The 54,741-nt window shown below is 63.3% G+C and carries 55 protein-coding genes and 4 tRNA genes (1 of these 59 only partly in view); 38 read left to right on the forward strand and 21 right to left on the reverse strand.

Translation table 11 applies throughout. The features are described 5' to 3' along the window. Both C2I19_RS11825 and C2I19_RS11830 read left to right on the forward strand, forming a co-directional pair. The coding region (locus tag C2I19_RS11825; protein ID WP_146056796.1) for an LrgB family protein at positions 1-370 on the forward strand (370 nt) is incomplete at its 5' end. 60 nt (positions 371-430) lie between these two features. Next, positions 431-889 (forward strand): SixA phosphatase family protein, encoded by a 459-nt coding sequence (locus C2I19_RS11830; RefSeq protein ID WP_103902902.1) that lies wholly within the window; start codon positions 431-433, stop codon positions 887-889. Positions 890-945: 56 nt separating this feature from the next. Here C2I19_RS11830 and metE read toward each other — a convergent pair whose 3' ends face one another. Further along, positions 946-3,228 (reverse strand): 5-methyltetrahydropteroyltriglutamate--homocysteine S-methyltransferase, encoded by a 2,283-nt coding sequence (metE, locus tag C2I19_RS11835; RefSeq protein ID WP_103902903.1) that lies wholly within the window; start codon positions 3,226-3,228, stop codon positions 946-948. A gap of 96 nt (positions 3,229-3,324) precedes the next feature. Between metE and C2I19_RS11840 the strand changes: the two genes are divergently transcribed. The 3 genes from C2I19_RS11840 to C2I19_RS11850 all read left to right on the forward strand — a co-directional run bounded on the left by C2I19_RS11840 (position 3,325) and on the right by C2I19_RS11850 (position 5,532). Continuing rightward, a complete protein-coding gene (locus C2I19_RS11840) occupies positions 3,325-4,251 on the forward strand; it encodes a LysR family transcriptional regulator (RefSeq protein ID WP_304529149.1) in 927 nt (308 codons plus the stop codon). A gap of 67 nt (positions 4,252-4,318) precedes the next feature. Then, entirely contained in the window at positions 4,319-5,050 is a 732-nt protein-coding gene (locus C2I19_RS11845) for a transglutaminase-like domain-containing protein (protein WP_158253702.1), read from the forward strand. Next, positions 5,032-5,532, forward strand: a complete 501-nt coding sequence (locus tag C2I19_RS11850; protein ID WP_103902906.1) for a VOC family protein — start codon at positions 5,032-5,034, stop codon at positions 5,530-5,532. The genes C2I19_RS11845 and C2I19_RS11850 overlap by 19 nt, the downstream gene beginning before the upstream one ends. 27 nt (positions 5,533-5,559) lie before the next feature. Here the strand turns inward: C2I19_RS11850 and C2I19_RS11855 are convergent, their stop codons facing one another. The 5 genes from C2I19_RS11855 to glnA form a co-directional block, all read right to left on the reverse strand. Beyond that, positions 5,560-6,312: a substrate-binding periplasmic protein gene (locus C2I19_RS11855; protein ID WP_103902907.1), complete on the reverse strand. Its 753-nt coding sequence runs from the start codon at positions 6,310-6,312 to the stop codon at positions 5,560-5,562. A gap of 88 nt (positions 6,313-6,400) precedes the next feature. Next, a complete protein-coding gene (gene ntrC / locus C2I19_RS11860; protein ID WP_103902908.1) occupies positions 6,401-7,810 on the reverse strand; it encodes a nitrogen regulation protein NR(I) in 1,410 nt (469 codons plus the stop codon). 28 nt (positions 7,811-7,838) lie between these two features. Beyond that, on the reverse strand, positions 7,839-8,897 hold the full coding sequence (gene glnL / locus C2I19_RS11865; RefSeq protein WP_103902909.1) for a nitrogen regulation protein NR(II): 1,059 nt from the start codon (positions 8,895-8,897) through the stop codon (positions 7,839-7,841). Between the two features lie 140 nt (positions 8,898-9,037). Then, on the reverse strand, positions 9,038-9,496 hold the full coding sequence (locus tag C2I19_RS11870) for a DUF4124 domain-containing protein (protein WP_103902910.1): 459 nt from the start codon (positions 9,494-9,496) through the stop codon (positions 9,038-9,040). 124 nt (positions 9,497-9,620) lie between these two features. Continuing rightward, positions 9,621-11,039 (reverse strand): type I glutamate--ammonia ligase, encoded by a 1,419-nt coding sequence (glnA, locus tag C2I19_RS11875; RefSeq protein WP_103902911.1) that lies wholly within the window; start codon positions 11,037-11,039, stop codon positions 9,621-9,623. Between the two features lie 275 nt (positions 11,040-11,314). Between glnA and C2I19_RS11880 the strand changes: the two genes are divergently transcribed. The 5 genes from C2I19_RS11880 to prmC all read left to right on the forward strand — a co-directional run bounded on the left by C2I19_RS11880 (position 11,315) and on the right by prmC (position 16,099). Next, positions 11,315-11,767, forward strand: a complete 453-nt coding sequence (locus tag C2I19_RS11880; protein ID WP_103902912.1) for a rhodanese-like domain-containing protein — start codon at positions 11,315-11,317, stop codon at positions 11,765-11,767. Between the two features lie 276 nt (positions 11,768-12,043). Beyond that, the gene (gene aroE / locus C2I19_RS11885) at positions 12,044-12,865 is read left to right on the forward strand and encodes a shikimate dehydrogenase (RefSeq protein ID WP_103902913.1); all 822 of its coding nucleotides are present in this window, start codon (positions 12,044-12,046) and stop codon (positions 12,863-12,865) included. A gap of 96 nt (positions 12,866-12,961) precedes the next feature. Then, positions 12,962-13,648, forward strand: a complete 687-nt coding sequence (mtgA, locus tag C2I19_RS11890) for a monofunctional biosynthetic peptidoglycan transglycosylase (protein ID WP_199181159.1) — start codon at positions 12,962-12,964, stop codon at positions 13,646-13,648. A 191-nt stretch (positions 13,649-13,839) separates the two neighbouring features. After that, the gene (mgtE, locus tag C2I19_RS11895) at positions 13,840-15,270 is read left to right on the forward strand and encodes a magnesium transporter (protein ID WP_103902914.1); all 1,431 of its coding nucleotides are present in this window, start codon (positions 13,840-13,842) and stop codon (positions 15,268-15,270) included. A gap of 10 nt (positions 15,271-15,280) precedes the next feature. After that, complete coding sequence (gene prmC / locus C2I19_RS11900; protein ID WP_103902958.1) at positions 15,281-16,099, forward strand: peptide chain release factor N(5)-glutamine methyltransferase; 819 nt, start codon at positions 15,281-15,283, stop codon at positions 16,097-16,099. Between the two features lie 65 nt (positions 16,100-16,164). Here the strand turns inward: prmC and C2I19_RS11905 are convergent, their stop codons facing one another. Continuing rightward, complete coding sequence (locus C2I19_RS11905) at positions 16,165-16,644, reverse strand: FKBP-type peptidyl-prolyl cis-trans isomerase (protein WP_103902915.1); 480 nt, start codon at positions 16,642-16,644, stop codon at positions 16,165-16,167. A 140-nt stretch (positions 16,645-16,784) separates the two neighbouring features. Between C2I19_RS11905 and C2I19_RS11910 the strand changes: the two genes are divergently transcribed. Then, positions 16,785-17,918 (forward strand): ribosomal protein uL16 3-hydroxylase, encoded by a 1,134-nt coding sequence (locus tag C2I19_RS11910; RefSeq protein ID WP_103902916.1) that lies wholly within the window; start codon positions 16,785-16,787, stop codon positions 17,916-17,918. 727 nt (positions 17,919-18,645) lie between these two features. Here C2I19_RS11910 and bamC read toward each other — a convergent pair. Together bamC and dapA are read right to left on the reverse strand one after the other, a co-directional pair. Beyond that, positions 18,646-19,764: an NlpB/DapX family lipoprotein gene (gene bamC, locus C2I19_RS11920; protein WP_103902918.1), complete on the reverse strand. Its 1,119-nt coding sequence runs from the start codon at positions 19,762-19,764 to the stop codon at positions 18,646-18,648. Positions 19,765-19,790: 26 nt separating this feature from the next. Further along, a complete protein-coding gene (gene dapA, locus C2I19_RS11925; protein WP_103902919.1) occupies positions 19,791-20,666 on the reverse strand; it encodes a 4-hydroxy-tetrahydrodipicolinate synthase in 876 nt (291 codons plus the stop codon). A gap of 173 nt (positions 20,667-20,839) precedes the next feature. Between dapA and C2I19_RS11930 the strand changes: the two genes are divergently transcribed. Together C2I19_RS11930 and fabG are read left to right on the forward strand one after the other, a co-directional pair. Further along, the gene (locus C2I19_RS11930; RefSeq protein WP_103902920.1) at positions 20,840-22,471 is read left to right on the forward strand and encodes an ABC-F family ATPase; all 1,632 of its coding nucleotides are present in this window, start codon (positions 20,840-20,842) and stop codon (positions 22,469-22,471) included. A 216-nt stretch (positions 22,472-22,687) separates the two neighbouring features. Further along, the gene (fabG, locus tag C2I19_RS11935) at positions 22,688-23,428 is read left to right on the forward strand and encodes a 3-oxoacyl-ACP reductase FabG (RefSeq protein WP_103902921.1); all 741 of its coding nucleotides are present in this window, start codon (positions 22,688-22,690) and stop codon (positions 23,426-23,428) included. A 101-nt stretch (positions 23,429-23,529) separates the two neighbouring features. Here the strand turns inward: fabG and cysB are convergent, their stop codons facing one another. Further along, on the reverse strand, positions 23,530-24,477 hold the full coding sequence (gene cysB, locus C2I19_RS11940) for an HTH-type transcriptional regulator CysB (RefSeq protein WP_103902922.1): 948 nt from the start codon (positions 24,475-24,477) through the stop codon (positions 23,530-23,532). 111 nt (positions 24,478-24,588) lie between these two features. On the opposite strand from cysB, the gene C2I19_RS11945 reads away from it, so the two are divergent. The 9 genes from C2I19_RS11945 (at position 24,589) to C2I19_RS11985 (ending at position 34,241) form a co-directional block, all read left to right on the forward strand. Continuing rightward, positions 24,589-25,293 (forward strand): phosphoadenylyl-sulfate reductase, encoded by a 705-nt coding sequence (locus C2I19_RS11945; RefSeq protein ID WP_103902923.1) that lies wholly within the window; start codon positions 24,589-24,591, stop codon positions 25,291-25,293. 34 nt (positions 25,294-25,327) lie between these two features. Continuing rightward, complete coding sequence (locus tag C2I19_RS11950; protein ID WP_103902924.1) at positions 25,328-26,986, forward strand: nitrite/sulfite reductase; 1,659 nt, start codon at positions 25,328-25,330, stop codon at positions 26,984-26,986. Next, positions 26,970-27,479, forward strand: a complete 510-nt coding sequence (locus tag C2I19_RS11955) for a DUF934 domain-containing protein (protein ID WP_103902925.1) — start codon at positions 26,970-26,972, stop codon at positions 27,477-27,479. Before C2I19_RS11950 ends, C2I19_RS11955 begins: the two co-directional genes overlap by 17 nt. Positions 27,480-27,718: 239 nt before the next feature. Further along, on the forward strand, positions 27,719-28,408 hold the full coding sequence (locus tag C2I19_RS11960; RefSeq protein WP_103902926.1) for an OmpA family protein: 690 nt from the start codon (positions 27,719-27,721) through the stop codon (positions 28,406-28,408). 133 nt (positions 28,409-28,541) lie between these two features. Next, the gene (locus tag C2I19_RS11965; RefSeq protein ID WP_103902927.1) at positions 28,542-29,477 is read left to right on the forward strand and encodes a bifunctional riboflavin kinase/FAD synthetase; all 936 of its coding nucleotides are present in this window, start codon (positions 28,542-28,544) and stop codon (positions 29,475-29,477) included. Then, positions 29,474-32,251 carry an isoleucine--tRNA ligase gene (ileS, locus tag C2I19_RS11970; RefSeq protein ID WP_103902928.1) on the forward strand — a complete coding sequence of 926 codons (2,778 nt, stop codon included), beginning with the start codon at positions 29,474-29,476 and terminating at the stop codon, positions 32,249-32,251. The genes C2I19_RS11965 and ileS overlap by 4 nt, the downstream gene beginning before the upstream one ends. Before the next feature lie 72 nt (positions 32,252-32,323). Continuing rightward, positions 32,324-32,806, forward strand: coding sequence for a signal peptidase II (lspA, locus tag C2I19_RS11975; protein WP_439647047.1), 483 nt, complete (start codon positions 32,324-32,326; stop codon positions 32,804-32,806). A 91-nt stretch (positions 32,807-32,897) separates the two neighbouring features. Then, complete coding sequence (ispH, locus tag C2I19_RS11980; protein WP_103902930.1) at positions 32,898-33,830, forward strand: 4-hydroxy-3-methylbut-2-enyl diphosphate reductase; 933 nt, start codon at positions 32,898-32,900, stop codon at positions 33,828-33,830. Positions 33,831-33,950: 120 nt separating this feature from the next. Further along, entirely contained in the window at positions 33,951-34,241 is a 291-nt protein-coding gene (locus C2I19_RS11985; RefSeq protein ID WP_146056797.1) for a hypothetical protein, read from the forward strand. A gap of 39 nt (positions 34,242-34,280) precedes the next feature. On the opposite strand, the gene xseA is transcribed toward C2I19_RS11985, so the two are convergent. Then, positions 34,281-35,645, reverse strand: coding sequence for an exodeoxyribonuclease VII large subunit (gene xseA, locus C2I19_RS11990; protein ID WP_103902932.1), 1,365 nt, complete (start codon positions 35,643-35,645; stop codon positions 34,281-34,283). Between the two features lie 451 nt (positions 35,646-36,096). Here xseA and C2I19_RS11995 point away from each other — a divergent pair, with 451 nt between their 5' ends. Then, a complete protein-coding gene (locus C2I19_RS11995; protein ID WP_439647046.1) occupies positions 36,097-36,546 on the forward strand; it encodes a macro domain-containing protein in 450 nt (149 codons plus the stop codon). On the opposite strand, the gene C2I19_RS12000 is transcribed toward C2I19_RS11995, so the two are convergent. Then, complete coding sequence (locus C2I19_RS12000; RefSeq protein WP_103902933.1) at positions 36,543-37,412, reverse strand: ion transporter; 870 nt, start codon at positions 37,410-37,412, stop codon at positions 36,543-36,545. The genes C2I19_RS11995 and C2I19_RS12000 overlap by 4 nt on opposite strands. A 169-nt stretch (positions 37,413-37,581) precedes the next feature. Here C2I19_RS12000 and cysK point away from each other — a divergent pair, with 169 nt between their 5' ends. The 7 genes from cysK (at position 37,582) to C2I19_RS12035 (ending at position 43,218) form a co-directional block, all read left to right on the forward strand. Next, positions 37,582-38,514 carry a cysteine synthase A gene (cysK, locus tag C2I19_RS12005; RefSeq protein ID WP_103902934.1) on the forward strand — a complete coding sequence of 311 codons (933 nt, stop codon included), beginning with the start codon at positions 37,582-37,584 and terminating at the stop codon, positions 38,512-38,514. A gap of 119 nt (positions 38,515-38,633) precedes the next feature. Next, positions 38,634-39,098 carry a hypothetical protein gene (locus tag C2I19_RS12010; protein WP_103902959.1) on the forward strand — a complete coding sequence of 155 codons (465 nt, stop codon included), beginning with the start codon at positions 38,634-38,636 and terminating at the stop codon, positions 39,096-39,098. Then, positions 39,099-39,506, forward strand: a complete 408-nt coding sequence (locus tag C2I19_RS12015; RefSeq protein ID WP_103902935.1) for a YchJ family protein — start codon at positions 39,099-39,101, stop codon at positions 39,504-39,506. Positions 39,507-39,601: 95 nt separating this feature from the next. Beyond that, positions 39,602-40,717 (forward strand): histone deacetylase family protein, encoded by a 1,116-nt coding sequence (locus C2I19_RS12020; RefSeq protein WP_103902936.1) that lies wholly within the window; start codon positions 39,602-39,604, stop codon positions 40,715-40,717. 97 nt (positions 40,718-40,814) lie between these two features. Further along, complete coding sequence (locus C2I19_RS12025; protein ID WP_103902937.1) at positions 40,815-41,114, forward strand: hypothetical protein; 300 nt, start codon at positions 40,815-40,817, stop codon at positions 41,112-41,114. 107 nt (positions 41,115-41,221) lie between these two features. Next, positions 41,222-41,515 carry a hypothetical protein gene (locus C2I19_RS12030; RefSeq protein ID WP_103902938.1) on the forward strand — a complete coding sequence of 98 codons (294 nt, stop codon included), beginning with the start codon at positions 41,222-41,224 and terminating at the stop codon, positions 41,513-41,515. Positions 41,516-41,727: 212 nt separating this feature from the next. Beyond that, positions 41,728-43,218 (forward strand): C69 family dipeptidase, encoded by a 1,491-nt coding sequence (locus C2I19_RS12035; RefSeq protein WP_103902939.1) that lies wholly within the window; start codon positions 41,728-41,730, stop codon positions 43,216-43,218. 32 nt (positions 43,219-43,250) lie between these two features. On the opposite strand, the gene C2I19_RS12040 is transcribed toward C2I19_RS12035, so the two are convergent. Beyond that, positions 43,251-43,730, reverse strand: a complete 480-nt coding sequence (locus C2I19_RS12040) for a glutathione peroxidase (RefSeq protein ID WP_103902940.1) — start codon at positions 43,728-43,730, stop codon at positions 43,251-43,253. Here C2I19_RS12040 and C2I19_RS21765 point away from each other — a divergent pair. After that, on the forward strand, positions 43,723-43,983 hold the full coding sequence (locus tag C2I19_RS21765; RefSeq protein WP_146056798.1) for a hypothetical protein: 261 nt from the start codon (positions 43,723-43,725) through the stop codon (positions 43,981-43,983). The two genes, C2I19_RS12040 and C2I19_RS21765, sit on opposite strands and share 8 nt — an antisense overlap. A 17-nt stretch (positions 43,984-44,000) precedes the next feature. Here C2I19_RS21765 and dcd read toward each other — a convergent pair whose 3' ends face one another. Next, positions 44,001-44,573 (reverse strand): dCTP deaminase, encoded by a 573-nt coding sequence (gene dcd, locus C2I19_RS12045; RefSeq protein WP_103902941.1) that lies wholly within the window; start codon positions 44,571-44,573, stop codon positions 44,001-44,003. A gap of 213 nt (positions 44,574-44,786) precedes the next feature. Between dcd and C2I19_RS12050 the strand changes: the two genes are divergently transcribed. From C2I19_RS12050 to C2I19_RS12065, 4 genes are all read left to right on the forward strand, one after another. Beyond that, positions 44,787-45,017: a FeoA family protein gene (locus tag C2I19_RS12050; RefSeq protein WP_103902942.1), complete on the forward strand. Its 231-nt coding sequence runs from the start codon at positions 44,787-44,789 to the stop codon at positions 45,015-45,017. Next, the gene (gene feoB, locus C2I19_RS12055; RefSeq protein ID WP_103902943.1) at positions 45,014-46,783 is read left to right on the forward strand and encodes a ferrous iron transport protein B; all 1,770 of its coding nucleotides are present in this window, start codon (positions 45,014-45,016) and stop codon (positions 46,781-46,783) included. Before C2I19_RS12050 ends, feoB begins: the two co-directional genes overlap by 4 nt. A gap of 47 nt (positions 46,784-46,830) precedes the next feature. Beyond that, positions 46,831-47,298 carry a bacterioferritin gene (gene bfr, locus C2I19_RS12060; RefSeq protein WP_103902944.1) on the forward strand — a complete coding sequence of 156 codons (468 nt, stop codon included), beginning with the start codon at positions 46,831-46,833 and terminating at the stop codon, positions 47,296-47,298. Between the two features lie 378 nt (positions 47,299-47,676). After that, positions 47,677-48,627, forward strand: a complete 951-nt coding sequence (locus C2I19_RS12065) for a dihydroorotate oxidase (protein ID WP_103902960.1) — start codon at positions 47,677-47,679, stop codon at positions 48,625-48,627. A gap of 2 nt (positions 48,628-48,629) precedes the next feature. Here the strand turns inward: C2I19_RS12065 and C2I19_RS12070 are convergent, their stop codons facing one another. Both C2I19_RS12070 and C2I19_RS12075 read right to left on the reverse strand, forming a co-directional pair. Next, the gene (locus C2I19_RS12070; protein ID WP_103902945.1) at positions 48,630-49,409 is read right to left on the reverse strand and encodes a DODA-type extradiol aromatic ring-opening family dioxygenase; all 780 of its coding nucleotides are present in this window, start codon (positions 49,407-49,409) and stop codon (positions 48,630-48,632) included. A gap of 178 nt (positions 49,410-49,587) precedes the next feature. Then, a complete protein-coding gene (locus tag C2I19_RS12075; RefSeq protein ID WP_103902946.1) occupies positions 49,588-50,571 on the reverse strand; it encodes a recombination-associated protein RdgC in 984 nt (327 codons plus the stop codon). A 94-nt stretch (positions 50,572-50,665) separates the two neighbouring features. Here C2I19_RS12075 and C2I19_RS12080 point away from each other — a divergent pair. The 3 genes from C2I19_RS12080 to C2I19_RS12090 all read left to right on the forward strand — a co-directional run bounded on the left by C2I19_RS12080 (position 50,666) and on the right by C2I19_RS12090 (position 51,027). Further along, a tRNA-Pro gene (locus C2I19_RS12080) sits at positions 50,666-50,742 on the forward strand. A 72-nt stretch (positions 50,743-50,814) separates the two neighbouring features. Then, positions 50,815-50,891, forward strand: a tRNA-Pro gene (locus C2I19_RS12085). 60 nt (positions 50,892-50,951) lie between these two features. Next, a tRNA-Thr gene (locus C2I19_RS12090) sits at positions 50,952-51,027 on the forward strand. A 674-nt stretch (positions 51,028-51,701) separates the two neighbouring features. Here C2I19_RS12090 and C2I19_RS12100 read toward each other — a convergent pair. The 5 genes from C2I19_RS12100 to C2I19_RS12120 all read right to left on the reverse strand — a co-directional run. Further along, positions 51,702-52,049: a hypothetical protein gene (locus tag C2I19_RS12100; protein WP_103902947.1), complete on the reverse strand. Its 348-nt coding sequence runs from the start codon at positions 52,047-52,049 to the stop codon at positions 51,702-51,704. A gap of 340 nt (positions 52,050-52,389) precedes the next feature. After that, positions 52,390-52,479: transfer RNA gene (locus C2I19_RS12105), tRNA-Ser, on the reverse strand. A 115-nt stretch (positions 52,480-52,594) separates the two neighbouring features. Then, a complete protein-coding gene (locus tag C2I19_RS12110; RefSeq protein WP_103902948.1) occupies positions 52,595-53,830 on the reverse strand; it encodes a dicarboxylate/amino acid:cation symporter in 1,236 nt (411 codons plus the stop codon). A gap of 396 nt (positions 53,831-54,226) precedes the next feature. Beyond that, positions 54,227-54,505 carry a barstar family protein gene (locus C2I19_RS12115; RefSeq protein WP_103902949.1) on the reverse strand — a complete coding sequence of 93 codons (279 nt, stop codon included), beginning with the start codon at positions 54,503-54,505 and terminating at the stop codon, positions 54,227-54,229. Next, positions 54,496-54,741: the 3' portion of a ribonuclease domain-containing protein gene (locus C2I19_RS12120; RefSeq protein WP_103902961.1), read on the reverse strand. The gene runs 198 nt beyond the window's last position; the window shows 246 of its 444 coding nt (coding positions 199-444); its start codon lies beyond the right edge, outside the window; the stop codon is at positions 54,496-54,498. Before C2I19_RS12120 ends, C2I19_RS12115 begins: the two co-directional genes overlap by 10 nt.

Consider the following 54,741-nt stretch of genomic DNA (forward strand, 5'->3'; position numbering starts at 1 on the left):
CGGCCTGGGCTGGTGGCTGGGATTCGAGCAGCAGGTGCTGGTGTCGCTGGCTACGCGCGCGGTGACCACCCCCATCGCGATGAGTCTGGCTGGCGGCCTGGGCGGCGCGCCGGAGCTGGCGGCGATGTTCGTCATCGTGTCCGGCATTGTCGGCGCGGTGCTGGCGCCGCCCTTGTTCAAGCTGCTGGGCTGGCATGACGACATGGTGCTGGGCGTGGCCACCGGCGTGACCGCGCATGGCATAGGCACGGCGCGGGTATTTCATTTGTCAGAGACGGCCGGCGCTTTCGCCGGCCTGGCGATGGGCTTGAACGGGGTGTTCACCGCCATGCTGCTGCCATGGCTGGTGCGGTGGGCGCACCTCGGTTAGCATGCAGGGCCCGCTTGTTTCGATATGAAGACAGGCGGGGCTCGAAACAAGGAGATGGATATGGATTTGATTTTGTGGCGCCACGCCGAGGCCGAGGACGGCATTGAGGATTTGGACCGCGCGCTGACTCGGCACGGACAGCGGCAGGCCAGCCGCATGGCGTCCTGGCTGCGCGACCGTTTGCCGGACGATTATGTGTTGTTGGCTTCCGAAGCGAAGCGTTCGAAGCAGACGGCCGAGTACTTGAGCAAGAGCTATGTCGTGCTGCCGGAGCTGAACCCCGGCGCCGGGGCTGAGGATGTGCTGAGCGCGGTCAATTGGCCTGAGGGCGGCGGCACCGTGGTGGTGGTGGGCCATCAGCCTTACATCGGCTGGCTGACGGCCCAGTTGCTGGCGGAACAGCAACAGATGTGGAGCGTGAAAAAGGGCTCGGTGTGGTGGCTGAACCGCCGCGAGCGCCACGGCATCGAACAGGTCAGGCTGAAGGTGATGCTGACGCCGGGGATGCTGGACCCGTGAGCCCCGAACCTTCCCCCTGTCCCAGTCCGACGCCCCGCTTGCCGGGGCGTCGTCGTTTAGGCGCGCTGCGCCAGCTCCGCTCTCAACTCGCGTCCTACCCGCACCATGGCGGCCAGCGCCGCTTCCACTTCAGGCCAGCCGCGCGTTTTTAGTCCGCAATCGGGATTGATCCACAGCCGATCGGCCGGAATCACCTTCAGCGCCTTGTCCAGCAGCGCCCGGATCTCGCCGTCGCCCGGCAGCCGCGGGCTGTGGATGTCGTAGACGCCGGGGCCGATGGCGTTGGGGTAATGGAAACGGCCAAAGTCTTCCAGCAGCGCCATGCGTGAGCGCGAGGTCTCTATGGTGATCACGTCGGCGTCCAGCGCGGCGATGGCCGGGAGGATGTCGCCGAATTCCGAATAACACATATGGGTGTGGATCTGCGTCGCGTCGTCCACGCCATGGCAGGACAGGCGGAAGGCCTGGCCGGCCCAGGCCAGATAGCCGTCGCGCTCGGCGCGCCTCAGCGGCAGGCCTTCGCGTATCGCCGGCTCGTCTATCTGGATCACGCGGATGCCGGCGGCCTCGAGATCCAGAACCTCGTCGTTCAGCGCCAGCGCGATCTGGCGGCAGACTTCGCTTCTGGGCAGATCATCGCGGACAAAGCTCCACTGCAGGATGGTGATCGGGCCGGTCAGCATGCCCTTCACCGGCTTGGCGGTCAGGCTTTGCGCGTAGCGCGCCCAGTCCACTGTCATTGCTGCGGGGCGGCTGACGTCGCCGTAGATCAGCGGCGGCTTGACGCAGCGGCTGCCGTAGCTCTGCACCCAGCCGCCCTGGGTGAAGGCGAAGCCGGCCAACTGCTCGCCGAAATACTCCACCATGTCGTTGCGTTCCGCCTCGCCGTGCACCAGCACGTCCAGCCCCAGCGCCTCCTGGCGGCGGATCGCCAGCTCGATTTCCTTCTCCATCGCCTGCCGGTAGTCGTCGGCGGACAGCTCGCCTTTTTTGAACGCGGCGCGGCTGGCGCGGATGGCCGGCGTCTGCGGGAAGGAGCCTATGGTGGTGGCGGGCAGCGGCGGCAGTTGGAGCCAGGCTTGCTGCTTCTCGGCGCGGATCGGGTAGGCGCTGGCGCGGCGGTCGGCGTTCGCCGGCAGCCTGCTTAACCGTTGCGAGACGGCTGGATTATGGATGCGTGGGCTGGTTTGGCGCTGCGAGCGGGCGAAATCGCTGCCGGCCAGCTCGTCGGCGATGGCGGCGCGCCCTTCCTCCAGCCCTCGTTTCAGCGTTTTCAGCTCGTTCAGCTTTTGCACGGCGAAGGCCAGCCAGTTTTTCAGTTCGTGGTCCAGCGCGGTTTCGGCCGCGGCGTCGAAGGGGCTGTGCAGCAGCGAGCAGCTGGGGGCCAGCCACAGCCTGTCGCCCAATTGCTCGGCCAGCGGCGCCAGGCGGTCCTGCAGCGCGGACAGGTCGGCGCGCCAGATATTGCGGCCGTCGATGACGCCGGCTGACAGTATTTTGTCGGCCGGATAATCGACGGCGAAGGCGTCCAGTTGCTCCGGCGCGCGCACCAGGTCCAGATGCAGGCCGGCCACCGGCAGCGCCTTCAGCCGCGCCGCGTGTTCGGCCACGCCGCCGAAGTAAGTCGCTAGCAATAGTTTGGGCGCGTGCGGGCTCAGCTCGGCATAGGCCGGCGCGAGGGCGTCCAGCCATTCCGGCTCCAGGTCCAGCGCCAGGATGGGTTCGTCTATCTGCGCCCACTCCACGCCTTCGGCGCGCAGCGCGGCCAGCACTTCGCGATAGGCGGCGACCAAGCCGGGCAGCAGCTTGAGCTTGTCGAAAGGCTGGCCTTTGGCCTTGCCCAGCCACAGCAGGCTGAGCGGCCCCAGCAGCGCCGGCTTGGCGGCCATGCCCAGCGCGCGCGCCTCGCGGACCTGCGTCAGCAGCCGCTGCGGCTGGGCGGCAAAGACGGTGTCGGTCTGCCATTCCGGCACCAGGTAGTGATAGTTGGTATCGAACCATTTGGTCATTTCCAGCGCCGGCTGGGCCGCGTTGCCGCGCGCCAGCTCGAAATACTGCGCGGTGGAGAGTGAGGCGGCGGCAAAGCCGAAGCGCGGCGGCGCGGCGCCCACCAGCAGCTGCGCGTCCAGCACGTGGTCGTATAGCGAGAAGTCGCCGACCGGGTTCAGCGCCACGCCGGCGCCCTTTTGCAGCAGCCAGTGCTTCTGGCGCAGCGCTTTGGCGCCGCGCAACAGCGCGGCTTCGTCGATGTCGCCTCGCCAGTGGCTTTCCAGCAGGGTTTTCAGTTCGCGCTTGGCGCCTATGCGCGGGAAACCGAGCAGGTGGGTGGTGTGGTTCATGGCATGCTTCCTGTTCTTGTCTTGATGGAACCAGCATCTGTCATTGCGGTGTATGATTCAAACTCATTATTTTGCTGTTCAATATGAATGGAATTTGTGATGAGCGCCTTGGAGTTGAGACACTTGAAAAGCCTGCTGGCGCTGGCCGAAACCGGCAGCGTGTCGCAGGCGGCGCAGCGCGTGTATCTGACGCAGTCGGCGCTGTCGCATCAGTTGAAGCAGCTGGAGGCGGCGTACGGCCTGACGCTGTTCGAGCGCAAAACCCAGCCCTTGCGCTTCACGCCGGCCGGCGAGCGGCTGCTGGCGCTGGCGCGCGAGCTGACGGCCAAGGTGGCGGCGGCCGAGCGCGATCTGGCGCGCATCCGCCAGGGCGAGGCCGGCGAGATCCGAGTGGCGGTGGAGTGCCACACCTGCTTCGATTGGCTGATGCCGGCGATGGACCAGTACCGCCAGCATTGGCCGGCGGTGGAGCTGGACATCGTGTCCGGCTTCCACGCCGATCCGGTGGGTCTGTTGCTGAGCGACCGGGCGGACCTGGCCATCGTGTCCGAGGCCGAGCCGCAGGCTGGCGTGATCCACCTGCCGCTGTTCGCTTATGAGATGGTGGGCATCGTCGCGCGGGAGCATCCGCTGGCGGCCAAGCCGGTATGGGAGGCTGGCGATTTCGCCGGCGAGACGCTGATCCACTACCCGGTGGCGGACGAGATGCTGGACCTGCTGCGCAAGGTGCTGGCGCCGGCCGGCGTCGATCCGGCGCGACGCACCGCCGAGCTGACCATCGCCATCATCCAGCTGGTGGCCAGCCGCCGCGGCGTGGCGGCCTTGCCGTACTGGGCGGTGCAGCCCTATCTGGAGCGCGGCTATGTGACGGCGCGCCGGGTGGGCGAGGGCGGCCTCTACAGCCAGCTGTACGCGGCGCTGCGCGAGTCGGATGCCGAGCGGGCCTATATGCAGGACTTCGCGCAGACGGTGCGCGACACCAGTTTCGCCACTTTGCCGGGCTTGTCGCCGCTGCCTGCCTGAAGCCAGGCTGGCGCTGGGCAGGGGTATTCATTCAGAATGGCGGTCCGATACGGTCAAGGAGACTGGCATGGAAGCGGCTACGTTGGGCGGGACGCTGGAGCAGATCAGGCGGCGGGCCTTGCCGGCCGACGACCGCGAGTTGTGCGTCGCGCTGCATGACTTCGTGCGGGAGCGGGTGCGCTTCGGCTTCACCAGCGGCTTCGAGTCGGTGACGCCGCTGCGGACGCTGGCGCTGGGCCGCGGCCATTGCAACGCCCAGGCCGATTTGCTGTGCGCGCTGCTGCGCGAGGCCGGCTTCGAGGCGGCGCTGCGCTTCGTGGCGCTGGACAAGCGGGTGCTGCGCCACGCCGTGCCGCTCCCGGTATGGCTGTGCCTGCCGGCCAGGCTGTTCCATGCGGTGACGCGGCTGCGGCTGAACGGGGAGTGGAAGCATGTCGACAGTTATCTCTTCGAGCGGCAGGCCTTCGCGCGGCAGTTGCAGTCGCTGCGGCGCTCCGGCGCCAGCCAGGGTCATGGCCTGGGCGCGCAGGCGAGCTGCGACTGGCAAGGCCGGCGCGACGCCTACGCCCAGGCCGTGCCGGCGGACTTGCGGCTGGACGATCCCGTCTACCCCACGCTGGCCGAGGCCGTGGCGGCGCGCGCCGGCAACAACCGTCTGCTGGGCATCCATTTCAACCGTTGGCTGGCCTGCGTGCCGCCGCCGCTGCGCGGCATGGGCGAGGCCTACCTGAACAGTCGGCTCGACGCGGGACGGACGACATCAGTTTCAAAGGATCAATCATGGGCATCAAACGACTGAATCACGCTGTGCTCTACGTCAGCGACGTGGCCGGCAGCGCCGCCTTTTACCGCGATGTGCTGGGCTTCCGGCCCAAGGGCGGCGCCGTTTCCGACCGCGCCGTGTTCGCGCAGGCCGCGCATTCGGACAACGATCACGATCTGGCGCTGTTCCAGCGCAATCTGGGCCAGCAGCGCTCCGGCCCATTCAGCCCGCGCGGCGAAGCGCCGGACCCGCATCAGCCCAAGGCCGGGCTATACCATCTGGCATGGGAGGTGGATACCCTGCTGGAACTGAAGCGCATACGGGATGAACTGGCCGAGCTGGACAAGCTGGGCATGGAGGAGGACCACGGCGTGCACAAGAGCGTGTACGGCCATGATCCGGATGGCCTGCTGTTCGAGGTGTGCTGGTTTGTGCCGCCGGAGCGGCTGGCCGAGCAGGGCGAGCCGGCGGCTGATGGCAAGCTGGACTGGGCGCGCGAACTGGCGCGCTTCGGCTGAGCGTCCCGTTCTTTTCCCAAGCCTTGCTTAGTGGCTGGCTTCCGCCAGGTAGCGCGCGCGCAGCCGCGGCATTTGCCGCCACAGGCAGGCCACCTGTCGCGGGTGCTGCAGGGCGTAGCCGCGGCTGAACACCCAGTAATAGGGCTTGCTGCGCAGCGGCGGCGACATGCGGTGGATTTGCAGCTCCGGGTGATGGCTCAGGTAGAGGTCGCCGGCGATCTGATGCAGCACGTAGGCGTCGGTGCGGCCGGCCTGCAGCTTGGCGAAGTTGTCCGCGATGCCCACGCTTTCTTCCACTTCCATGCCGCGCGCCATCAGTTCCCGGCCTATGGACCAGCCCTGATTGACGCCCACGGTTCCCGCCATGCCGCCCAGCCAGCGGCCGTTCCAGCGCAAATGGCTGTCGTTGCGCACATAGAAGGCATAGTTCAGCTGGGTCATGCGCTGGGCGGGATCGGGCAGTCCGTCTTGCAGCGGAAAGACCATTTTCCGGCTCCTGTCATCGCGGTAGGACAGCAGCAGCGCGCCGTCCAGCCGGTTCAGCGCGAGATTCTGCACAATGCGCTCCCCAGGCTGGCGCAAGAAGCGGCCCTGCAGGTCGCAGCGCTGCAAGGCGGCCTGCGCCAGCTCGATGGCGCGGCCGCGCGGCGGGTTGCCGGGCGACGGATCCTCGATGACGTAGGGGCTGGTCAGCGCCGAACTGACCGCCAGCTGCAGCGGCGCGGCGGCGCACAGCGATAGCGGACATAGCGCGGCCAGTGCGAGGGAGGGACGTGGCATTGCTGGAATCGGGCATGGGGAAGGCCGTGATTTTATCAGCAAACATTAAAAATGACGCAGTCTTAATTGGGATGTTGATTAATAATTATCAACCGGCATCCTGAATTTCCAATCCCAGCTCCTGAATCTTGCGGGTCAGCGTGTTTCGGCCCCAGCCTAGCAACTGCGCCGCCTCCACCTTGCGGCCGCCGGTGTGGGAGAGTCCGGCGCGGATGCAGGCGGTTTCAAAGCGCCGGGTCAGCTCGTCGACGATGCCGCTTTCGCCAGCCTGCAGCCGGCGGCGGATTTCCTCGGTCAATTCATGCTCCCAGCTTTCGTTTTGGCGCGCCGCCGCGGCGGCTGCGGGTTCGCGCAGCTCAGGCGGCAGGTCGGCTACCTCAACGGTTTGGCCGGGCGCCATCACGCAGATCCATTGGCACAGGTTTTCCAGCTCGCGCACATTGCCGGTGAAGGCGCTGCGCTGGATCAGCGCCATCGCCGCCTCGGATAGCCGCTTGGGCTCCACGCCGAGTTGGGACGCGCTCTTGGCCAGGAAGTGGCGGGCCAGGAGCGGAATGTCCTCGCGCCGCTCGCGCAGCGGCGGCAGGCGCAGCCGGATCACGTTGAGGCGGTGGTACAGGTCCTCGCGGAACTGGCCGTCGCGCACGCGTTGTTCCAGGTTCTGGTGGGTGGCGGCGATCACCCGCACATTGGCCTTGATCGGCGTGTGGCCGCCCACGCGGTAGAAATGGCCGTCGGACAGCACGCGCAGGAGGCGGGTTTGCAGCTCGGTCGGCATGTCGCCGATTTCATCGAGAAACAGCGTGCCGCCCTCCGACTCCTCGAAACGGCCGCGCCGCGTGGCCAGCGCGCCGGTGAAGGCGCCTTTCTCATGGCCGAACAGCTCCGATTCCAGCAGATCCTTCGGTATCGCCGCCGTGTTCAGCGCGATGAAGGGCTTGCCGGAACGCACCGAATGGCGGTGCAGCGCTTCCGCCACCCGCTCCTTGCCGGTGCCGGATTCGCCGGTGATCAGCACGGTGACGTTGGATTGCGCCAAGCGGCCGATGGCGCGGAAGACATCCTGCATGGCCGGCGCCTGGCCCAGCAGCACCGGCAGCGCCTCCGGGCTGTCCGGTCCGCCGCTCTGCGCCTGGCTTTCGGCCAGGGCGCGCTCGATCAGCAGCACGGCCTGGTCGATGTCGAAGGGCTTGGGCAGGTATTCGAAGGCGCCCCCCTGGAAGGCGGACACGGCGGAGTCGAGGTCCGAGTGGGCGGTCATGATGATGACCGGCAACTGCGGATGTTCCTGCTTGACCTTGGCCAGGAATTTCAGGCCGTCGGTGCCGGGCATGCGGATATCGGAAATGATGGCCTGCGGCGTGGCGTCGTACAGCGCGTTCAGCGCGTCGTCGGCGCTGGCGTAGCTGTCAAAGCCTATGCCGGCGCGGGTCAGCGCCTTTTCCAGCACCCAGCGTATCGCCTTGTCGTCGTCAATGATCCAGACCGGTTGGGCCATGGGGTTTCTCCTCGTGTCTTTATTATCGTTAGCCCGCTTCTTTGGCGAAGGGCAGCAGCACGGTGAAGCAGGTCTGCCCCGGCCGCGATTCGAACTCTATGCTGCCGCCGTGCTGATGGACGAAGGCCTGCGCCAGCGTCAGCCCCAGGCCGGTGCCTTCGGCGCGGCCGGTGACCAGCGGATAGAAGATGTGGTCGCGGATGTCGTCGGGAATGCCGGGACCGTCGTCTTCTATTTGCAATTTCAATGCCAGCTGGTGGCGCTTGCGCGCCAGCGTGATCTGGCGGGCGACGCGGGTGCGCAGCACGATGCGGCCCTGGCCGCGCAGCGCCTGCACCGCGTTGTTGACGATGTTGAGCACCACCTGGATCAACTGCTCCTTGTCCGCGGACAACAGCGGCAGGCTGGTGTCGTAGTCGCGCGCCACCGCCAGGCCTTGCGGATGCTGGGCCAGCGCGATGCTGCGCACGCGCTCCAGCACTTCGTGGATATTGATCTGGCTGCGGGTGTGGCTGCGGTGCGGCGCGAGCAGGCGGTCCACCAGGGTTTGCAGCCGCAGCGCCTCCTCGGTGATGACTTCGGTGTATTCCTTCAGCTCGGGCCGGTCCGCCAGCTCGTGCTCCAGCAATTGCGCCGCGCCGCGTATGCCGCCCAGCGGGTTCTTGATCTCGTGCGCCAGGTTGCGGATCAGTTCGCGGTTGGCTTGGTGCTGCAGCAGCGAGCGCTCCTCGTTGGCGATTTTGAGTTGCTGGTCCAGCGGCCGCAGCTCGATCAGCGCCAGCGGCGCATCCGCGTCTATGGGCGTGATGGACAGGGTCACATGCAGCACGGCGTCGTTGTGCTGCGGCCGCAACTCCAGATCGTGCTCGATATAGCTGGCGCCCTGGCGCATAGCGGTGCGCAGCGCCTGCTGCAGCGCCGGGCAGGGCTGGAACAGATCGGTCAGGCTGTGGCGCAGCAGCTCGCGGCTGCCCAGCGCCAGCAGGCTCTCGCAGGCGGGATTGACGAAGCGCAGCGCTGCGGCGGCGTCGCAGATCAGCACCGGGGTGTCTAATAATTCCAGTCCGGCGAAGCTGGGGGTCGGCATGGGGGTCCGCTCTCGATGGATGGGAGGCGCGGCGTGGCCGCGTCATGGACGAGCAATAAGCGCGCCAGCTTTTGGCTTGCGCGCTTGCGGGGCGTGGACGCGCGTGGCGGGAGTAGTTTGCACCGAAGTGGTGCATTAGGCTAGGGCAGACCCAATTCCTTCTTCAGCGCGGTCACGTTCTTTTCGCGATCGGTGACTTCGTCCTGCAGCTTCTGCACGCGGTCCTGGTATTTCTTGTAGTTGCGGGCCTCGTCGCCCAGGCGCACGGCCTTGCCGTCCGCCAGCGCCTTCTTGGCGGCGTCCAGCGCCTTGGCCTCGTTGGACAGCTCTTGCTCCAGAATTTTTTTGCGGCCGCCGTCGCGCTGCTTCTGGGTATCGGCGTCCACCATGGGAGCGCCGCCGGAGGCGGGGGAGCGATCGGCGCCGTTGGCCGGCTTGCGGCCGTGATAGGTGGACAGCGGGCTCAGCGTGATGGGCTGCGAGCCGCGCAGCGGCACATTGGTGTAAGTGACGTTGCCTTGCGCGTCCACGTATTTGTAGATGGTGGCGGCCTGGACGCCGCCGCAGGCCAGCAGCAGGCATAAAGCGAGAGTTTTCATGGTCCGGAACGGGTAAGGGTGCCCCTGAATGATAAGCAAATCGCCGGTGGCCGTCATGGGGGAGGCTGCGCTTAAATGTAAAACGGCAGCCCGGGGGCTGCCGTCTTCCACGCGGTGTCTCGGTTTAAAGCGAGTAATACATCGCGAATTCGACCGGGTGGGTGGTCATGCGGGCCAGGTTCACTTCCTGCATCTTCAGTTCGATGTAGGCGTCGATCCATTCATTGGAGAACACGCCGCCGCGGGTCAGGAACTCGCGGTCCGCGTCCAGCGCGGCCAGGGCTTCGTCCAGCGAGGCGCACACGGTCGGGATCAGCTTGTCTTCTTCCGGCGGCAGATCGTACAGGTTCTTGTCCGCAGCATCGCCCGGGTGGATCTTGTTCTGGATGCCGTCCAGGCCGGCCATCATCAGCGCGGAGAAGCACAGGTACGGGTTGGCCAGCGGATCCGGGAAGCGCGCTTCGATGCGGCGAGCCTTGGGGCTGGCCACGTGCGGGATGCGGATGGAGGCGGAGCGGTTCTTGGCGGAGTAAGCCAGCTTCACCGGGGCTTCGTAGTGCGGAACCAGACGCTTGTAGGAGTTGGTGCCCGGGTTGGTGATGGCGTTCAGCGCCTTGGCGTGCTTGATGATGCCGCCGATGTAGTACAGGGCGGTATCGGACAGGCCGGCGTAGCCTTCGCCCGCGAACAGGTTTTGGCCATCCTTCCAGATGGATTGGTGCACGTGCATGCCGGAGCCGTTGTCGCCGACGATGGGCTTGGGCATGAAGGTGGCGGTCTTGCCATAGCTGTGGGCCACGTTGTGCACCACGTACTTCAGGATCTGGGTCCAGTCGGCGCGCTGGGTCAGCGTGCTGAACTTGGTGCCGATTTCGTTCTGGCCGGCGGTGGCCACTTCGTGGTGGTGCACTTCAACCGGAATGCCCAGCTCTTCCAGCAGCAGCACCATGGCGGAGCGGATGTCCTGCGAGGAATCCACCGGCGGGACCGGGAAGTAGCCGCCCTTGATGCCCGGGCGGTGGCCCATATTGCCGCCTTCGAATTCTTCAGCCGAGGCCCAGGCCGCTTCTTCGGCCTTGATCTTGACGAAGCAGCCGGACATGTCGGCGCCCCAGGTGATGCTGTCGAAAATGAAGAATTCCGGCTCCGGGCCGAAGTAGGCGGTGTCGCCGATGCCGGAGGCCTTCAGGTAGGCTTCGGCGCGCTTGGCGATGGAGCGCGGGTCGCGGTCATAGCCCTTGCCGTCGGCCGGGTCGATCACGTCGCAGTGCATGAATACGGTCGGCTCGTCGAAGAACGGGTCGATGCGGGCGGTAGCCGGGTCGGCGATCAGCAGCATGTCGGAGGCCTGGATGCCTTTCCAGCCGGCGATGGAGGAGCCGTCGAAGGCGTGGCCGCGTTCGAACCACTCCGCGGCGTCGTCGAGCAGCACATGGGCCGGGATGGAGACGTGCTGTTCTTTGCCGCGAGTGTCGGTAAAGCGCAGATCGACAAATTTGACGTCGTTTTCTTGGATCAGTTTGACTACGTCGGCTACTGCCATGGTTTATCTCCTGAAAGGCAACGTGCACCCAAGGGCAAGTGCGGAAAATTGGTACGCCCGGCATTAAGCAGGAAGCGTGCCAGCTCGAAAAACGCAGCTGCTGCATTGTGTCATAGCCGCATGGCCTTAGCCAGCTGCCTGGAATGGACTGAATTGAACCAGAATGGTGCCGCTGAATATTGACTTGCACCATATTGGTGCTATTTGCCAGCGGCCGGGACTGGGCAGATAATCGGCAGCATAAGCCAAGCGTGTTGCAGAAGGAGGAAAGCGTCATGAGCCGCATGAACGAAATACTGCGGGCCGCCCATGAGCGGGCGGAGCGACTGGGTCTGCCCTATAGCGGGGCGGTGCTGCCGGACGAGGCCCACGAACTGATGCAGGGGCTGCCCAAGGCGGTGCTGCTGGACGTGCGCAGCCATGCTGAGTGGCAGTTCGTCGGCGTGGTGCCGCAGGCGGTCAATATCGAATGGCGCAGCTTTCCCGGCATGGCGCTGAATCCCAATTTCCTGGTCCAGCTGCAGCATCAGGTCGATCCGGAGGCCGTGCTGCTGGTGATGTGCCGCTCCGGCGTCCGTTCCGACGAGGTGGCGCGGCTGGCTGCGGCCAATGGCTACAGCGAGGTGTACAACGTGCTGGAAGGCTTCGAGGGCGACAAGGACGAGAGCGGCCGCCGCAACACGGTGGGCGGCTGGCGCCAGCGCGGCCTGCCGTGGACGCAGGGCTGAGCCGGTTTGACGGTGGCGGTTGAAGTTTGCGGCGTTACGCGGCAAAGTGTGGCCTGACAACGCCGCCGCGCGCGGCACCAGGCTGTTGATAAAGTGATTGGGAACGATTCTGCAGGATCCGGCATCGCCGGTCCTCTCTACATAAGTGCTTGAATCCGCAGCTGATATCCCAATCTCCCCGCCCTTGCCCAGCAAGGGGGCCTCGTTTTCGAGAGGGAGGGGGCTTTGTCAACAATCCGCCGCCGCCGAGCGGCCCACAATTTTGGAAAGCCGACCATGACCGACCGTTACGCCGTTATCGGCAACCCGATTTCCCATAGCCAGTCGCCGTTCATTCATCAGGAATTCGCCCAGGCCACCGGCCAGGACATCAGCTATGAAAAGCTGTTCGCCGACATCGGCAAGTTCAATGAAGTGGTGCGCGAATTCGCGGCCGCGGGCGGCAAGGGCCTGAATATCACCCTGCCGTTCAAGGGCGACGCCTTCCGCTACGCCGGCGAGCTGACCGAGCGCGCGCGCGCGGCCGAGGCGGTGAATACCCTGGCCTTCCGCGACGGCAAGGTGTACGGCGACAACACCGACGGCGTGGGCCTGGTGCGCGACATCGTGGAAAATCTGGACTACCCGATCACCGGCCAACGCGTGTTGATCCTCGGCGCCGGCGGCGCGGTGCGCGGCGTGCTGGAGCCGATTCTGGAACAGAAGCCGGCCAGCCTGACCATCGCCAACCGCACGGTGATCAAGGCCGAGGCGCTGGCGCATCATTTCGCGCGCTACGGCAAGGTGGAGGCGGTGGGCTACGACGCGCTGGAGGGCCGCAGCTTCGACATCATCATCAACGCCACATCCACCAGCCTGAACAACGAGATGCCGCCGCTGCCGCACGGCGTATTCACGCCGCGCACCCTGGCCTACGACATGGTCTACAGCGCCGGCCTGACGCCCTTCCTGCAGCGCGCCCAGGGCGAAAACGCCGGCATGCTGGCCGATGGCCTGGGCATGCTGGTGGAGCAGGCGGCCGAGTCGTTCTCCATCTGGCGCGGCGTGCAGCCGGATACGCGCAAGGTGACCAATATGTTGAGGGAAGTGCTGGCCTGACGGCCGCGGCCCGGCGCCGCCGGGCCTGTGTTCCCGCCATGGCAATCTGCCGTTGAGCGGTCATGCGTATGAGAAGGGGCTCGCCGCGCGAGTGAAATGATGCGTCTTTTTCTGAAAATACTGGCGGCCCTGTTGGCCGCCTTTCTGCTGTATAACCTCTGGATATTCGGCCACATCCTGTATTGGCGGGATCACAATCCCGACGCCAGCTCCTTTATGAACGAGCAGCTGGCCAAGCTGAAGCAGGACGATCCGGACGCTGAGCTGAGCCATCGCTGGGTGCCGTACGACAGGATATCGCCCAATCTGAAGCGAGCCCTGATCGCGGCGGAAGACGCCAAGTTCGTCGATCACGAAGGCTTCGATTGGGACGGCATCGAGGCGGCTTTTGAAAAGAACTTGAAAAAGGGCCATATCGTCGCCGGCGGCTCCACCATCAGCCAGCAACTGGCCAAGAACTTGTTCCTGTCCAGCGGCAAGACGCCCTGGCGCAAGCTGGAGGAGGCGCTGATCACGGTCATGCTGGAGAAGACCCTGGACAAGCGCCGCATCTTCGAGATCTATTTGAATGTGATCGAGTGGGGCAACGGCGTGTTCGGCGCCGAGGCGGCGTCGCGCCATTATTTCCGCACCAGCGCGGCGCGCTTGTCCAGCGGGCAGGCGGCCAAACTGGCAGCCATGGTGCCCAATCCGCGTTATTACGACGATCATCGCAACGCGCCGGGCCTGGCCAAGAAAACCCGCATCATCCAGCGGCGCATGGGCTACGCCGATCTGCCCTGAGGCGAACGAGAACCCGGCCGGCCTTTTGAGCCGGCCGCCCCGTTCGTGTTATGATTCCGGCTGGATTTTTACCGCCGCGCGCTCAGCGCGGCTTTGCGTATGGACTTGCCCAGCCACCCCTTCATTCTTCCCTTTTTGGCGTAATCCTTGGCCCGCAGCGCGCTTTGCCCGGCCAGGGCAAAGGAGTCTGCATGACGCTTGCCGTCACCCCGCAATCCGCGGATCGTCTGCAATACAGTCTGCAACTGGTGCAGCGCCTGATCGAGCGTCAGCGCGAGCTGGAAGCGCCGCCGCGTTCCGATGACGGCGAGCCGGGGGCGGCGAGCGCGCGCGAGAATCTGGCCGAATTGCGGGATAAGCTGGCGCAGCTGCATCCGGCCGACATCGCGCGCGTGCTGGAGGCTTTGCCGCTGGAAGACCGCCTGCTGGCCTGGCGCCTCATTGAGCCGCTCCGCGACGGCGCCATTCTGTTGGAGGTGTCGGACGCGGTGCTCGAATCGCTGGTCGAGGCGATGGCGCCCGGTCAGCTGGTCGCTATCCTGGCGGCGCTGGATACCGACGATATGGCGGAACTGGCGCCGCATCTGCCGCGCCATGTGGTGTACGAGGCGATGGGGCGGCTGGACGAAGAGGCGCGCGGCCAGCTGCAGGAAGTGCTGTCTTACGAAGAAGACCGCGTCGGCGCGCTGATGGACTTCGAGCTGGTGAAGATCCGCGCCGACGTCAGCTGCGAGGTGGTGCTGCGCTACCTGCGCCGTTTTGACGAGCTGCCCAATCAGACCGACAAGATCTTCGTTACCGATGAAGCGGGGCGCTTGCGGGGCGTGCTGCCCATCCGCAAGCTGCTGGTGTCGGACCCGGAGGCCATGGTGGCCGACGCGATGGCCACCGAGGTGGTGAGCTTTCATCCAGACGAGCCGGCGCTGGACGCGGCGCAGGCCTTCGAGCGTTATGACCTAGTGACGGCGCCGGTGGTGGACGAGCGCGGCGCACTGCTGGGCCGGCTGACGGTGGACGCCATGGTGGACGTGATCCGCGAAGAGGGCGACAGCGAGGTGCTGAACCTGGCCGGTTTGAAAGAGGAAGAGGATCTGTTCGCGCCGGTGATGGATTCCGTGCGCAACCGCTGGGCCTGGCTGGCCATCAACTTGTGCACTGCCTTCTTCGCCTCGCGCGTGATCGGCGCCTTCGAGCATTCCATCGCCCAGTTGGTGGCGTTGGCCGCGTTGATGCCCATCGTCGCCGGCATAGGCGGCAACTCCGGCAACCAGACCATTACCATGATTGTGCGCGCGCTGGCCATGGGCCAGATGCGGACCGGCCAGGCCGGCCGGTTGTGGCGCAAGGAGCTGGGCGTCAGCGTGATCAATGGCATGGTCTGGGGCAGCGTGATCGGCGCCGTGGCCTGGCTGCTGTACGGCAACGTTTCGCTGGGCCTGGTGATGCTGGCGGCGATGACGCTGAACCTGATGCTGGCGGCGACGATGGGGGTGCTGATCCCGACGCTGATGCAAAAGCTGGGCAAGGACCCGGCGCTGGGCTCCAGCGTGCTGATCACCGCCTGCACCGACTCCGGCGGTTTTCTGATATTCCTGGGGCTGGCCACCCTGTTCCTGTTGTAGAGGCATGATGCTGACCATAGAACAGGCGCTGCGGCGCCACCCCTTGCCCCGGCTGGAAAGCCGGATGCTGTTGATGCACGCGTGGCCTGAGCTGAGCCACGCCGCCATCATCGGCTACCCGGAACGCGAGCTGCCCGAGGCCGCGGCGTCGGCGTTCGAGGCGCTGGCCGCGCGGCGGCTGGCCGGCGAACCCATGGCCTACCTGATAGGAGAGCGCGAATTTTTTGGACGCGATTTCAAGGTGAGTCCGGCGGTGCTGATTCCGCGGCCGGAGACCGAGCATCTGGTGGAGCTGGCGCTGTCCAAGGCGGACAAGGCGTTGCCGATGCGGGTGGTGGATCTAGGTACTGGCAGCGGCATCATCGCCGTGACGCTGGCGCTGGAAGCGCCGGCCTGGCAGGTGTGCGCAGTGGATGTGTCGGCCGAGGCCCTGGCCGTGGCGAGCGGCAATGCCGGCAGCCTGGGCGCAGAGGTCGATTTTCGCCATGGCAGCTGGTATGCGCCTCTCCCGGAGAAGGCGCGCTTCGATCTGATCGTTTCCAATCCGCCGTATATCGAGCGCGACGATCGTCATCTGGCCGAAGGCGATCTGCGCTTCGAGCCGCGCGGCGCGCTGACCGATGAGGACGACGGCCTGTCCTGCCTGCGAGAGATCGCCGCGGGCGCGGCAGGGCGCCTGAATGCGGGCGGCTGGCTGCTGGTGGAGCATGGCTATGATCAGGGCGAGGCGGTGCGGGGCCTGTTTCTGGCCGCCGGCTTCATGGACGTGGCAACCGAGCCGGACCTGGCGGGGCTGGATCGCGTTACCGTCGGTCGTACGGCCGGCTAGGCGCGGGCCTGGCCCAAAACAAAAGCGGACCCTTGGGTCCGCCTGCTTGGCCTGGGCGATTACGCTTAGTGATGGTGGCCGTGTTCGCCGTGGGCGTGGCCGTGGCTGATTTCGTCCTGGCTGGCTGCGCGCACTTCCACCACCTTGGCGGAGAAACGGATGCTCATGCCGGCCAAGGGGTGGTTGGCGTCGACCACGGCCTTGCCGTCGGCGATGTCGGTGACGCGGAACAGCAGCAGTTCGCCGGTTTCCGGATCATCGGCTTCGAAGACCATGCCCACTTCCACGTCGGCCGGGAACACTTCCAGGTCTTCCACGCGGACCAGCTCTTCTTCCGGATCGCCGAAAGCGTCGTCGGAGGTCAGCTTGACGTCAACGGATTCGCCGACGTTCTTGCCTTCCAGCGCCTCTTCCACCAACGGGAAGATGCCATCGTAGCCGCCGTGCAGATAGCTGATCGGCTCTTCGGTCTTGTCGAGCAGGTTGTTGTCGGCGTCGAACATCTCGTAGTGGAGCGTGACGATGGTGTTTTTGGCGATTTGCATGAGTCGATTATCCGTGAGGATGGTGAAAAAACTTGACAGAGATGGTCACGAGGGTGTTCCTATCCTCCGCAAGATAGGGCGTCTGAGCGCCTGGCCGTATTGTAAACCATAGACGGGCCTTAGCGTCCGTGAAAAAAACGATGAATACTGTAAACCTGCTGGGCGGCATGTCGCCCGAACAATTCCTGGCCGAATACTGGCACAAGAAGCCGCTGTTGATCCGCGGCGCGCTGAAAGACGTCGGCCCGCACGTCGATTTCGCCGAGCTGTCCAGGCTGGCGCAGCTGGAAGACGCAGAGTCGCGGCTGATCGAATACAAGAAGGGCAAGTGGCATCTGGAGCGCGGCCCGTTCCGCGCTTCGCGCTTCCGCAAACTGGCGGAGACCGACTGGACGCTGCTGGTGCAAGGCGTCAATCACCATTTGCCGCATATCGACGAGATACTGTGGCGTTTCAACTTCATCCCTTATGCCAGGCTGGACGATCTGATGATCAGCTACGCTCCGCCTGGCGGCACCGTGGGCCCGCATTTCGACGCCTACGATGTGTTCCTGCTGCAGGTGGGGGGCAAGAAGCGCTGGCAGATTTCGTCTCAGCGCGACGACGACTTCATCGAGGACGCTCCCATCCGCGTGCTGAAGGATTTCCGCATGGAGCAGGAGTTTGTGCTGGAGCATGGCGACATGCTGTACCTGCCGCCGCACTGCGCGCACTACGGCGTGGCGCTGGAGCCGGGCATGACGTATTCGATAGGCTTCCGCGCGCCGCCGGCGCAAGAGCTGGCTACGCAGTTCCTGGTGTATTTGCAGGACAGGATCTGCCTGGACGGCGTCTACGCCGATCCAGACCTGAAGCTGCAGGCCGAGCCGGCCCGCATCGGCGACGAAATGATAGAGCAGGTAGCCGGCCTGCTGTCGCAGATCCGCTGGGACAAGGATACGGTGTGCGATTTTCTCGGGCACTACCTGACCGAGCCCAAGGCTCACGTGTTCTACGGCGCGCCCGAGGATGAGTTGGATGAGGACGCGTTCGCGGCGCAGGCGGTTGAACGCGGCCTGGAGCTGGACCGCAAGAGCCAGATCCTGTTTTGCGACGCTTGCGTTTATTGCAATGGCGAGAAGATGGAGGCGGCGGAGGAGGACTTGGCGGCCTGGCGGCGCTTTGGCAATCTGCGCCGGCTGCCGGCGGGCGACTATTCGGATGAAATGCTGTCTGTCTTGTACGACGGCTACCTGGCCGGATATTGGCGCTTGTCGGGTGATGTTGCTAATTAGCAACACATTTTGAGTTTGTATCGATTAGGCAACGCAATAAATGTGAATATTTCGGATGCGAACGCCCGTTTTTACGTCTGCGGGGCCTGTCGGCGGACTCAGCCGCGCCCAGGGTTTTTTTTAGATTTTTGCCCTCTATACAGCCATTTTTTTCGTGATACAATTTGCGAACTGATGGATTTTCAGTCGCGCGGCTCATTGTCGAGACCGTGCGATAACTGACGTCTTGTTCAACTTATCCTCAAAGGTAAAGAAAAAATGAAACAGTCGCTCCTCGTTGCTGCCCTGCTGGCCGTAGCCCTGTCCGCTTGCGGTAAGAAAGAAGCCCCGGCTGAAGCTTCCGCTCCGGCTGCCGAAGCTTCCGCTCCGGCCGCTTCCGCTCCGGCTGCTGAAGCTTCCGCTCCGGCCGCTTCCGCTCCGGCCGCTGACGCTTCCGCTCCGGCTGCTTCCGCTGCTAAGTAATTCCGCGGCGAGCAACATCAAAAAAACCGGCTTCGGCCGGTTTTTTTGCGTCTGCAAGCAAGAGATATCAATCGGCTAGCCAGCGCTTTTGTGGAAAAAGCCACAGATATCGTGGCCCAATACAAAGCGTTACATATAAAGCGAGCCTGGTCCAGCGTTTCCTGCGGATTTATTTTCTGCAATGAGAACGGCCAATTGATGTTCAAGGCATAAAAAAACAGCCCGCTGCGAGCGGGCTGTTGTATCTGCGGCTAGGCCTGTTGCGTCATTGCAACTCGGTTTGCAGCTTGCCGAGGGCGGCTTTGACGAAATCGTCGGAAAGAGGCTTGCCTTGCTTGTCCTGGATCTGCAGCGAGGTGGCGCCGTTGCCGTTTTCCTGCAGCTTGATGCGGTATTCCGGCTCGGTCGGCTTAACCGCTTTGCCGTCGCTGCTCTTCCAGAACGCCAGGCTGGACCAGAAGCCGCCGGAGCTGTCCGGGTTGTCGGTCTCGCTCTTGGCCGGCTTCACGTAATACAGGCCTTGCGAGCGGTCGCGGTCGGTGACGACCAGGCCCACGCGGTCCAGCGCCAGGCCGACGCGGCGCCAGGCGCGGTCGAAGCCATCCGCCAGCTGCAGGTGGCCGTCCACTATGGCGTCTTGCGGCTTGGCCGGCTTGGCCAAGGTCTGTTGAACCTGCTGCTTGGCTTTTTCTTCGTTCATGCCCAGGCGCATCATGAAACGGCCCAGCAGCTCGGCTTCCAGATTGGGATCGGTGGCGCGCGGCTGCCACACAGTATTGGTCTTGCTGGTGTCGGCGTAGACCTCTTCCATGCCGCGGTGCGAGAAATACACCTCGGTGCCTTGCGGCGTGTTTTCCAGGCGGATGCGGAATTTGTCGCGCTCGCCGGTGGAGTACACGCTGCCGAGGCCCACGGTTTCCAGCAGCTTGCGCAGGCCGTCGTTCGGCAGCTTGGCGCGGTTTTCGGCCCAGTCGGTCTCCATGATGCCGAGGCCCGGGTCCTCGTTCTTGATCACGAAGCCGTTTTCCTGCCAGAACGCTTTCAGCACCGGCCACAGTTCGGCGGCCTTCTTGTTGCCCACCAGCAGCCAGCGTTGGGTGCCGGCGCGTTCCATCTTGATATTGTCCAGCTGGTTGATGGCTACCGGCGAAGCGGCTGCTGGCGCTGCGGCATCCGGGCTGGCGGCGACGACGCCGCCGGGCAGATTGTATTTGTTCTGGATTTGCGGCGCGGTCAGGTCCGGCGGCACTTCCAGGCTATTGGTGGTGGTTTTCGGCGCATCGGACTTGTAGTCCAAATTTTTGCTGAGCGGTTGCTGGCTGCTGCTGCAAGCGGCCATTAGGCCGGTTGCCAGCAGGATCGCGACGGACGCGCTGCGTTTCATGCGTACTCCCATCAAGCAGGGGGTGATCAAATGACTTCGGCTTGCTGCATTGCCGCTTCGACGGCCGCCTCTGCGCAAGCGCTCAGCGGAGTCAAGGGCAGGCGGATGCCGGCGGGGATGCGTTGCATCCGCGACAGCGCCCATTTGGCCGGAATCGGGTTCGGTTCGATGAACAGCTGCTTGTGCAGGCCTTGCAGCTTGTCGTTGATGGCGCGAGCTTGGGCGACTTCGCCCGAGGTGGCGGCCACGCACAGCTGGCTCATCAGTTTGGGGGCGATATTGGCGGTGACCGAGATCACGCCGTGGCCGCCGCACAGCATGAAGGCCATGCCGGTGGCGTCGTCGCCGGAGTAAAGCGCGAAATCCTTGGGCGCGCGCAGGGCCAGGTCGCAGGCGCGGCCGATATCGCCGGTGGCGTCTTTCAGGCCGACGATGTTCGGGTGCTGGGCCAGGCGCAAGGCGGTGTCGTTGCTCATGTCGGCCACGGTGCGGCCGGGCACGTTATAGAGGATGACCGGCAGCGGGCTTTCGTCGGCGATGGCGCGGAAGTGCTGATAAATGCCTTCCTGGGTGGGCTTGTTGTAGTACGGCACCACGGACAGCACCATGTCGGCGCCGACATCGGCCGAAAGCTGGCCCAGCTCGATCGCCTCGCTGGTGGCGTTGCCGCCCGCGCCCGCGATGACTTTGACCCGGCCCTTGGCGTATTCCACCACCGCTTTCACTACTGCTATGTGCTCTTCGACCGACAGCGTGGCCGATTCGCCGGTGGTGCCGACGGCGACGATGCCGGAAGTGCCGTTTTCGATGTGGAACTCAACCAATCGTTGCAGCGCCGCAAAATCCACCGCGCCATCGCTGGACATCGGCGTGACGAGCGCTACCAAGCTGCCGGTAAGCATAGTTCTGCCTATCTGGAATAAGGATTTACAAGGCTTACGATTGTAGCGGAATTCGTCTGGCTGGCAAAAGTTCGTGGCGAACAAGGCTGGAAGGACTCGGGAAATCATCGCGCGTGTGCTAGAATCCTACGTTTTTCCGATACTTACGGCTTACGGCTGAAGGATCTTCAAGCGTGATTACCACAAGCAATATTACGATGCAGTTTGGCGTGAAACCTTTGTTCGAGAAGGTGACCGTCAAATTCGGCGAAGGCAACCGTTACGGCCTGATCGGCGCCAATGGTTCCGGCAAATCCACTTTCATGAAAATCCTGGGTGGCGACCTGGAGCAGACCGCGGGCGAAGTCGCCATCGAGAACGGCCTGCGCCTGGGCAAGCTGCGTCAGGACCAATTCGGCTACGAAGAGCGCCGCGTAATCGATGTGGTGATGATGGGCCACACCGAGATGTGGGCGGCGATGAGCGAACGCGACGCCATCTACGCCAATCTGGAAGCCACCGAAGACGATTACATGCGCGCGGCCGACCTGGAGGCCAAGTTCGCCGAGTACGACGGCTACACCGCCGAAGCGCGCGCGGGCGAACTGCTGATGGGCGTGGGCATCCCGGTCGATCAGCACTTCGGTCCGATGAGCGAAGTGGCGCCGGGCTGGAAGCTGCGAGTGCTGCTGGCGCAGGCGCTGTTCTCCAATCCGGACATCCTGCTGTTGGACGAACCGACCAACAACCTGGACATCAACACCATCCGCTGGCTGGAGCACGTGCTGAACGAGCGCAACTCCACCATGATCATCATCTCGCACGACCGCCACTTCCTGAACTCGGTGTGCACCCACATGGCGGACTTGGACTACAACACCATCCGCATCTACCCGGGCAATTACGACGACTACATGATCGCGTCGGCCCAGGCGCGCGAGCGTCAGCTGTCGTCCAACAGCAAGGCCAAGGAGCGCATCCAGGAGCTGCAGGAGTTCGTGGCCCGCTTCTCCGCCAACAAGTCCAAGGCCCGCCAGGCCACCTCGCGCCTGAAGCAGGTGGACAAACTGAAGTCCGAGATGGTGGAAGTGAAGCCGTCCAGCCGCCAGAACCCGTTCATCCGTTTCGAGATGGACGACAAGTTCAAGCTGCACCGCCAGGCGGTGGAGGTGGAGAACCTCAACAAGGCGTATGAAAACAAGGTCCTTTTCAAGGATCTGAACCTGATCCTGGAAGCCGGAGCCCGTCTGGCCATCATCGGCCCCAACGGCGCGGGCAAGACCTCGCTGGTCAAGCTGCTGGCCGGCGCGTTCGAGCAAGCCTACGCCGAAGGCCTGACCGCCGATTACGGCGCCATCAAGTGGGCCGAGAAGGCGCAAATCGGCTATTTCGCGCAGGATCACGAGGCTGATTTCGACAGCGACTGGACCCTGAGCGAATGGATGCGCCAATGGGGCCAGGAAGGCGACGATGAGCAGGCGATCCGCGCCACGCTGGGCCGCTTGCTGTTTGGCGGCGACGAGGTGGGCAAGGCGGTGCGCGTGCTGTCCGGCGGCGAGAAGGGCCGCATGCTGTACGGCAAGCTGATCCTGCAGAAGCCTAACGTGATGATCATGGACGAGCCGACCAACCATATGGACATGGAGTCGATCGAGTCCCTGAACATGGCGCTGGAAAAGTACAAGGGCACCTTGATCTTCGTCTCGCACGATCGCCAATTCGTGAGCTCTCTGGCGACTCACGTGCTGGAGCTGGACGGCAAGGGCGGCTACGACTACTACATCGGCAACTATGAAGACTATCTGGCCAGCAAGGGCCTGGAGTAATCCGGTTACGAGCCGTCGCAGCTCGTAACTTGTACCGGCGGGAGGGGGTGCGCTATATTGCAGCGCACCAACTCCCGCCTTTTTCATGCGCCGCGCGCGGCGCGATAACAATAATCAGGGACCCGGCCGGGAGGGTCGATGCCAGGAGACATCTGGTGCTCATCCGTCCCTAGGCGGCCTGATGAGATCTGCAAAGCAGTAAGAGAAGGAAATATCATGCGTTTAAAAGGGAAGGTTTCCATCATCACCGGCTCCGCCAGCGGCATCGGCAAGGCCACCGCTGAAAAATTCGTCAAGGAGGGCGCCATCGTCGCGGTGTGCGACCTGAACCTGGACGCGGTCAATGCCGTGGTCGATGAATTGAAGGCGCTGGGCGGCGAGGCTTACGGCTACAAGGTAGACGTGACCAACAAGGGCCAGATCGCCGAAATGGTGGCCGATCTGAAGAACCGTTGCGGCCGCATCGACGTCCTAGTCAACAATGCCGGCATCGTGCAGGACGCGCAGTTGATCAAGATGACCGAAGAGCAGTTCGACAAGGTGATCGACATCAACCTGAAGGGCGTTTACAACTGTGCCCGCGCGGTGGTGGACACCATGGTGGAGCAGGGAGGCGGCGTGATCCTGAACGCCTCGTCGGTGGTCGGCGTCTACGGCAACTTTGGCCAGACCAACTACGCGGCCGCCAAGTTCGGCGTGATCGGCTTCGTCAAGACTTGGGCCAAGGAACTGGGCAAGAAGGGCATACGCGCCAACGCGGTCTGCCCGGGCTTCGTCGCCACGCCCATCCTGAAGGCCATGCCGGAGAAGGTGCTGCAGGCGATGGAAGACAAGGTGCCGATGCGCCGCATGGCCGATCCGGCCGAGATCGCCAACGTCTACGCCTTCCTGGCGTCGGACGAGGCCAGCTACATCAATGGCGCGGCCATCGAGGTGACCGGCGGCCTGACGCTGTAAGCGCGAATCCGCAGCGCCCAAGAAAACGCCCCGGCAGGTCCGGGGCGTTTGCGTATGCGCTTGAGCGAACGAGGCGAAGCCCCTGCGGGGCGGGACGGGTTTTAATCATCGTCGCCGTCGACATCGTGCGCCAGCAGCGCCGAGTCCACTTCGCGCCGGTGCAGATGGGGCGCGAACAGTTCGATGAAGGTATAGGCGAAACCGCGCAGATAGGCGTCCTTGCGTATGCCTATCTTGGTGGTGGACGGCTCGAACAGGTGGCCGGCGTCTATCGAAACCAGGCCTTGGTCGCGCGCGGGTTCGTAAGCCATGGTGGCGATGATGCCTATGCCCAGGCCCAGCGAGACATAGGTCTTGATCACATCGGTGTCGATCGCGGTCAGCACCACGTTGGCGCTGAGGCCTTGGTCGGCGAAGGCTTTGTTGATCTTGGAGCGGCCGGCGAAGGCGAAATCGTAAGTGACGATGGGGAAGCGGGCGATGTCGGCCAGCGTGATCTCATGATCCAGCTTGGCCAGCGGATGGTCCTTGGGCACCACCACGGAGCGGTTCCATTCATAGCAGGGCAGGGTGGCCAGCTCTTTGTACAGCGCGATGCCCTCGGTGGCGATGGCCAGATCGGCTTCGCCGGACACCACCATTTCGCAGATCTGGGTCGGGCTGCCCTGTTTCAGCGACAGTCTGACCTTGGGATAGCGGCGCACGAATTCGGCGATGGCCTGCGGCAGCGCGTAGCGGGCCTGGGTGTGGGTGGTGGCGATGGTGAGCGCGCCTTCGGACTCGCGCGAGAACTCCTCGCCGACGCGCTTCAGGTTTTGCGCCTCGCGCAGGATGCGCTCCGAGATGCGCAGCACTTCCTTGCCGGGTTCAGACACTGAAACCACGCGCTTGCCGTTGCGAATGAACACCTGAATGCCCAGCTCGTCCTCCAGCAAGCGGATCTGCTTGGAAATGCCCGGTTGCGAGGTATGCAGCTTTTCCGCCGCCTCGGAAACGTTGAGCCCCTGCTTGGCCACCTCCACCAGGTAGCGCAGTTGTTGTAGTTTCATATGAAAGCCTGTCCTCCTTAAAACCTACAGTCATTAAATACTAACACAATATTCTTTTAGGTTTATAAGCGCTTTGGTTAGGATACCCTCGAACCATCCCCGGAGCGCTTGATGAGCCTGGAGTCCAAACTTGCCGCCACGTCGGCCCTGCTGCAAACGATAGCCGCCGAATACCCAGACGCGGTGCTTGCCAATAGTTACGGCGCCGAAGACATGGTGCTGACCGATCTGATCGCCCGCCTGGCTTTGCCCCTGCGGAGCTTCAGCCTGGATACCGGCCGCTTGCCGGCCGAAACCTACGAGTTGATGCAGCAAGTGGGCGAGCGCTACCCGGATCATCCGGTGCAGGTGTATTTCCCGGAAACCGCCGCCACCGAACAATACGTCAACCTCCACGGCATCAACGGTTTTTACCAGAGCGTGGAACTGCGCAAATCCTGTTGCGCGATCCGCAAGCTGGAGCCGCTCAAGCGCGCCCTGGCGGGCCGTTCCGCCTGGATCACAGGCTTGCGCCGCCAGCAATCGCCCACGCGGCTGGATTTGGCCGACAAGGAATACGACGCCGACAATGGCCTGCTGAAGTTCAGCCCGTTATTGGATTGGACCGAGGCCGAAGTATGGCAGTACCTGCGCGACAATGAGGTGCCGTACAACGCGCTGCACGACCGCCATTACCCCTCGATAGGCTGCGCGCCCTGTACCCGCGCCATCAGCGTGGGCGAGGACATCCGCGCCGGCCGCTGGTGGTGGGAAAACCCGGAAACCAAGGAATGCGGGCTGCACGTCAAGGCCAGTCCGCTGAAGCGCCCCGTCTGACCCGCCGCCATAGGCTTTTCTGCTGGAATCCAATATGTATCGTTACGATGAAGTCGACCACCGCCTGGTGCGGGAACGCGTGGAGCAGTTCCGCGATCAGACGCGCCGCTTCCTGGCCGGCGAGCTGACCGAGGACGAGTTCCGCCCGCTGCGGCTGATGAACGGCCTGTATATCCAGCGCCACGCGCCCATGCTGCGCGTGGCCATCCCGTACGGCCACCTGCGCAGCGAGCAATTGCGCAAGCTGGCCGATATCGCCCGCCGCTACGACAAGGGCTACGGCCATTTCACCACCCGACAGAACATCCAGTTCAACTGGCCGGCGCTGGAGAGGGTGCCGGACATTCTCGAAGAATTATCCACGGTGGAAATGCACGCGATCCAGACTTCCGGCAACTGCGTGCGCAACACCACGACCGACGCCTTCGCGGGCGTCGCCGCCGACCAGTTATTCGACCCGCGGCCGTATTGCGAAATCATCCGCCAGTGGAGCACGCTGCACCCGGAATTCGCCTTCCTGCCGCGCAAGTTCAAGATCGCCGTCTCCGGCAGCGTGGAGGACCGCGCGGCCACCATGGTCCACGACATCGGCCTGCATGTCAGCCGCAACGCGGACGGCGAGGCGGGCTTCAAGGTCATCGTCGGCGGCGGCCTGGGCCGCACGCCCATGGTGGGAGAGGTGATACGCGAATTCCTGCCGCGCCAGCACCTGCTGACCTATCTGGACGCGGTCTTGCGCGTGTACAACCGTTTTGGCCGACGCGACAACAAATACAAGGCGCGGGTCAAGATCCTGGTCAAGGCCATGACGCCGGCAGGTTTCGCCGCCAAGGTGGAAGACGAATGGCTGCATCTGAAAGACGGCCCGGCGACGCTGCGCGACGAGGACGTCGCCCACTACGCCAGTTTCTTTGACGATCCGGCTTATCCGGACTTGGCCGATCATCCGGCCGAGTTGAGCGCCCCGCTGGCCGAGGACAAGGCCTTCGCCCGTTGGTATGAGCGCAATACGCGCGAACACCGCCAGCCCGGCTACCGCTCGGTGGTGCTGTCGTTGAAGGAAACCGGCGCGCCGCCGGGAGACATCACGGCAGAGCAGATGGAGGCGGCGGCAGACTGGGCGGACCGCTTCGGCTTCGGCGAACTGCGTGTGGCGCACGAGCAGAACCTGGTGTTGCCGGACGTGGCGCAGAAAGACCTGTACGACTTGTGGCGGGAGGCCAGGCAGCAGCGCATGGCCACGCCCAATATCGGCCTGTTGACCGACATCATCAGTTGCCCGGGCGGCGACTTCTGTTCCTTGGCCAACGCGCGATCGATTCCGGTGGCCAACGCGATCCAGCAAACTTTCGACGACCTGGACTATCTGCATGATCTGGGCGAGATCGCCTGCAATTTTTCGGGCTGCATGAATGCCTGCGGCCACCATCACATCGGCAATATCGGCATACTCGGCGTCGACAAGAACGGCGAGGAGTGGTACCAGATCACGCTGGGCGGCAGCCAGGGCAGCGACACCGCCATCGGCAAGGTGATAGGCCCGTCCTTCGCCCAGGCCGACGTGCCGGTGGCCTTCGGCAAGATCATGCAGGTCTATGTCGAAAAACGGCAAGGCGGAGAGCGCTTTATCGAAACCCTGCGCCGCGTCGGCGTGGAACCGTTCAAGGAGAGAGTCTATGCCCCGCTACATTAAGCACGGCGAGGAGCGGCGCGACGAATGGACGCTGCTGCGGCCGGACGAGCAGGGCGGCTTGCCTGCGGCGCCCGCGGAGGCCGACGTGATCGTGCCCCTGGCCGCCTGGCTGGCGGACGCGGCGCAATGGCAGGCCCGGCCGGGCCGGGTGGGCGTGTGGCTGGCGCCGGACGATGAGCCCGCGCGGCTGCTGCCGCATCTGCCCAGCCTGGCCGTCGTGGCGATTGACTTTCCCGCCTTTACCGATGGCCGCGGCTATAGTCTCGCCAGGTTGCTGCGCGAGCGATATCATTTCGATGGGGAACTTCGGGCTGTTGGCGATGTCTGGCAGGATTTGATCCACCCTTTGTGGCAGGTGGGATTCGACGCCTTTCTGATCAAGGATGGCAAGCGGCTGGATGTGAAGGGTTATTACAATACCTTTAGCGATGGCTATCAAGTCACTTATCGTCAGCCGCAGCCACTGTTTCGCCGGCGCGTCACACAGCCGTAATGTGTCGCGTGCGGGAGACAGGTTTTTACGATAATTAGCGAAATGTGATGCATTTGTGCAACGTTTGACTGGCGTCGCGTCCGGCCCCGTGTTGACATGGTGTTGCTGGATTCCTATAGTGCGGGTTAACTGCATCAACACAGCATGTAGCCATCTCTGATGTTTGCAGTCAACTTGTTCGCGTGGTCTTTGCGTCAGCCCGCATTGCGACCCATTTTATAGATTAAAGAGGGAATAACATGACTAAACAGCTGAAACTGAGCGCACTGGTTGCCGCCCTGTTGGTTTCCGCTAGCGCTTTTGCTGCTAAACCGGGTTACGCCGTAGACCAGTCCACCGACGGTGTTGTTCGCAACAACTACGGCGAATGCTGGCGCACCTCCACCTTCGACAAGGCCGCCAACGGTCTGGTTGAATGCGGCGACCGCGAAGCGGCCAAGCCGGTAGTCGCTGCTCCGGTTGCTCCGAAGCCGGTTCTGGTTCCGATGAAGGAAAAAGTGACCCTGTCCGCCAAGGTTCTGTTCGACTTCAACAAGTCCACCCTGCGCGCCGATGCCAAGAACGAACTGGATCCGCTGGTTGCCAAGCTGAAGGCCCACGCCGGCCAAGGCCACCTGACTGGCGTTGAAATCGACGGTTTCACCGACTTCATGGGTTCCGACAAGCTGAACAACGCTCTGTCCCAGAAGCGCGCCGACGCTGTTAAGTCCTACTTCGTGAACGAAGGCGTGCCGGCCGAGAAGGTAACTTCCGTTGGCAAGGGCAAGGCTGAAGCCAAGATGTCCGAAGAGTGCAAGGCCAAGTTCCCGAAATACGTGAAGAACAAGAAGCAAAACGCCGAAATCAAGGCTTGCATCGAGTCTGATCGTCGCGTTGAAGTCGTAATCGACGCCGTGAAGGAAACCATGGTTGAGCAGCCGGCCAAGTAAGCCAGACGCCTCCATGAAAAGCCCCGCTTATGGCGGGGCTTTTTGTTTTTTGCGCCGCTGGCATCATGGCTGGACGCTGTCGGCTGCTGGCGGCTACAATCGACGGTTTCAGGACGTGTAAAAAAGACCGCAAATGCAGGTATTTCTGGGGGATCCGCGTCGTTTCGCCCTGCCGGGCTGCGCGTTGACCATAGGCAATTTCGATGGCGTGCACCAAGGGCATCGCCGCATGCTGCAAAGGCTGCGCCTGGAGGCGCAGGCGCGCGGGCTGCCGACCGCTTTGTTGACGTTCGAGCCGCACCCGCGCGAATTCTTCAGCCGCGCCGCGCCGCCGGCCCGGCTATCGACCTTGCGCGACAAGTTCGCCCTGCTGCGGGGGCTGGGGCTGGTGGACTATGTGTTCGTCTACCGCTTCAACCACAGCTTCGCCAATATGACGGCATCGCAATTTGTCGATCAGGTTCTGGTGGAGGAGCTGCAGACGCGTTATCTGCTGATTGGCGACGATTTCCAGTTTGGCGCCGGCCGCAAGGGACATTTCGACCTTTTGGCCTCCTGTCCGCATTTCGCCACCGAGGCCATGCCCTCGGTATTGGTGCAGGGCGAGCGCGCCTCGAGCACCCTGGTCAGGGAAAAACTGGCCTTGGGCGATCTGGATGCGGCCAACGCCTTGCTGGGCGGGGTATACCGGATATCGGGCAAGGTGATGCACGGCAAAAAATTGGGACGCACTATAGGCTTTCCCACCGCCAACATCCACTTGCCGCATTTGAAGCCGGCTTTGCAGGGCGTGTTCGTCGTCGAGGTCGATACCCCGGATGGGCGGCTGGGCGGCGTGGCCAGCCTGGGTTTGAATCCCACGGTCAGCGATACGCCCGACTACAAGCTGGAAGTGCATCTGTTCGATTTTTCCGGCGATTTGTACGGCCAGCGGCTGACCGTGCGCTTCCTGAAGAAACTGCGCGATGAAGCGCGCTATGATGATTTGGCGACGCTGGTGGCGCAGATAGAACGCGACGCGGCCAGCGCCAAGACCTATTTGACAAGTTTGCAGCGAGAGCAGGCATGAGCATCGATTATCGTAAAACCGTAAACCTGCTGGATACACCCTTCGCCATGCGCGGGGATCTGGCTAAACGCGAACCGGCCTGGGTCAAGCGCTGGCAGGAAGAAAAGCGCTATGAAAAGCTGCGCAAGCTGTCCGCCGGCCGGCCCAAGTTCATCCTGCATGACGGCCCGCCGTACGCCAACAACGACATTCACCTGGGCCATGCGGTCAACAAGGTGCTGAAGGACATCATCGTCCGCTCCAAGACGCTGGCCGGTTTCGACGCGCCCTATGTGCCGGGCTGGGACTGCCATGGCCTGCCGATCGAGCTGATGGTCGAGAAGCTGCATGGCAAGGACATCCCGGCCGCCAAGTTCCGCGAACTGTGCCGCGAATACGCCAAGGAGCAGGTGGCGCGCCAGAAGAAGGGCTTCATCCGCCTGGGCGTGCTGGGCGATTGGGACAATCCCTATCTGACCATGGACTTCAAGACCGAGGCCGACATCGTCCGCACGCTCGGCAAGATTTATGAAAACGGTTATCTGAGCAAGGGCGAGAAGCCGGTGCACTGGTGCATCGAGTGCGGCTCCTCGCTGGCCGAAGCCGAAGTGGAATACGAAGACAAGGTGTCGCCGGCGATCGACGTCGGCTTCAAGGTGATTGACGCCGACAAGGCCTCCGCCGCCTTCGACGCGGACGCTTCCGGCGCGCTGGCCGTGATCTGGACCACTACGCCGTGGACGCTGCCGGCCAACCAGGCCGTCGCCGCCGGCGCCAATCTGGATTACCAATTGGTCGATACGCCCAAGGGCAAGCTGATCCTGGGCAAGGATCTGGTCGAGTCGGCGATGAAGCGCTATGGCGTGGAGGAATACCGCGTGCTGGGCGAGGCCAAGGGCGAGGCGCTTGAATTGATCGCGCTGCAGCATCCGTTCTACGCCCGCCAGGTGCCGGTGATTTTGGGCGATCACGTCACCACCGACGCCGGCACCGGCCTGGTGCACACCGCGCCGGCCCACGGTCTGGAAGACTTCCAGGCCGGCCTGCAGTACAAGCTGCCAATCGCCAATCCGGTGGCCGACGATGGCCGCTACAAGAGCACCACCGAAATCTTCGCCGGCATGCTGGTGTGGGACGCCAATCCGCGCGTGATCGAGACGCTGGAGTCGCATGGCACGCTGGTGCACAAGGCCAAGCTGGAGCACAGCTACCCGCATTGCTGGCGCCACAAGACGCCTATCATTTTCCGCGCCACGCCGCAGTGGTTCATCAGCATGGACCGCAAGGCCAATGGCGGCGAGACGCTGCGCGAGATCAGCCAGCGCGCCGTGGACGCTACCGAGTTCTTCCCGGCCTGGGGCCGCGCGCGCCTGGACGCGATGATCAAGAACAGCCCCGACTGGTGCGTGTCGCGCCAGCGCAACTGGGGCGTGCCGATGACTTTCTTCATCCACAAGGAGTCGGGCGAGCTGCATCCGCGTTCGGCCCAGCTGCTGGAGGAAGTGGCGCTGCGCATCGAGCAGCAGGGCATCGAAGCCTGGTTCAGCCTGGACGCCAGGGAATTGCTGGGTGACGAGGCCGAGCAATACCGCAAGCTGACCGACACGCTGGACGTATGGTTCGACTCCGGCGCCACTCACTTCGCGGTGCTGAAGCAGCGCCCGGAGCTGGCTTGGCCGGCGGATCTATACCTGGAAGGCTCGGACCAGCACCGCGGCTGGTTCCAGTCATCGCTGAAGACCGGCTGCGCCACCATAGGCCGCGCGCCGTACAAACAGCTCTTGACCCACGGCTTCACCGTGGACGACAAGGGCTACAAGATGTCCAAGTCCAAGGGCAACGGCATCGCGCCGGAAGAGATCTGCGGCACGTTGGGCGCGGACATCCTGCGCCTGTGGGTGGCCAGCGCCGACTACTCCGGCGACATGTCGCTGTCGCAGGAAATCCTGAAGCGCACCACGGAAAGCTACCGCCGCCTGCGCAACACCATCCGCTTCCTGCTGTCCAACCTGTCGGATTTCGATCCGCTGGAGCACGCCGTGCCGCTGGGCGAGATGGTTGAGCTGGACCAGTACGCGCTGTTGCGCGCGAGAGAGGTGCAGGAAAAAGTGGTGGGCGAGCTGTACTCCCGCTACGCCTTCCACCACGTGGTGCAGGACGTGGTCGGTTACTGCTCGGAAGACCTGGGCGCGTTCTATCTGGACGTGATCAAGGACCGCCTGTACACCACCCAGGCCGACAGCCGCGCCCGCCGCAGCGCGCAGACCGCGCTGTACCACATCACGCGCAGCCTGCTGCTGATGGTGGCGCCTATCCTGTGCTTCACCGCGGACGAAGCCTGGAACGTGCTGGTGGATAGCGAGGAAGAGTCCACGCTGTATCACATCTGGCACGAATTCCCGGCCCAGGCCGCGGAGCGCGAGGCTGCTCTGTCCATCAAGTGGCAGGCCATCCGCGAGCTGCGCGCCGCCGCCAACAAGGAAATCGAGACGCTGCGCAGCGCCGACAAGCTGGGCTCGTCCTTGCAGGCGGAGTTGGACATCGCCGCGCCGGCCGAGCTGGCCCGCCAACTGCTGAGCCTGGGCGAAGAGCTGAAGTTCGTGCTGATCGTGTCCAAGGTGACGGTGAGCGAGGCGGCCGAACTGGCCATCCGCGTCACGCCGTCGGCGCATGAAAAGTGCGAGCGCTGCTGGCACTATCGCGTCGACATCGGCAGCCATGCCGGCCACGGGGCGGTGTGCGGCCGCTGCGTGGATAACCTGGACGGCAAGGGCGAGCAGCGGCTGCATGCCTGACTCGTCGGATCCGGGGCCGCGGAGGCGGCCCCGTCTGCAATTGGGAACCGATAGATGGATTCTGCAATGACTATGAGCGGCGATCGCCGATGGTCGAAGTGGTTCGCGCTGGCGGCGCTGGTCATCGTGCTGGACCAGCTCAGCAAGCTGTATTTCAACGGCAGCTTCCAGTATGGCGAAGCGAGGCCGGTGATAGACGGTTTCTTCAGCTTCACGCTGATCTACAATCCGGGCGCGGCGTTCAGCTTTCTGCATGACGCTGGCGGCTGGCAGAAGTATTTGTTCACGCTGCTAGCCTTCGCCGTATCCGGCTGGCTGGGCTGGAGCATCGTCAAGGGCCGTTTCGCCGGCCTGATGAACCTGGCCGCGGCCTTCATCATCGGCGGCGCGCTGGGCAATGTGATAGACCGGCTGGCGTATGGCCACGTGATCGACTTCATCCTGGTGCACTACTACAACCAGTGGTACTTCCCGGCGTTCAACCTGGCCGACTCCTTCATCTGCGTAGGCGCGGCCTTGATGGTGCTGGACAGTCTGAAGAAGCCGGCGCGCTGAGCGCGGCGGCGCTTGACCAAAGCGATGGCCCGCGGCGCGGGCCATTCGCGCATTCGCCGGGCAAGACCCTGGCCTGATTAAGGAAATACGGATGACGAAGACCATCATGCTTGCCAATCCGCGCGGCTTCTGCGCCGGCGTGGATAGGGCCATCGCCATCGTCGAGCGCGCCATCGAGCTTTACGGCGCGCCCATCTACGTGCGCCACGAAGTGGTGCACAACCGTTTCGTGGTGGACAATCTGCGCGCCAAGGGCGCGGTGTTCATCGAAGAACTGAAGGATGTGCCTGCCGGCAGCACGCTGATCTATTCCGCCCACGGCGTGCCGTTGTCGGTGCGCGCGGAGGCGGAGGCGCTGGGCTTGACGGTGTTCGACGCCACCTGTCCGCTGGTGACCAAGGTGCATATCGAGGTCAAGCGCATGCGCCAGGCCGATATGGAAATCATCATGATAGGCCACGCCGGCCATCCGGAAGTGGAAGGCACGATGGGGCAGGCCGATGCCGGCATGTATCTGGTGGAGAACGAGGCCGACGTGGCCAGGCTGCAGGTGAGGAATCCGGAGCAGTTGTCCTATGTCAGCCAGACCACGCTGTCGGTGGACGAAACACGCGACATCATCGCCGCGTTGAAGGCCCGTTTCCCGCATATCCACAGCCCGAAGAAGGACGACATCTGCTATGCCACGCAGAATCGGCAGGATGCGGTGAAGCTATTGGCGGAGCAGTGCGATATGGTGGTGGTGGTGGGCTCGCCCAACAGTTCCAATTCGAACCGGCTGCGCGAAGTGGCGGCGCTGAAGGGCGTTGACGCCTATATGGTGGACAACGCGGACCTGCTGGAGCCGGACTGGTTCGCCGGAAAACGCAAGGTCGGCGTGACGGCCGGCGCCAGCGCGCCGGAAGTGCTGGTGCAGGCGGTGATAGACCGGATCAAGACTTTCGATGTCAGCCAGGTGGCGGAGCTGCCCGGCGTGGAAGAGAACACGGTATTCGCGCTGCCGCCGGCGCTGCGGCAAGGCTAACCGTCAGTCCAGCTTGCGCAAAAACCTGTCCTCGGACAGGTTTTTTTTGCGTATGTAAAGTGGTTTTAGGTTGAGGTTTACATGCTTGGCGTGCTTGTTTGGTATGATATTGGAATAATAATGAATAATCGCGCCACGCTTGTCTCTAACCAGTTCCTAGCGGATGAAACTATGAAATTCATGAAACCGATCTTGTCGCTGAGCATCGGCGCATTGCTGGTTGCGTGCGCCTCTCCCTCTGGTTCCAATGGCGTAGCAGAGGAAGAAAAGTATTCCGATGCCACCTATATCACCGGCAGCAATATACCGCATCATGATGGCGGTAAAACCGAGACGCTAAGCGATTCCGCCCAGCAGCAATTGTTTGACCAAATTCGGCGAGGCGAGGTTAGCAAGACTGGCAAGCCCTAAGCCTTGCCCGTAGGCAAGGCTTCCGGAACGGCATGCCTGTTAAAACGGCAGTTCCGGCTGCACGCCATGCGCATGCTCGATGCGCGCCTCGACGCTGCCTTCCGCCAGCCGCAGCGTGACTTTCTCATGATCGAGCAATTCGGCCGGGCTTTTCACCGGCTGGCCGTTTTGCTTCTGCACAATGGCGTAGCCGCGCGCCAGCACCGCCTCCGGGTTCAGCGCGGTCAGCGTGGCCTCCAGCCGCGCCAATTGCTGGGCGCGGCGTTCCAGCAGGCGGTCGCGCGCGCGCAGCAGCCTGGCCTGCCGTTGCTGCAGGCTCTGGATCTGGCCCGCCAGGTCCGGCTGGTGGCGAGCGAGACGGGTGCTGGCCAGCTGCAGACGCCAGCGGCCCTGCTCGAAGGCGCCGTGCACGCGTTGGCGCAGCGTTTGCGACAGCGCATTCAGCTTGTCGGCTTGCGTCCGCAGCTTGGCGCCGGGATGGGTCAGCCGACGGCCTAGGAAGTCCAGTTGCTGGGCTTTGTCGGTCAGCAGCCGGCTCAGCGCGCGTTCCAGCGCGCGCCTGGTTTGCTCCAGCTGCATGGCTAGGTGTTCGCGATTGGGCGACACCAGTTCCGCAGCGGCGGTCGGTGTCGGCGCGCGGCGGTCGGCGACGAAGTCGCAGATGGTGAAGTCGGTTTCGTGGCCGACGCCGCTGACGGTGGGAATGGGGCAGGCCGCCACGGCGCGGGCGACGATCTCTTCATTGAACGACCACAAGTCCTCTATGCTGCCGCCGCCGCGGCAGACGATCAGCACATCCACTTCCTCGCGTTCCCCTGCCGTGCGGACGGCGTCGGCGATCTGCCGCGCCGAGCCTTCACCCTGCACCTGGGCCGGATAGAGGATAAGCGGGATGCCGGGCATGCGGCGGCGCAGCGTGCTGACCACGTCGCGCAGCGCGGCCGCGGCGGGGGAGGTGACGATGCCGATGGCGGCCGGATGGGCGGGCAGCTCGCGCTTGCGGGCGGTATCGAACAGCCCCTCAGCCTGCAGCTTGGCCTTCAGCCGTTCGAAGGCCTCGTACAGCCGTCCCAGGCCGGCCGCGCGCATTTCGCCGACATTGATCTGAAACTCGCCGCGCGCCTCATACAGGGTCACCTGGCCGCGCAGTTCTACTTGCATGCCTTCCTGCGGGCGGAACGGCAGTTGCGACAGCTTGTGGCGGAACATCACGCAGCGAACCTGGGCGCCGCCGTCCTTCAGCGAGAAATACGCGTGGCCGGAGGCGGCCAGCGTCAGGTTGGAGATTTCGCCGCCTATCCATACCGGTGGAAGGCCGGCTTCGAGCAAGTCGCGCGCCATCCTGTTGAGCGAGGTGACGCTGATTACATCTTGGTTACGCTCAAAAAAATTTTGACTTGTCAAGTGATCCACAATCGCTCACTGGAGTAAATGTTCAGGGCCTGCCATGTTGGCGAGGTCGGAATAGTGTTTGGTATCTGATTTAAATTTCAATAAAATCAATAGCTTGATTTGTTTCCTCCTCAGGCGGAAAAAGCCACGGAAGCCTGTGCCGGCGGGCCTTTTAGGCGGCTGTGCACCGACTTGTCAACAAAGTTATCCACAGCATGGGCAGGCCACGGCGGGGCGGCGCTTTGCTCGAATGTAAATGTTAATGGCATATCATCGACTGAGTAAACGCTTGCTATTTGCGCCTGGGGACCGCGCCGCATCGCCCGGTCTGAAGGCATGATATCAACAGCGTGCCTGCCGGGTAGCCTATCATCGGGTATGCGGGCGAGGGAGGCGATCATGGCGGCTTTGTTGCGATGTGTCCAGGCGGACATCACACGGATGGCGGTGGACGCCATCGTCAATGCCGCCAACAAACAGCCTGCTGGGCGGCGGCGGCGTGGATGGCGCGATTCACCGCGCGGCAGGGCCGGCCTTATTGGAAGCCTGCGCCAAGCTGGGAGGCTGCCCCACGGGCGAGGCTAGGCTGACGCCGGGCTTTGGCTTGCCCGCGCGCTATGTGATTCATACCGTCGGGCCGGTTTGGCGCGGCGGCGGCCATGGCGAGGCCGAGCTGCTGGCCGCGTGTTATCGCAATTGCCTCGCGCTGGCGGCGCGGCACGGCGCGGCCAGCATCGCCTTCCCCGCCATCAGCTGCGGCGTTTACGGCTATCCGCTGGACGCCGCCTGCGCGTTGGCGGTCGAGACGCTGCGACGCTGGCTGTCGGAGCGGCCCGAAGTCCGGCTCGAGGTGCAGCTGGTGGCGTTTGATGTGCGCGTGCGGAATGCCTACCAGCGCGCGCTGGCGGCCTAGCTGACTTCGCCCTTGGATGGCCGCGGCAGCTGGCCGCCGCAGTGCTTGCAGAAATGCGCATCCCAATCATGGCCTTCGCTGAAGCAGTGCGGGCATAGTCTAGTGGCGGAGCGGTTTTCGGGCACAGGGTCGGGGGTGCTGCGAGCGATCTCAGCGCTGACGATGCCGGTGGGCACCGCGATGATGCCATAGCCGGTGATCATCACCAGGCTGGCCAGCGCCTGGCCTAGCGGCGTTTTAGGCGTAATGTCGCCGAAGCCGACGGTAGTCAGCGTGACGATGGCCCAGTAAATGCTGATCGGAATGCTGGTGAAGCCGTGTTCCGGCCCTTCTATGACATACATCAGCGTGCCCAGCACGATGACCAGCAGCACCACGGTGACCAGGAACACGGTGATCTTGCGCTGGCTGGCCAGCAGGGCCTTGCGCAACTGGGCGGCCTCGCCCAGATGGCGGCTGAGCTTGAGGATGCGGAACATCCTGAGCAGACGCAGGATGCGGATGTCGGCCAGGAAGCGGCTTTCCGGGATGAACAGGCCCAGATACAGCGGCAGGATGGACAGCAAATCTATGACGCCGAAGAAGCTTTTCACATAGCGCAGCGGTTTATGCACGCAGATCAGCCGCAATGCGTACTCGATGGTGAACAGAATGGTGAAGGTCCAGTCCAGAGCGGTCAGCAGCGGACCGTATTGCTGGCGGATGGACGATACGCTTTCCAGCATCACGCACATGACGGACAGCAGGATGGCGGCGAGCAGCGCCATGTCGAAAATGCGGCCGGCGCGAGTGTCGGCCTCGTAGATGATGATGTACAGCTTGCGGCGCCAGCCGGACAGCGGAATCAGGTTTTCCTGGATGGGCATAGGAACCTTGCTTGTGTTTGCATTGACTATAACAAAGCGGTTTTAGACGGGGGCGACTGGCGTTTAGTTTGCGGGATATAAGCAAACAATATTAGGTCGCCCGCGCCGGATTGATTATGATGCCGTGGAATATCGGCATTGTCATTTTAGCTGGATGAGGAATAAGATCATGCGCATCGCCAATACCATCACCGACCTGATCGGCAACACCCCGCTGGTCAAGCTCAACCGCGTCGCGGAAGGCGCCGGGGCCACCATCGTCGCCAAGCTCGAGTTCTTCAATCCGGCGCACAGCGTCAAGGACCGCATCGCCGTGGCGATGCTGGACGCGGCGGAAAAGGCCGGAAAAATCGGTCCCGACACCGTGATCGTGGAGCCCACCTCGGGCAATACCGGCATCGGCCTGGCCATGGTATGCGCGGCTCGCGGCTACAAGCTGGTGATCACCATGCCGGAAACCATGAGCAAGGAGCGCCGCCAGCTGCTGAAGGCCTACGGCGCGGAGCTGATCCTGACGCCGGGACCGGAGGGCATGGGCGGCGCCATCGCCAGAGCTAAGGCGCTGGTGGACGAATATCCAGACACCTATTTCATGCCGCAGCAGTTCGAGAACCCCGCCAATCCGGAAATTCACCGCCATACCACCGCGGAGGAAGTGTGGAACGACACCGATGGCCAGGTGGACATCTTCGTGGCCGGCGTGGGCACCGGCGGCACCATCACCGGCGTCGGCGAGGTGCTGAAGGCGCGCAAGCCGGGCGTGCGGATCGTTGCGGTGGAGCCGGACGCCTCGCCGGTGCTGTCCGGCGGCGCCAAGGGCCCGCACCCGATTCAGGGCATAGGCGCGGGCTTCGTGCCGGCCATCCTGAATACTGGCGTCTACGACGAAATCATTCGCGTCAAGAACGAAGACGCATTGCAGACGGCGCGCGAAGTGGCCACCAAGGAAGGCATTCTGGTCGGCATCTCGTCCGGCGCGGCAGTATGGTCGGCGCTGCAACTGGCCAAGCGTCCGGAAAACGCCGGCAAGCTGATCGTGGTGGTGATCCCGTCCTTCGGCGAGCGTTATCTGTCGACGGTGCTGTTCGAGCATCTGGGGTAAGCCGTTTCGCGGTATGCGCTAAGGCCCGGCTGCCGCCGGGCTTTTTATCGCAATCCGTCACGGTCTGTGAAATCCGCGCCATTGACGGCGCAAGGGCCTGACGGGCTACAATGGCCGCCATGAAAAGACTGATCATCGGTTTGACGGTGCTGGGCGGCCTGACCGCCTGCGGCAGCCTGCAACAGATCGCGGCGCCGGTGCATCCTGGCGGCGGCGCGGCCTCGACGCCAACGGTTCGCCCCGCCTCCAGCAAGGTGGACCAACTGCTGGGTGAGGCGAATCGGCTGGCCGATCGCGTCAAGTCTGGCGAGCTGACCCGCACCGCGGCGGCCGACCAGCTTAACGCCGCCCGGCTGCGCATCGTCGGCGGCAATGCCGTGGATAACGACACCTTCGCCTATTACCGCCAGCTGACGGTGGAGCGCGACGCCGGCCGGCTGGATTCCGACGCCTTCCGCGCCAAACTGGAAGCGCATCTGCGCGAATGGCTGCGGCGCTGGCCCAAGTACGCGTCCAAGCCGGCCGATCCTGCCTTCTCCAATTTCCTGCTCAAGTTGTACGGCCTGCCGCCGCTGGGTTACTGAATGAAGTCCACGAAACAAGAGAATGCCGCCTGTCCTTGCGGCGGCGAGAGTCTGGCCGCCTGCTGCGGCCGTTACCACCATCCCGACGCGCCGCCGGCGCCGACCGCCCAGGCGCTGATGCGCTCGCGCTACAGCGCCTTCGCGCTGGGGCTGGAGGACTATCTGCTGGCCACTTGGCATCCGTCCACGCGGCCGGAGAGGCTTGGCTTGGAGGAAGACGCGGGCGTGGTGAAATGGATAGGCTTGGAAATCAAGCGTTGCGAAGCGGGTTTGGCAGGAGACCGCGAGGGCACGGTTGAATTCATCGCCCGGTGCAAGGTGGGCGGCAAAGCCGAGCGCATGCATGAGGTCAGCCGCTTCGTTCACGAGGATGGCCGTTGGTATTACGTGGGCGGCAAAGTGTCCTGAATGGCGCTTGCGCTGGCGCAAGTTTGCCCTGATCAAGGTTTGACCGTTCGTCCGCCATGGCCGGAGCATAGTGTTTTCCATCTATGGAAAAGACCATGCTCACCATCTACTCCGATTCCCACCGTTTGCAGAACGGCCGTTCCGAACTGATAGACGGCACCCTCAAGCCCTGTTTCGAAAATCCGTCCCGCGCCGACATGGTGCTGGCTGCCGTGCGCCGGCGCGGCCTGGGCGATGTCGTCCATCCGCGCAGCCATGGCGCGGCTCCCATCCTGCGCGTACACGACCAAGATTATGTGCGTTTCCTGGAGACCGCCTGGCAGTGTTGGACGGAGCTGGGCCGCGATTGCGACGCGCTGCCCAAGATGTGGCAAATCCGCAGGCTGCGCGAGGCGATTCCCGAGCACGTGGAAGGCCAGCTTTGCTATTACTCGATGGACTGCGGCACCCCCATCACCGCCGGCACCTGGCAGGCCGCCACTGGCGCGGCGGATGTCGCGTTGAGCGGCGCGGAAAGGCTGATAGGCGGCGAACGCGCGGTGTTCGCGCTGACCCGGCCGCCAGGCCATCACGCCGCGCGTGACTATTGCGGCGGTTATTGTTTCTTCAATAACGCCGCCATCGCCGCCCAGGCGCTGCGCGACCACGGCCTGCGCCGGGTGGCGGTGCTGGATGTCGATTATCACCATGGCAACGGCACCCAGGACATTTTCTACAACAGATCCGACGTCTTGTTCCTGTCCATCCATGGTGACCCGCGCACCGAGTACCCGTTTTTCCTGGGCTTCGCCGACGAAAAAGGCGAGGGCGAAGGCTTGGGCTACAACTTCAACTTTCCGCTGGCGGCGGGCTCCTGCGTCAGCACCTGGTTCTTCGCGCTGGACTGCGCGCTGGAGCAGATCGCCCGCTTCGGCGCGGAGGCGCTGGCGGCGGGCTCCTGCGTCAGCACCTGGTTCTTCGCGCTGGACTGCGCGCTGGAGCAGATCGCCCGCTTCGGCGCGGAGGCGCTGGTGGTGTCGCTGGGCGTGGACACCTTCCGCGGCGATCCGATCTCGCGCTTCCAGCTGGACACGCCGGACTTCCTCACGCAGGGGGAGAGGCTGGCGGGACTCAAGCTGCCCACGCTGTTCTGCCTGGAGGGCGGTTATGCCGTGGGGCCGATAGGCGACAACGTGGCCAACGTTCTGGCCGGTTTCGAGTCGCGCGGCTAGCGCAGATTTTTAGGGTGGCTTGGCCTATGGTCAAAGAGTCTTCGCTGCGGATGGGGACGCCGCGGCGGGAGCGCGTCATGGAGGATGGGGAGGATTGATGGGGAAGAGCATTGATAGCCTGATCGGCAGGCTGGGCGCGCCGCGCCCGCCTCTGGACGGCATGCCGGCCGCAGCGCAACGCAGCGTCGCGGCCTCGTTGTCCGGCGAGTTGGCCTTGGAATTGCTGGCTTTGGCCGCGGTGTTTGAAAACAATAGCGAGGCGCTGGCGGGCGAGCTGCTGGGCGCCGCCATCGCGGACGCGTGGGAGGCGCTTGATGATGGGCAGATGCTGCGCGCCACCCAGGCCTGCCGCGACATCCTGAGCGGCGCCGCCGGCGGCGGCATGCGTCGGCACTGAGGAGGGAGGGCGCCGCCGGACGCGGGATGATATTCGCGCCCAGGCGGCGAAGGGAGACAAGGAGCCAAGCTTGGCCTTGGCATAGGGCAACGCAAAGGAAGGAGGGCATGATGGGACTGGCATTGAAAACCCTGCTTGAAGCGCTGGAAAGCCAGCGCGCGGGCGACGTCGAGCTTGTCGCGGAACTGGACATCCCCGCGGTGCGCGTGCTGGAGGTGCCGCTGGATCTCACGGCTTGCCGCGAGTTGCGCGTGCTGGCTCAGGTGTTCAATGGCGAACAGTCCGCGCTGGCCGCGGCGGTATTGCGCGCCGCCTTGCTGGACATGCAGGCGCATCTGGACGACGAGCTGGACCAGCTGGCGCATTCCGCGCGCAGCGCCTTGGATGACTGCGCATCCTGAAGGTGGCGGCCATGCATGGCGGACAAGGCCGGGCGCAACGCCCGGCCTTTTGCTTTGCAGCAATTTTACCGGCAGGCGACATCGATATTTGTAAAGTCGAAGCGGCGGATTCGCGCCGTTGACGCCGATCAAGCGGAGGGCGGGAAAGAGATGGGCATGCCGGGACGGCAGGCATAGCATCGCTGCGATCATTCTAAGCAGGAGAATCTGTCATGCATCGCCAATCCCGTTTCACCTTGATGGCCGCCGCCGCGCTGGCCTTGTTCGGCGCCGACGCGGCGCTGGCTTGCACCTCGCTCGTCGTCGGCAAGCAAGCATCCAGCGATGGCTCGCTGATCGTCGCGCGCAACGAGGACTATTACATCAATAACTGGAACAAGCGCGAGGTGATCCATCCGCGGCGGGACGCGGACAAGGACGAGCAACTGAGCTTCAAGAACGGCCTCAAGGTGCCGGCGCCCAAGACCTTGTACCGCTATACCGGCCTGATGGACTGGAACGGCGACACCCTGAGCGGCGACGGCCTGTATGAAGAGCGCGGCGTCAACGAATTCAATGTGGCGGTGTCCGCCAGCAATAGCGCCCAGATCAACAAGCAGGCCGCGGCGGCGGATCCGCTGGTGGACAGCGGCGTGATCGAGGCGGCGATTCCCTCCCTGATCCTGCCTCAAGCCAAGAGCGCGCGCGAGGGTGTGGCGCTGTTGGGCCGCTACATCCAGCAATACGGCGCGGGCGAGGGCAACGGCGTGCTGATCGCCGATCCGGACGAGGCCTGGTATCTGGAAATCGGCTCCGGCCATCACTGGCTGGCCTACCGCGTGCCGCAGGACCGTTATCTGATCGTCGCCAATGGGCTGCGCCTGCATGGCCTGGATCTGCATGACCAAGCCAATGTGCTGTCCAGCCCTGGCCTGGCGGACTTTGTCCGCCAGCATAAGCTGCTGCCTGCAGTGGACGAGCGCGCTTTCAATTTCGCCAAGGCCTTCGGCGTGACCGGCGACCCCTACAACGTGGACCGCGAATGGCTGGCCCAGCATAGGTTGACACCGTCGCTCAAGCAGGCGACAAGGCAGGATCAATACCCCTTGCTGCAGAAGCCCGATCATAAGCTGTCGGTGGCCGATGTGGCGGGCTTGCTGCGAGCCGACTTCTCCGGCACGCCGCTGGCTAAGCGCAGCGACGCCGAGCGGCCGATAGGCATGGACCGCACCATAGAGTCGCATATCTTCCAGCTGCGGGCCGATCTGCCCAAGCCGTTCGCGGTGCTGACCTGGCAGTCCTTCGGCAGCCCGGCCGGCGCGGTTTTCGTGCCCATGTACGAGAACGCGCTGAGGGATGTGGCCGCGCCGTTGCGCGCCGGCAGCGCGCAGTATGAGGGGCAATCGGCCTACTGGGCCTTCCGCGGCAACGCCACGCTGGCCCAGACCAATCCGGCCAAGTACGGGCCGGTGCTGAGGGCTTGGCAGAGCAAGGCGGAGGGGCAGTTGCAAGCCGGCCAGCCGCATATGGACGCCATGCTGAAGCAGCTGTACGCCGCGAATCCGGAGACGGCGCTGGGCCTGGCCAATCAGTGGAGCAACGGCGTGATGCTGTGGGCGGTGCAGTCTGCGCGCGACGTCAACCAGTCTTTGCTGACCGATATGACCAAGGCGAGCGAGAAGAAGTACAGCCCGGATGAGCTGGAGAAGATCAAGAATCTGTAAGCGCAAGGAGACAGGGGCCGCGGCCCCCTGTCTCATTGCAACAGCTCGGCGATGCGCGCGGCCAGCTCCGCCGGCTCGGTTTGCGGTGCGTGGCGCGAGACGACGCGGCCCTGCTTGTCCACCAGGAATTTGGTGAAGTTCCACTTGATCATTTCGCTGCCCAGCAGGCCGGGCTGCTGCTGCTTCAGATAGCGCCACAGCGGGTGGGCGCCGTCGCCGTTGACGTCCACCTTGTCCGCCATGACGAAGTCCACGCCGTAGTTCTTCTGACAGAACGCGCCGATCTCATCCGCCGCGCCCGGTTCCTGGGCGCCGAACTGGTTGCAGGGAAAGCCGATCACGGTCAGGCCCTGAGGAGCGTAGTCGGCATGCAGTCGCTGCAGCCCGGCGTATTGCCCGGTGAAGCCGCAACGGCTGGCGGTGTTGACCAGCAGCAGCGCGCGGCCGCGGTAGTCGGCCAGGGATTGCTCGACGCCGTCCAGGCGGCGGAAGGAGAAGTCGTAGATGTCCATCGATGGGCTTTCCGTTTGCATGGAAACGATAGATGCGGACGGTATGGCAGATAGACAAGGGGCGGGCATAAAAAGGGGGCGCAGCGGCAAGGGGGAACCGCGACGCCCCAAGAAGAAACAGCTTGCTGTGCAAAGGGTCGGCACAACCGGGATGTCAGCTAACCCTTTGTTTAGCCTAGAACAGATGGCGCAAATTGCGAGGGAGATTTTTACGCGCAAAACAAAACAGGATGGCCTTAGCCATCCTGTTTGAGCGGGATCGGACGGGGCTCAGGGACGCGGCAGGGTGACGCCCACCTGGCCCTGGTATTTGCCGGCGCGGTCCTTGTACGACACGTCGCAGACTTCGTCGGATTCGAAGAACAGCACCTGGGCCACACCCTCGTTGGCGTAGATCTTGGCCGGCAGCGGCGTGGTGTTGGAGAATTCCAGCGTCACATAGCCTTCCCATTCCGGCTCGAACGGGGTGACGTTGACGATGATGCCGCAGCGGGCGTAGGTGGACTTGCCCAGGCAGACGGTCAGCACGCTGCGCGGAATGCGGAAATACTCGACGGTGCGCGCCAGCGCGAAGCTATTGGGCGGAATGATGCAATAGCCTTTGCCGGAGACTTCCACGAAGGAGTTCGGGTCGAAGCTCTTGGGGTCGACGATGGTGCTGTTGATATTGGTGAACACCTTGAATTCGTCGGCGCAGCGGATGTCGTAGCCGTAGCTGGAGGTGCCGTAGGAAATCAGCTTTTGGCCGTCGGCGGCCATTTTCACCTGATTGGCCTCGAACGGCTCGATCATGCCTTGTTCGGCCGCCATCCGGCGTATCCACTTGTCCGATTTGATGCTCATGGTCGTTAGGCCCGTGTGTCGTTTATCTCGATGAAACAATTTTAACCGTTTTGGCGAGGTTTGCGGCGTCGGCTTGGCGGCGCGCGCAGCCCGCCAAGCCGTTTGACCTTGATCAAGCCGTCCGGCGATTGCGGCAAATTGCCGCAGGATCGGTGAGCGGCCTTCGATATAATAATGCAAATTATTCCCGTTATTGTCAGGACAAGAATCATCATGTCGTCCCTGGATATCTTCCCCGCCGGCGGCCATGGCGTCGTCGAGCGCTTGAATCTGGCCGAGGAGGCGTTTCGCCGCGTGGCGGCCTTCGGCCTGGTGCCGGGCTGCCGTTTTCATTTGCGCAAGATCGCGCCCTGGGGCGGCCCGCTGTTGTTGGAAGTGGGGGCCACGCGCTTCCTGCTGCGCCGCAATTTGGCGCGCCTGATCGACGTGAGGGCGGTTGCATGAAGCGCTTCGCCCTGATCGGCCTGCCCAATACCGGCAAGTCCACGCTGTTCAACCGGCTGACCGGCATGTCGCAGCGCGTGGGCAACTGGCCCGGCCTGACCGTGGAGCTGATCAGCTCGCGGCTGCTCCTGGGCGGCAAGATGGTGGAGCTGATCGACCTGCCCGGCGTCAACGACCTCACCGGCTATAGCGACGACGAGGCGGTGGTGCGCGACGTACTGCTGTCCACGCCGTTCGACGGCGCGGTGCTGGTGCTCAACGCCAGCCAGCTGGACCGCCAGCTGCCGCTGGCGCTGCAGGTGATCGCCAGCGGCCTGCCCTGCCTGGTGGCGCTGAACATGGCGGACGAGGCCAAGTTGCTGGGCGTGACGGTGGATGTCGACGCGCTGGCCGAAAGGCTGCAGGCGCCGGTGGCGCTGGTGTCGGCCAAGCGCATGGAGGGCTGGCCCAAACTGATGGACGGCTTGAATCGGCTGGCGGCTCGCACGGAGCCGGCCGTTCACGCGCAATTGGAGACGGTGCCGGAGGCGCAGCGCGCCATCGACCTGTCTCGGCGCAAGTTGGAGGGCTGCTGGCGCTTGCCGCCGGTGTTGCCGGTGTTGTTGACGGAAAAAGTGGACCGCTGGTTGCTGCACCCTTGGCTGGGCCTGCCCTTGTTCTTCGCCTTTATGGCTTTGCTGTTTAATCTGACCTACCAGATAGGCACGCCGCTGCAGGACGCGGTGGGTGGCGGGCTGGATTGGGTCAAGGACCAGGCGCTGGCGCCGGCCATCGCTTCCTTGCCGGCCATCTTGCAAAGCCTGCTGCTGGACGGCGTGTGGCAGGGCGTGGCCACGGTGCTGACCTTCGCGCCCATCCTGTTCGTGTTCTTTGTGCTGATGGCCATGGTGGAGGATAGCGGCTACCTGGCGCGAGCGGCCTTCCTGACCGACGCGATGATGACCAGGCTGGGCCTGGATGGCCGCGGCTTCGTGATGCAGCTGATGGGTTTCGGCTGCAATGTGCCGGCCATCATGGGCACCCGCGTGATGCGCGAACGCAAGCAACGGCTGCTGACCATGCTGGTGATCCCGTTTTCCTTGTGTTCGGCGCGGCTGCAGGTAGTGGTGTTCTTCGCCGGCATCCTGTTCAGCAAGAGCCAGGCGCCGTGGGTGGTGTCCGGTCTCTACTTGATGACTTTCGTCGCCGCCATCGTCACCGCATGGGTGTTCAAGCATCGCTACCGCGGCGACGAGGCCTTTCTGCTGGAAGTGCCGCCATACCGGCTGCCGGGCGCGCGCCACATGCTGACGCGGGCGACGGGCGAGGTGAGCGCCTTTCTGCGCTTGGCCTCCACCTTCATCCTGGCCGGCGTGGTGATGGTGTGGCTGCTGACCCATATCCCGGCCGGGCACGGCAAGACCCTGGCCTATGCCTTGGGCGAGGCGCTGTCGCCGGTGCTGAGCCCGATAGGCATACGCGCCGAGTTGGCGGTGGCGCTGCTGTTCGGCTTCATCGCCAAGGAAATCCTGCTGGGCAGCCTGGCGGTGATCTACGGCGTGTCCGAGGCCGGCCTGGGCGGCGTGCTGGTCCAGCATCTGGACTGGGTGTCGGCGATGAGCTTCCTGATCTTCACGCTGGTGTACGTGCCCTGCCTGTCCACGGTGGCGGCCATGCACCGCGAGTCCAAGAGCTGGCGCTTCGCCGCGATGTCGGTCGCCTGGTCGGTGTTGCTGGCCTGGAGCCTGTCTTTCGTCTTCTACCAGGGCGTGCATCTGCTGCGCTGAAGGCCTAGAATAATGGATTGCGTGACCCAGAACGACAGGATAAGAACATGAAGGGCGATCCCAAGACCATAGCGCTGCTCAACGAGCTGCTGGCCGAAGAGCTGTCCGCCGCGGACCAGTATTTCATCCATGCCGAGATGTACAAGGACATGGGGTTGCACAAGCTGTTCGAGCGCATAGACCACGAGCGCGAGGACGAACTGGAGCATGCGCGCACGCTGATCGCTCGCACCCTGTTCCTGCAGGGCCGCCCGGATGTGGCGCGCCGCGTCGCCATCGAGGTGGGCGAGGATGTGCCAGCCATGCTGAAGGCGGATCTGGCGGTGGAGTACCGCGTCGGCGCGCTGTTGAAGCAAGTCATCGCCCATTGCGAAAGCGTGCGCGACTACGTCACGCGCGACGAGCTGATGGTGCTGCTGGAAGAGACCGAGAACGACCACGCGCACTGGCTGGAGCAGCAACTGAAGCTGATCGAGCTGATGGGCGTGGAAAACTACCAGCAGTCGCAAATGTAAGCTGGATAGTTTTTGAAGGGTTTTGTCGAATGCCCGGCCTTGAGCCGGGCATTTTCATTGGGCGGCCTTTCGAGCGGAGACGATCGTCTCTGGATTGCCTCGCCCTCGCGGGGGTAGCCGTGTTCCGGACCAAGCCGAGGTTGATGAGCAAACGGTGTTTTGTTTGGATGTCGCGTTCTTGATGGTCAATTCCGTCGCGCGGATTTGAAACCAGGCTCGCGCCCGCCCCGGGTCGGTTTGCGCCATGTTTTGCCGCAGGGAAGCCCCTCTCCCCTTGCGGGAGAGGGGGGCGCATTCGCTCAACCTTGACCCCGCTCAGCGCGACGCCGGGCTATTGCCTTGATAATGCGGCGATTTCAATTCCAAGCGGAGCGCGCCATGCCTGATTTTTCCCCTGTCGACCTGTCTGTCACCTGGCTGGGCCGGACCATGCCTGGCTGCCTGTACAACGCGTCCGGCGTGTGGTGCCGAGAGGAGGACGAGTTGGAGGCTGTGCGCGCCTCCGCGGCCGCGGCCCTTATCAGCAAGAGCGCCACGCTGGCGCCGCGCGAGGGCAATCCAGAGCCGCGCTACCATCGCACGGCGCTTGGCAGCATCAACTCCATGGGCCTGCCCAACCGCGGCTTCGCCTATTATCTGGATTACGCGCGCCGCTACGATTACGCCTGCGGCAAGCCGCTGTTCCTGTCCTTGTCCGGCATGACGCTGGAGGACAATCTGACCATGCTGCGCACGCTGGCGGCGGCGGGGCTGCCGGCCATCCCTGAGATCAACCTGTCCTGTCCCAATGTGCCGGGCAAGCCGCAGCTGGGCTATGACTTCGTCGCCACGACGGAGGCGCTGAACGCTTTCGATCAAGCCTGGCCGGGCCGCTATGGCGTCAAGCTGCCGCCGTATTTCGATCAGGCGCATTTCGCTGCCATGGCGGAGATCTTGAACCGCCATCCGCGGCTGGCCTTTGTCACTTGCATCAACTCGATAGGCAATGGCTTGGTGGTGGACATCGACAGCGAGGCCGTGGCGATCAAGCCCAAGGATGGCTTGGGTGGCCTGGGCGGCGATTATGTGCTGCCGACGGCGCTGGCCAATGTGCGGGAGTTTTACCGCCTGTTGCCGGGCAAGGACATCGTCGGCTGCGGCGGCGTCAGGAGCGGGCGCGAGGCCTTTATGCACATCCTGGCCGGCGCGCGCGCGGTGCAGGTGGGCACCTGCCTCTATCACGAAGGTCCGGCTGCCTTCGCCCGCATCGCCGCGGAACTGGCGGAGTTGATGCAGGCCAAGGGCTACCGCAAGCTGGATGACTTTCGCGGCCGGCTGCGCACGCTGTAAGTCTAGTCGAAGCGCCAGCACGCCATGGATAGCGAGCCGCTGCGCCAGTCGTCGTGCAGCTTGATGGGCGGGGCATCGTCGCTGGCGGCTCCCAGCGCCACCAGCAGCGGCTGGAAGTGCTCGTCGCTGGGGTGATTCTCGCGGGCGTGGGGCGCTTGCCGCTGCCAGGCGATCACGTCGTCTCGCCGGTTTTCCAGCAAGGCTTGGTCCATCCAGTCGGCGAAGCCGGTCGCCCACGGCGCGGGCGCGCTGCCGTCGCGGCCCAGCTCCCATAGATTATGGGTGTAGCTGCCGCTGCCTATGATCAGCACGTTTTCCTCGCGCAGCGGCCGCAAGGTGCGGCCCAGCGCGTAATGTTCCTCCGCGCCGGCGCGATGATGCAGCGAAACCATCACGAGAGGTATGTCGGCCTGCGGAAACATCAGCATCAGCGGCGTCCACATGCCGTGGTCCAGCGGCCGCTCGCGCGTGATGGCGACCGGCAGGCCGGCGTCGTCCAGCAGGCCGGCGACGCGGCCGGCCAGTTCCGTGTCGGTGGCGGCCGGATAGCGCATGGTGCGCAGAATGGGCGGGAAGCCGCCGAAGTCGTACATGGTATCGGGGCGCGGCTGCAGATTGACGGCGTATACGCGCTCCTCCCAGTGGGCGGATACGATGACGATGGCGCGCGGGCGCGGCCAGTCGCGGCCCAGTTGTTCCAGGAAGCGGCGGGTGGGGCTGTCTTCGATCGGCAGGGTGGGCGCGCCGTGGGAGAGGAATAAGGCGGCTTGCGTGGTGTTCATGATGGTGTGCCTGCAATGGTATATGGCGACAGCTTACGCCGCGGCAGGTTCTGGAAAAACGGCGGTTTTCTCACTTAATTGTTTCCATGGGATAAACAGTGAGGCGGGCGTTGCGCGCTTTCATGGCGAAGACGCAAAAAAACCCGGCCAGGCCGGGTGTTATTGCTTGAACGGAAGTTCAATCCCAGGGCACATCGGCGGTATCGCCAGAATTCGCCGAGGGCGCGGCGGCCGGCGCGCTTGCCGCGCTGGGCGACGTCTGGCTGTCTTCCAGGCCTCCCAGGGCTTCCACCAGCGCTTCCACCAATTCCCCCAGCTCTTCGTTCATCAGGATGAAGGTGGCTTCGAACAGGCTTTCACGATCATCGCCGGCGTGGCTGGCTTCGTCCTGCAGCACGTCCAGAAACTGGATGCGCTTCAGTTGCAGGGTGTCGGTCAGCTGGAAGCGAATCTTCTCGTTCCAGATCAGGCCCAGCTTGGTGGCCTGCTTGCCGGTGGCGATATGCTGGCGGATCTCGTCGCTGGTCAGGTCGATGCGGCTGCAGCGCACCACGGCGCCGTTCTCGCTGCCGTCCTTCAGCTCGCAGTCCGCGTCCAGCTCAAAGCCGCCGGGCGCTTCACCGGCCGCCAGCCAGTCCGTCATCGCGGTGTGCGGCGCCAGCTTGGTCCGCGGCAGGGCGGCCGGAAACGGCGGCAGCGCCTCGCGCAGCTTGGAGACCAGCGCCTCGGCCTTGCTGGAGGAGCCGGAGTCCACCATCAGCCAGCCGCGGGCGATGTCCAGATAGGCGCTGGTACGGCCGCTGCGGACGAAGGCGCGCGGCAGCAGGTCGTCGGTGACCTGTTCCTTCAAGGCCTGCTTTTCCTTGCGGCCTACCTTGCGCAGCTCCTTGTCCTCGATCTCCTGCGCCTTCATTTCGACGAAATCGCGGATCACCGAAGCCGGCAATACCTTGTCTTCGCGCCGCATGGAAACCAGCAGGCTGCCGCGCGTGGCATAAACCGGCGCGTCCAGATGGCCGGCTGGGGCGACCCAGCCTTCGCTGAACCAATCCAGGCCCATGCAGGGTTGAAACGGACGTTTTTCCAATGCCTGCAACAGCTTATCGGCGTCCACCAGGCTTTCGCCGCTCAATCGATAAAAAGATAGTTGCCTAAACCACATATTTGTTCCATAATGCGCGTCCTCTGAAGCCGTTGATTGTACCGCAGCAAGCGATGCAGCAGCAGATTTTCAGACAAGCAGTTTAGCCGGTCGTCGGAGTGTAGCTTAGCCTGGTAGAGCGCTACGTTCGGGACGTAGAGGCCGGAGGTTCGAATCCTCTCACTCCGACCAGTTAAACAAAATGCTTGTCAGTGAATTGCAGATGAGATATAGTAGTTTCCCTCGGCGCAAGTCGAAAAGAAGCGGAGTGTAGCTTAGCCTGGTAGAGCGCTACGTTCGGGACGTAGAGGCCGGAGGTTCGAATCCTCTCACTCCGACCAGAATTTAAAAAGCCTTGATTTTCAAATTCAGAGAATCAGGGCTTTTTTACAGATTGGTTTGCCGGTATAGCTCAGTTGGTAGAGCAGCGCATTCGTAATGCGAAGGTCGGGGGTTCGACTCCTCTTACCGGCACCATTAAGATCAAGACCCAAGGTTTAGGCCTTGGGTCTTTTCTTTTGCGTTGCTTGCGCGTTAAGGTATTTGGTTTGATTTGGCGCTGCCGGCGTTAATCGGATTTTGGGAAAATTTAAATAAATCGCTTGCCAAGCTGATTTTTTGAGAGTATAGTTCGTTTCTCTCGAGACGCAATGCGGAGCGAGAGGTGTTGGCAGTTAGCTCAGTTGGTAGAGCATCGGATTTTGATTCCGAGGGTCACAGGTTCGAGCCCTGTACTGCCTGCCAGAGATATCAAGCATTTAGGCCCGTTCAGATGAGCGGGCCTTTTGCTTTTCTGAAGGGCTGTAGGCCTATTTTAGACCGTAGCGCCGGGAGGCCTGTTTGGTAACAGTTTGGTTTATGGCCTAGCGGCTCGCGATGCTTTGCTGGCATGTCTCATTTTGGGCTGTCTATCGCGGCTGCTGTTTGAAATCGCAGTTGCGGAAAGCTGGCGCCAATCTGTGTTTATGTCCTGCTGGCCAGTGGGTGGGTCCGGCATTGAGTCCATCTAGAAACGTCCTCAAAAACTGGGGTGTCGGACCTGTTCAAATTTGAGCTGGTCGACTTCCTGCAATGCAGTAACACATTTGTCGCACATCTTGCTGGCTGGTGATTCCAAAGCTCGATGCGTCTCTTCCGCAAGCTGGGAAAGGCTAGCGGCGCTCGGTGGTGGTAAATCCGGCGTCGCGCAGGCGCGCTTGCAGTGGCGTCAGGCAGTCTTCCGCGGTTTCGGTGCCGTAGCGTGTTCCGCAGTACCGCAGGAATGCTTCGCGCTTGCCTGCTGGAATAGTCCCCGCCATAGCGTCGGCCGGGGTAATGGGCGACTCGAATGTCAGCGCGAGCGATGGCCGGTGCTTGAGAAATAGAGCGGGCCGGGTGTCTGTATTGTATTCATGCGCTGCCGGCGGCATGTCTATGCCGACGGCCGGCCAGGCCGTGAGCGCGAAAGTTATCATGACAGCGGCGACTTGCTGCTGCTTGCTCAGTTGCTTCCAGTTCATTGCTTGAGTCTCCAGGGGCTGCGCCATTGGCTTGCACTTGTTCGTTTTGCGGCGCGCGAAATGGTTGAGGCGTGCTTGGTTTAGTCCTTGGTCGAGTGAAGTTGTTCATCATGGCCGGCGTCGCTGTTTTGGCTGTGCTGCTGATGCCTGCCGTTTGCATGCCTAAAGCTGGACGATGATCTTCCGCAGGTGGGGGGGCTTGGCTGTTTGTTTGGATAGCGGTTGAGAAAGATCAGGCTTTGGCCTGCCAATCATGTATTGGTGTCGCTTGGGCGTGTGTTGGGGGTGGGTGATGAAAAACAAAAAAGCCCTGATTTCTCAGGGCTTGTTTGCGTTCTACTGGCGGAGAGGGAGGGATTCGAACCCTCGGTACGCTCGCACGTACGCCTGATTTCGAGTCAGGTACATTCGACCACTCTGCCACCTCTCCGGTGTCAGTCGAGGAGCGCATTATGGGTGGGGCGGGAAATTCTGTCAATAGAATTTATAGCTCACCTATAAAAAACGCCACCGCGAAGGGTGGCGTTGGCGGGGGCGAAAGCAGCTCAGTGGCGCTTCAGCTCGCCTTCCCATTTGGCGACCACGGCGGTGGCGATGGAGTTGCCCACCACATTGGTGGCGGAGCGGCCCATGTCCAGGAAGTGGTCGATGCCGAGCAGCAGCAGCAGGCCGGCTTCCGGGATATTGAATTGCGCCAGCGTGGCGGCGATCACCACCAAAGAGGCGCGCGGCACGCCGGCCATGCCCTTGGAGGTCAGCATCAGGATCAGCAGCATGGAGATTTCCTGCGCCAGCGTCAGATCGATACCGTAGGCCTGGGCGATGAAGATCACTGCGAAAGTGCAGTACATCATCGAGCCGTCCAGGTTGAAGGAGTAGCCCATCGGCAGCACGAAGCTGGCGATCTTGTTGGACACGCCGAAGCGCTCCAGTTGTTCCAGGGTTTTCGGGTAGGCGGCTTCGGAGCTGGCGGTGGTGAAGGACAGCAGCAGCGGTTCCTTGATCATGCCCATCAGGTGCAACAGGCGCGGGCCGACGATCAGCACGCCGACGGCGATCAGCAGCGCCCACAGAATGCCGATGGACAGGTAGAACTGGGCCATGAACTTGCCGTAGGTGCCGAGGATGGACAGGCCTTCCTTGGCCACGGTGGCGGCGATGGCGCCGAACACGGCCAGCGGGGCGAAGTTCATCACGTAGCTGGTGACTTTCAGCATCACGTGGGCGATCACGTCGATGACGTCGATCAGCGCCTTGGAGCGTTCGCCCAGCGCGGCCATCGCGCTGCCGAAGAACACCGAGAAGATCACGATCTGCAGGATTTCGTTGTTGGCCATCGCCTCGAACACGCTCTTGGGAATGGCGTGGGTGACGAAGTCCTTCAGCGAGATCGCGCCGGCCTTGATGCCGGAGTCGGCGTGCAGGTCCGGCAGCGGCAGATTCAGCGCCACGCCCGGCTTCAGAATGTTGACCATGATCAGGCCCAGGGTCAGCGAAACCAGCGAAGCGCTGATGAACCAGGCCATGGTCTTGCCGCCGATGCGGCCCACCGATTTGGCGTCGCCCATTTTTGCGATGCCGACCACCAGCGTGGAGATCACCAAGGGGGCGATGATCATCTTGATCAGGCGCAGGAAGATGTCGGTGAGGATGGACATGCCGTCGGCGAAGGATTTGATCGCGGCGGCGTCATTGCCGGCGTACTGACGGAAGAAGTAGCCAGCCAAGATGCCCAGCAGCATCCCGGCCAGGATGAAGGCCGTGAGTTTTTTCGACTTCATTAGAGTTGTTCCTGTCTGTGACGATTCTAAACGAGCGTAGCGTTTTCGTAACATGACATTCGCGTGGCGATCCTGTCGCGAAAACGCGCCGGAAGTCCGGCAAGCAGCGAGAAGTTGGCCGGGTGATTTATTGTTTTTAGACCCGATTACGAGGAATTCGCCTGCAATTGTCTGACAGGCGGGGCCGGCCGAAGGGAAGCGATTATAGTGCGTTAGCGCTGGCTTGTCTTGGCAGGATTTCGGTAATTGCTTTTCAGATTCGAATGTGCATGGCGCTATTTTATGGCGCAGGTGGTTCTTTTTTGCGGAATCGGGACGGGAGGCGGCTGGTAGCGGGATTTTAAGCAATAAAAAGGGCGGCCATGGCCGCCCGTGTAGTGGCTGGACAACACGCGCCTAGTGATGGATGTCCAGCGTGACGTCGCCGCGTTCTTCCGCCACGGCCTCCAGGATTTCCAGAATGGTGGCGTAGAGGTCCGCGCCCAGCGCCAGCTTCGCTTCGTCTGTGTCGCGCCAGACCAGTTCGAACGGGCCTGCAACGTCTTGGCTCAGGCTGTCGTACAGCGCGTCCAGGTTGCGGCCGAAGTGCGCGGGCAGCCGCAGCTGCCGGCTCAGTTCGTCAAACAACTGCTCCAGGCTGCGGATGCCGCGCAGCTCGCAAACGATTACCGACATGGCGCTACCTCGATGAAGCTGTTGTAGTGGTCTACTGTGACGAAGCGCTGGCCTTGCTGGCTGAAGATCAGTCTATAGGCGCCGCGTTTGCCGCCTTTATAGTTCAAGTCCGCTTCCTGCCACTTGCCGGCGGGCAGGCGTTTTTCATAGTTGCCGAAGCGGTCGCCGCCTATGGACTTGCCTTTCAGATCCGGCTGCTTCCACAGGCTGCGGCCCGGCTGCCAGCCTGCGGCCTG

It is taken from the genome of Chromobacterium alticapitis (genome assembly GCF_002924365.1).
GTDB classification, from domain to species: domain Bacteria; phylum Pseudomonadota; class Gammaproteobacteria; order Burkholderiales; family Chromobacteriaceae; genus Chromobacterium; species Chromobacterium alticapitis.

Bases quoted from the DNA above. Each gene is read 5' to 3' on its own strand.
- feoB (WP_103902943.1), top strand. From the start codon at position 45,014: ATGAAGCGCTTCGCCCTGATCGGCCTGCCCAATACCGGCAAGTCCACG.
- C2I19_RS12115 (WP_103902949.1), bottom strand. From the start codon at position 54,505: ATGTCGGTAATCGTTTGCGAGCTGCGCGGCATCCGCAGCCTGGAGCAG.
- C2I19_RS12030 (WP_103902938.1), top strand. From the start codon at position 41,222: ATGATGGGACTGGCATTGAAAACCCTGCTTGAAGCGCTGGAAAGCCAG.
- C2I19_RS12070 (WP_103902945.1), bottom strand. From the start codon at position 49,409: ATGAACACCACGCAAGCCGCCTTATTCCTCTCCCACGGCGCGCCCACC.
- C2I19_RS11995 (WP_439647046.1), top strand. From the start codon at position 36,097: ATGCCGCCAACAAACAGCCTGCTGGGCGGCGGCGGCGTGGATGGCGCG.
- C2I19_RS12015 (WP_103902935.1), top strand. From the start codon at position 39,099: ATGAAGTCCACGAAACAAGAGAATGCCGCCTGTCCTTGCGGCGGCGAG.
- C2I19_RS12110 (WP_103902948.1), bottom strand. From the start codon at position 53,830: ATGAAGTCGAAAAAACTCACGGCCTTCATCCTGGCCGGGATGCTGCTG.
- glnL (WP_103902909.1), bottom strand. From the start codon at position 8,897: ATGCCGACCCCCAGCTTCGCCGGACTGGAATTATTAGACACCCCGGTG.
- C2I19_RS11955 (WP_103902925.1), top strand. From the start codon at position 26,970: ATGCCCCGCTACATTAAGCACGGCGAGGAGCGGCGCGACGAATGGACG.
- ileS (WP_103902928.1), top strand. From the start codon at position 29,474: ATGAGCATCGATTATCGTAAAACCGTAAACCTGCTGGATACACCCTTC.
- C2I19_RS11830 (WP_103902902.1), top strand. From the start codon at position 431: ATGGATTTGATTTTGTGGCGCCACGCCGAGGCCGAGGACGGCATTGAG.
- C2I19_RS12025 (WP_103902937.1), top strand. From the start codon at position 40,815: ATGGGGAAGAGCATTGATAGCCTGATCGGCAGGCTGGGCGCGCCGCGC.
- C2I19_RS11950 (WP_103902924.1), top strand. From the start codon at position 25,328: ATGTATCGTTACGATGAAGTCGACCACCGCCTGGTGCGGGAACGCGTG.
- C2I19_RS11945 (WP_103902923.1), top strand. From the start codon at position 24,589: ATGAGCCTGGAGTCCAAACTTGCCGCCACGTCGGCCCTGCTGCAAACG.
- C2I19_RS12100 (WP_103902947.1), bottom strand. From the start codon at position 52,049: ATGAACTGGAAGCAACTGAGCAAGCAGCAGCAAGTCGCCGCTGTCATG.
- C2I19_RS11880 (WP_103902912.1), top strand. From the start codon at position 11,315: ATGAGCCGCATGAACGAAATACTGCGGGCCGCCCATGAGCGGGCGGAG.
- C2I19_RS12050 (WP_103902942.1), top strand. From the start codon at position 44,787: ATGTCGTCCCTGGATATCTTCCCCGCCGGCGGCCATGGCGTCGTCGAG.
- dcd (WP_103902941.1), bottom strand. From the start codon at position 44,573: ATGAGCATCAAATCGGACAAGTGGATACGCCGGATGGCGGCCGAACAA.
- lspA (WP_439647047.1), top strand. From the start codon at position 32,324: ATGAGCGGCGATCGCCGATGGTCGAAGTGGTTCGCGCTGGCGGCGCTG.
- mgtE (WP_103902914.1), top strand. From the start codon at position 13,840: ATGACGCTTGCCGTCACCCCGCAATCCGCGGATCGTCTGCAATACAGT.
- C2I19_RS11855 (WP_103902907.1), bottom strand. From the start codon at position 6,312: ATGCCACGTCCCTCCCTCGCACTGGCCGCGCTATGTCCGCTATCGCTG.
- bamC (WP_103902918.1), bottom strand. From the start codon at position 19,764: ATGAAACGCAGCGCGTCCGTCGCGATCCTGCTGGCAACCGGCCTAATG.
- C2I19_RS11910 (WP_103902916.1), top strand. From the start codon at position 16,785: ATGAATACTGTAAACCTGCTGGGCGGCATGTCGCCCGAACAATTCCTG.
- C2I19_RS11850 (WP_103902906.1), top strand. From the start codon at position 5,032: ATGGGCATCAAACGACTGAATCACGCTGTGCTCTACGTCAGCGACGTG.
- glnA (WP_103902911.1), bottom strand. From the start codon at position 11,039: ATGGCAGTAGCCGACGTAGTCAAACTGATCCAAGAAAACGACGTCAAA.
- mtgA (WP_199181159.1), top strand. From the start codon at position 12,962: ATGATGCGTCTTTTTCTGAAAATACTGGCGGCCCTGTTGGCCGCCTTT.
- C2I19_RS12000 (WP_103902933.1), bottom strand. From the start codon at position 37,412: ATGCCCATCCAGGAAAACCTGATTCCGCTGTCCGGCTGGCGCCGCAAG.
- C2I19_RS11905 (WP_103902915.1), bottom strand. From the start codon at position 16,644: ATGCAAATCGCCAAAAACACCATCGTCACGCTCCACTACGAGATGTTC.
- fabG (WP_103902921.1), top strand. From the start codon at position 22,688: ATGCGTTTAAAAGGGAAGGTTTCCATCATCACCGGCTCCGCCAGCGGC.
- C2I19_RS12020 (WP_103902936.1), top strand. From the start codon at position 39,602: ATGCTCACCATCTACTCCGATTCCCACCGTTTGCAGAACGGCCGTTCC.
- aroE (WP_103902913.1), top strand. From the start codon at position 12,044: ATGACCGACCGTTACGCCGTTATCGGCAACCCGATTTCCCATAGCCAG.
- C2I19_RS11870 (WP_103902910.1), bottom strand. From the start codon at position 9,496: ATGAAAACTCTCGCTTTATGCCTGCTGCTGGCCTGCGGCGGCGTCCAG.
- C2I19_RS11965 (WP_103902927.1), top strand. From the start codon at position 28,542: ATGCAGGTATTTCTGGGGGATCCGCGTCGTTTCGCCCTGCCGGGCTGC.
- metE (WP_103902903.1), bottom strand. From the start codon at position 3,228: ATGAACCACACCACCCACCTGCTCGGTTTCCCGCGCATAGGCGCCAAG.
- C2I19_RS11960 (WP_103902926.1), top strand. From the start codon at position 27,719: ATGACTAAACAGCTGAAACTGAGCGCACTGGTTGCCGCCCTGTTGGTT.
- C2I19_RS11845 (WP_158253702.1), top strand. From the start codon at position 4,319: ATGGAAGCGGCTACGTTGGGCGGGACGCTGGAGCAGATCAGGCGGCGG.
- cysK (WP_103902934.1), top strand. From the start codon at position 37,582: ATGCGCATCGCCAATACCATCACCGACCTGATCGGCAACACCCCGCTG.
- C2I19_RS12010 (WP_103902959.1), top strand. From the start codon at position 38,634: ATGAAAAGACTGATCATCGGTTTGACGGTGCTGGGCGGCCTGACCGCC.
- C2I19_RS11985 (WP_146056797.1), top strand. From the start codon at position 33,951: ATGAATAATCGCGCCACGCTTGTCTCTAACCAGTTCCTAGCGGATGAA.
- C2I19_RS12075 (WP_103902946.1), bottom strand. From the start codon at position 50,571: ATGTGGTTTAGGCAACTATCTTTTTATCGATTGAGCGGCGAAAGCCTG.
- C2I19_RS21765 (WP_146056798.1), top strand. From the start codon at position 43,723: ATGTCCATCGATGGGCTTTCCGTTTGCATGGAAACGATAGATGCGGAC.
- C2I19_RS12035 (WP_103902939.1), top strand. From the start codon at position 41,728: ATGCATCGCCAATCCCGTTTCACCTTGATGGCCGCCGCCGCGCTGGCC.
- bfr (WP_103902944.1), top strand. From the start codon at position 46,831: ATGAAGGGCGATCCCAAGACCATAGCGCTGCTCAACGAGCTGCTGGCC.
- ntrC (WP_103902908.1), bottom strand. From the start codon at position 7,810: ATGGCCCAACCGGTCTGGATCATTGACGACGACAAGGCGATACGCTGG.
- C2I19_RS12065 (WP_103902960.1), top strand. From the start codon at position 47,677: ATGCCTGATTTTTCCCCTGTCGACCTGTCTGTCACCTGGCTGGGCCGG.
- C2I19_RS12040 (WP_103902940.1), bottom strand. From the start codon at position 43,730: ATGGACATCTACGACTTCTCCTTCCGCCGCCTGGACGGCGTCGAGCAA.
- dapA (WP_103902919.1), bottom strand. From the start codon at position 20,666: ATGCTTACCGGCAGCTTGGTAGCGCTCGTCACGCCGATGTCCAGCGAT.
- cysB (WP_103902922.1), bottom strand. From the start codon at position 24,477: ATGAAACTACAACAACTGCGCTACCTGGTGGAGGTGGCCAAGCAGGGG.
- ispH (WP_103902930.1), top strand. From the start codon at position 32,898: ATGACGAAGACCATCATGCTTGCCAATCCGCGCGGCTTCTGCGCCGGC.